Source organism: Peribacillus psychrosaccharolyticus ATCC 23296, from assembly GCF_000305495.1.
Taxonomy (GTDB): Bacteria; Bacillota; Bacilli; order Bacillales; family DSM-1321; genus Peribacillus; species Peribacillus psychrosaccharolyticus.
This window is the reverse complement of sequence record NZ_AJTN02000229.1, coordinates 1-45,206: the sequence shown is the minus strand read 5'-3', so window position 1 is coordinate 45,206 and position 45,206 is coordinate 1. Positions and strand designations below refer to the sequence as shown.

At 38.8% G+C, this 45,206-nt stretch carries 55 protein-coding genes and 8 pseudogenes; 36 read left to right on the top strand and 27 right to left on the bottom strand.

Translation table 11 applies throughout. From position 1 onward, the window contains the following. The 9 genes from WYK_RS17735 to WYK_RS17695 all read left to right on the top strand — a co-directional run. Positions 1-371, top strand: a 371-nt coding sequence (locus WYK_RS17735; protein WP_152526500.1) for a processed acidic surface protein, incomplete at its 5' end; no start/stop codon positions are given. A gap of 1 nt (position 372) precedes the next feature. After that, entirely contained in the window at positions 373-987 is a 615-nt protein-coding gene (locus WYK_RS17730) for a class D sortase (RefSeq protein WP_040375790.1), read from the top strand. A 125-nt stretch (positions 988-1,112) separates the two neighbouring features. Further along, on the top strand, positions 1,113-1,655 hold the full coding sequence (gene sigY, locus WYK_RS17725; protein ID WP_040375789.1) for an RNA polymerase sigma factor SigY: 543 nt from the start codon (positions 1,113-1,115) through the stop codon (positions 1,653-1,655). Continuing rightward, the gene (locus WYK_RS17720) at positions 1,645-1,956 is read left to right on the top strand and encodes a YxlC family protein (protein ID WP_040375788.1); all 312 of its coding nucleotides are present in this window, start codon (positions 1,645-1,647) and stop codon (positions 1,954-1,956) included. The genes sigY and WYK_RS17720 overlap by 11 nt, the downstream gene beginning before the upstream one ends. Further along, positions 1,953-2,186 (top strand): hypothetical protein, encoded by a 234-nt coding sequence (locus WYK_RS17715; protein ID WP_040375787.1) that lies wholly within the window; start codon positions 1,953-1,955, stop codon positions 2,184-2,186. Before WYK_RS17720 ends, WYK_RS17715 begins: the two co-directional genes overlap by 4 nt. Continuing rightward, positions 2,179-2,379, top strand: a complete 201-nt coding sequence (locus WYK_RS17710) for a PLDc N-terminal domain-containing protein (protein WP_040375786.1) — start codon at positions 2,179-2,181, stop codon at positions 2,377-2,379. The genes WYK_RS17715 and WYK_RS17710 overlap by 8 nt, the downstream gene beginning before the upstream one ends. Continuing rightward, entirely contained in the window at positions 2,376-3,245 is an 870-nt protein-coding gene (locus WYK_RS17705; RefSeq protein WP_040375785.1) for an ABC transporter ATP-binding protein, read from the top strand. Before WYK_RS17710 ends, WYK_RS17705 begins: the two co-directional genes overlap by 4 nt. Further along, a complete protein-coding gene (locus WYK_RS17700) occupies positions 3,242-4,012 on the top strand; it encodes an ABC transporter permease (protein ID WP_040375784.1) in 771 nt (256 codons plus the stop codon). The genes WYK_RS17705 and WYK_RS17700 overlap by 4 nt, the downstream gene beginning before the upstream one ends. Positions 4,013-4,066: 54 nt before the next feature. Continuing rightward, positions 4,067-4,549: a GNAT family N-acetyltransferase gene (locus WYK_RS17695; RefSeq protein ID WP_040375783.1), complete on the top strand. Its 483-nt coding sequence runs from the start codon at positions 4,067-4,069 to the stop codon at positions 4,547-4,549. 29 nt (positions 4,550-4,578) lie between these two features. Here the strand turns inward: WYK_RS17695 and WYK_RS25005 are convergent, their stop codons facing one another. Next, entirely contained in the window at positions 4,579-4,800 is a 222-nt protein-coding gene (locus WYK_RS25005) for a hypothetical protein (protein WP_161629154.1), read from the bottom strand. A gap of 311 nt (positions 4,801-5,111) precedes the next feature. On the opposite strand from WYK_RS25005, the gene WYK_RS17690 reads away from it, so the two are divergent. Then, on the top strand, positions 5,112-5,507 hold the full coding sequence (locus tag WYK_RS17690) for a hypothetical protein (RefSeq protein ID WP_040375782.1): 396 nt from the start codon (positions 5,112-5,114) through the stop codon (positions 5,505-5,507). Between the two features lie 3 nt (positions 5,508-5,510). Here WYK_RS17690 and WYK_RS17685 read toward each other — a convergent pair whose 3' ends face one another. Then, complete coding sequence (locus WYK_RS17685; RefSeq protein ID WP_040375781.1) at positions 5,511-5,720, bottom strand: gamma-type small acid-soluble spore protein; 210 nt, start codon at positions 5,718-5,720, stop codon at positions 5,511-5,513. Positions 5,721-5,940: 220 nt separating this feature from the next. On the opposite strand from WYK_RS17685, the gene WYK_RS17680 reads away from it, so the two are divergent. The 11 genes and pseudogenes from WYK_RS17680 to WYK_RS17630 all read left to right on the top strand — a co-directional run bounded on the left by WYK_RS17680 (position 5,941) and on the right by WYK_RS17630 (position 14,803). After that, positions 5,941-7,560, top strand: a complete 1,620-nt coding sequence (locus tag WYK_RS17680) for a glycoside hydrolase family 43 protein (protein WP_040375780.1) — start codon at positions 5,941-5,943, stop codon at positions 7,558-7,560. A 37-nt stretch (positions 7,561-7,597) separates the two neighbouring features. Continuing rightward, a complete protein-coding gene (locus WYK_RS25800; RefSeq protein WP_040375779.1) occupies positions 7,598-7,894 on the top strand; it encodes a hypothetical protein in 297 nt (98 codons plus the stop codon). 30 nt (positions 7,895-7,924) lie between these two features. Further along, a complete protein-coding gene (locus tag WYK_RS17670; RefSeq protein WP_040375778.1) occupies positions 7,925-8,617 on the top strand; it encodes a GntR family transcriptional regulator in 693 nt (230 codons plus the stop codon). A gap of 29 nt (positions 8,618-8,646) precedes the next feature. Further along, a complete protein-coding gene (gene uxuA / locus WYK_RS17665) occupies positions 8,647-9,762 on the top strand; it encodes a mannonate dehydratase (RefSeq protein WP_040375777.1) in 1,116 nt (371 codons plus the stop codon). A gap of 42 nt (positions 9,763-9,804) precedes the next feature. Further along, positions 9,805-10,047: pseudogene (locus WYK_RS17660) on the top strand (SDR family oxidoreductase); the annotation flags it as partial. An 8-nt stretch (positions 10,048-10,055) separates the two neighbouring features. Beyond that, positions 10,056-10,400 carry an alpha-glucuronidase family glycosyl hydrolase gene (locus WYK_RS17655; RefSeq protein ID WP_040375775.1) on the top strand — a complete coding sequence of 115 codons (345 nt, stop codon included), beginning with the start codon at positions 10,056-10,058 and terminating at the stop codon, positions 10,398-10,400. A gap of 1 nt (position 10,401) precedes the next feature. Beyond that, the gene (locus WYK_RS17650; protein WP_051387645.1) at positions 10,402-11,046 is read left to right on the top strand and encodes a DUF3658 domain-containing protein; all 645 of its coding nucleotides are present in this window, start codon (positions 10,402-10,404) and stop codon (positions 11,044-11,046) included. A gap of 89 nt (positions 11,047-11,135) precedes the next feature. Continuing rightward, positions 11,136-11,999 (top strand): AraC family transcriptional regulator, encoded by an 864-nt coding sequence (locus tag WYK_RS17645; protein ID WP_040375774.1) that lies wholly within the window; start codon positions 11,136-11,138, stop codon positions 11,997-11,999. A gap of 56 nt (positions 12,000-12,055) precedes the next feature. Continuing rightward, a complete protein-coding gene (locus tag WYK_RS17640; RefSeq protein WP_051387644.1) occupies positions 12,056-12,925 on the top strand; it encodes a cysteine peptidase family C39 domain-containing protein in 870 nt (289 codons plus the stop codon). A gap of 183 nt (positions 12,926-13,108) precedes the next feature. Further along, the gene (locus WYK_RS17635; RefSeq protein ID WP_040375772.1) at positions 13,109-13,903 is read left to right on the top strand and encodes a GNAT family N-acetyltransferase; all 795 of its coding nucleotides are present in this window, start codon (positions 13,109-13,111) and stop codon (positions 13,901-13,903) included. Between the two features lie 27 nt (positions 13,904-13,930). After that, positions 13,931-14,803 carry an NAD-dependent epimerase/dehydratase family protein gene (locus tag WYK_RS17630; protein WP_040375771.1) on the top strand — a complete coding sequence of 291 codons (873 nt, stop codon included), beginning with the start codon at positions 13,931-13,933 and terminating at the stop codon, positions 14,801-14,803. 333 nt (positions 14,804-15,136) lie between these two features. Here WYK_RS17630 and WYK_RS17625 read toward each other — a convergent pair whose 3' ends face one another. Next, positions 15,137-15,967 (bottom strand): class I SAM-dependent methyltransferase, encoded by an 831-nt coding sequence (locus tag WYK_RS17625; protein ID WP_040375770.1) that lies wholly within the window; start codon positions 15,965-15,967, stop codon positions 15,137-15,139. Between the two features lie 170 nt (positions 15,968-16,137). Between WYK_RS17625 and WYK_RS17620 the strand changes: the two genes are divergently transcribed. Continuing rightward, positions 16,138-16,896, top strand: a complete 759-nt coding sequence (locus WYK_RS17620; RefSeq protein WP_040375798.1) for a GTP pyrophosphokinase — start codon at positions 16,138-16,140, stop codon at positions 16,894-16,896. Between the two features lie 67 nt (positions 16,897-16,963). On the opposite strand, the gene WYK_RS17615 is transcribed toward WYK_RS17620, so the two are convergent. Beyond that, complete coding sequence (locus WYK_RS17615; RefSeq protein WP_051387641.1) at positions 16,964-17,260, bottom strand: hypothetical protein; 297 nt, start codon at positions 17,258-17,260, stop codon at positions 16,964-16,966. Between the two features lie 517 nt (positions 17,261-17,777). Here WYK_RS17615 and WYK_RS17610 point away from each other — a divergent pair. Further along, on the top strand, positions 17,778-18,230 hold the full coding sequence (locus WYK_RS17610; RefSeq protein WP_040375769.1) for a VOC family protein: 453 nt from the start codon (positions 17,778-17,780) through the stop codon (positions 18,228-18,230). 115 nt (positions 18,231-18,345) lie between these two features. Here WYK_RS17610 and WYK_RS24145 read toward each other — a convergent pair. After that, a pseudogene (locus WYK_RS24145) lies at positions 18,346-18,435 on the bottom strand (HU family DNA-binding protein); the annotation flags it as partial. Between WYK_RS24145 and WYK_RS26210 the strand changes: the two are divergent. Further along, complete coding sequence (locus WYK_RS26210; RefSeq protein WP_407951468.1) at positions 18,402-18,521, top strand: IS3 family transposase; 120 nt, start codon at positions 18,402-18,404, stop codon at positions 18,519-18,521. The pseudogene WYK_RS24145 and the gene WYK_RS26210 sit on opposite strands and share 34 nt — an antisense overlap. 57 nt (positions 18,522-18,578) lie before the next feature. On the opposite strand, the gene WYK_RS25795 is transcribed toward WYK_RS26210, so the two are convergent. The 5 genes from WYK_RS25795 to WYK_RS17585 form a co-directional block, all read right to left on the bottom strand. After that, complete coding sequence (locus tag WYK_RS25795) at positions 18,579-18,773, bottom strand: SDR family NAD(P)-dependent oxidoreductase (RefSeq protein WP_040375768.1); 195 nt, start codon at positions 18,771-18,773, stop codon at positions 18,579-18,581. A gap of 186 nt (positions 18,774-18,959) precedes the next feature. Then, positions 18,960-19,985: an LLM class flavin-dependent oxidoreductase gene (locus tag WYK_RS17600; RefSeq protein ID WP_040375767.1), complete on the bottom strand. Its 1,026-nt coding sequence runs from the start codon at positions 19,983-19,985 to the stop codon at positions 18,960-18,962. 156 nt (positions 19,986-20,141) lie between these two features. After that, positions 20,142-21,149, bottom strand: coding sequence for an LLM class flavin-dependent oxidoreductase (locus tag WYK_RS17595; RefSeq protein WP_040375766.1), 1,008 nt, complete (start codon positions 21,147-21,149; stop codon positions 20,142-20,144). A gap of 31 nt (positions 21,150-21,180) precedes the next feature. Continuing rightward, on the bottom strand, positions 21,181-22,146 hold the full coding sequence (locus WYK_RS17590) for a TIGR03571 family LLM class oxidoreductase (protein ID WP_040375765.1): 966 nt from the start codon (positions 22,144-22,146) through the stop codon (positions 21,181-21,183). A gap of 20 nt (positions 22,147-22,166) precedes the next feature. Then, positions 22,167-22,490: an ArsR/SmtB family transcription factor gene (locus WYK_RS17585; protein ID WP_040375796.1), complete on the bottom strand. Its 324-nt coding sequence runs from the start codon at positions 22,488-22,490 to the stop codon at positions 22,167-22,169. Positions 22,491-23,091: 601 nt separating this feature from the next. Between WYK_RS17585 and WYK_RS17580 the strand changes: the two are divergent. Then, positions 23,092-24,428 (top strand): annotated as a pseudogene (locus WYK_RS17580) (transposase); the annotation flags it as partial. Between the two features lie 72 nt (positions 24,429-24,500). Here WYK_RS17580 and WYK_RS17575 read toward each other — a convergent pair. From WYK_RS17575 to WYK_RS17555, 7 genes and pseudogenes are all read right to left on the bottom strand, one after another. Further along, positions 24,501-25,453: pseudogene (locus WYK_RS17575) on the bottom strand (MsnO8 family LLM class oxidoreductase). Between the two features lie 306 nt (positions 25,454-25,759). Then, a complete protein-coding gene (locus tag WYK_RS17570) occupies positions 25,760-26,740 on the bottom strand; it encodes an LLM class flavin-dependent oxidoreductase (RefSeq protein ID WP_040375764.1) in 981 nt (326 codons plus the stop codon). A gap of 22 nt (positions 26,741-26,762) precedes the next feature. Next, on the bottom strand, positions 26,763-27,044 hold the full coding sequence (locus WYK_RS17565; protein ID WP_040375763.1) for a DUF3219 family protein: 282 nt from the start codon (positions 27,042-27,044) through the stop codon (positions 26,763-26,765). Positions 27,045-27,273: 229 nt separating this feature from the next. Next, the gene (locus WYK_RS25790; RefSeq protein ID WP_235782554.1) at positions 27,274-27,462 is read right to left on the bottom strand and encodes a hypothetical protein; all 189 of its coding nucleotides are present in this window, start codon (positions 27,460-27,462) and stop codon (positions 27,274-27,276) included. Positions 27,463-27,477: 15 nt separating this feature from the next. Then, positions 27,478-27,669, bottom strand: a complete 192-nt coding sequence (locus WYK_RS25785) for a hypothetical protein (protein WP_235782553.1) — start codon at positions 27,667-27,669, stop codon at positions 27,478-27,480. Beyond that, positions 27,644-28,258: an oxidoreductase gene (locus WYK_RS25780; RefSeq protein ID WP_235782552.1), complete on the bottom strand. Its 615-nt coding sequence runs from the start codon at positions 28,256-28,258 to the stop codon at positions 27,644-27,646. The genes WYK_RS25785 and WYK_RS25780 overlap by 26 nt, the downstream gene beginning before the upstream one ends. A 543-nt stretch (positions 28,259-28,801) precedes the next feature. Beyond that, a pseudogene (locus WYK_RS17555) lies at positions 28,802-28,990 on the bottom strand (winged helix-turn-helix transcriptional regulator); the annotation flags it as partial. A 1-nt stretch (position 28,991) separates the two neighbouring features. Here WYK_RS17555 and hxlA point away from each other — a divergent pair. Both hxlA and WYK_RS17545 read left to right on the top strand, forming a co-directional pair. Continuing rightward, positions 28,992-29,606: a 3-hexulose-6-phosphate synthase gene (hxlA, locus tag WYK_RS17550; RefSeq protein WP_040375762.1), complete on the top strand. Its 615-nt coding sequence runs from the start codon at positions 28,992-28,994 to the stop codon at positions 29,604-29,606. A gap of 8 nt (positions 29,607-29,614) precedes the next feature. Beyond that, positions 29,615-29,809: pseudogene (locus WYK_RS17545) on the top strand (6-phospho-3-hexuloisomerase); the annotation flags it as partial. 249 nt (positions 29,810-30,058) lie between these two features. On the opposite strand, the gene WYK_RS17540 reads toward WYK_RS17545, so the two are convergent. After that, entirely contained in the window at positions 30,059-30,493 is a 435-nt protein-coding gene (locus WYK_RS17540; protein WP_040375761.1) for an OsmC family protein, read from the bottom strand. A 279-nt stretch (positions 30,494-30,772) separates the two neighbouring features. On the opposite strand from WYK_RS17540, the pseudogene WYK_RS26390 reads away from it, so the two are divergent. After that, positions 30,773-30,876: pseudogene (locus tag WYK_RS26390) on the top strand (DUF4158 domain-containing protein); the annotation flags it as partial. Between the two features lie 121 nt (positions 30,877-30,997). Here WYK_RS26390 and WYK_RS17535 read toward each other — a convergent pair. The 4 genes and pseudogenes from WYK_RS17535 to WYK_RS17520 form a co-directional block, all read right to left on the bottom strand. After that, positions 30,998-31,888: an aldo/keto reductase gene (locus WYK_RS17535; protein WP_040375760.1), complete on the bottom strand. Its 891-nt coding sequence runs from the start codon at positions 31,886-31,888 to the stop codon at positions 30,998-31,000. A 252-nt stretch (positions 31,889-32,140) separates the two neighbouring features. Then, positions 32,141-32,857 carry an SDR family oxidoreductase gene (locus tag WYK_RS17530; protein ID WP_040375759.1) on the bottom strand — a complete coding sequence of 239 codons (717 nt, stop codon included), beginning with the start codon at positions 32,855-32,857 and terminating at the stop codon, positions 32,141-32,143. 99 nt (positions 32,858-32,956) lie between these two features. Beyond that, positions 32,957-33,187 (bottom strand): annotated as a pseudogene (locus WYK_RS17525) (DJ-1/PfpI family protein); the annotation flags it as partial. A gap of 82 nt (positions 33,188-33,269) precedes the next feature. Then, positions 33,270-33,482: a hypothetical protein gene (locus WYK_RS17520; protein WP_051387639.1), complete on the bottom strand. Its 213-nt coding sequence runs from the start codon at positions 33,480-33,482 to the stop codon at positions 33,270-33,272. Here WYK_RS17520 and WYK_RS24140 point away from each other — a divergent pair. After that, positions 33,450-33,779, top strand: a complete 330-nt coding sequence (locus WYK_RS24140; RefSeq protein ID WP_235782555.1) for a four-helix bundle copper-binding protein — start codon at positions 33,450-33,452, stop codon at positions 33,777-33,779. The two genes, WYK_RS17520 and WYK_RS24140, sit on opposite strands and share 33 nt — an antisense overlap. 342 nt (positions 33,780-34,121) lie before the next feature. Here WYK_RS24140 and WYK_RS17515 read toward each other — a convergent pair whose 3' ends face one another. Beyond that, on the bottom strand, positions 34,122-34,301 hold the full coding sequence (locus WYK_RS17515) for a hypothetical protein (protein WP_040375758.1): 180 nt from the start codon (positions 34,299-34,301) through the stop codon (positions 34,122-34,124). Positions 34,302-34,446: 145 nt separating this feature from the next. Here WYK_RS17515 and WYK_RS17510 point away from each other — a divergent pair, with 145 nt between their 5' ends. Next, positions 34,447-35,184: an alpha/beta hydrolase gene (locus tag WYK_RS17510; protein ID WP_040375757.1), complete on the top strand. Its 738-nt coding sequence runs from the start codon at positions 34,447-34,449 to the stop codon at positions 35,182-35,184. 28 nt (positions 35,185-35,212) lie between these two features. Here WYK_RS17510 and WYK_RS17505 read toward each other — a convergent pair whose 3' ends face one another. Both WYK_RS17505 and WYK_RS17500 read right to left on the bottom strand, forming a co-directional pair. Further along, on the bottom strand, positions 35,213-35,860 hold the full coding sequence (locus WYK_RS17505; RefSeq protein ID WP_040375756.1) for an MOSC domain-containing protein: 648 nt from the start codon (positions 35,858-35,860) through the stop codon (positions 35,213-35,215). Between the two features lie 119 nt (positions 35,861-35,979). After that, positions 35,980-36,384 (bottom strand): DUF4279 domain-containing protein, encoded by a 405-nt coding sequence (locus WYK_RS17500; RefSeq protein ID WP_040375793.1) that lies wholly within the window; start codon positions 36,382-36,384, stop codon positions 35,980-35,982. A gap of 579 nt (positions 36,385-36,963) precedes the next feature. Between WYK_RS17500 and WYK_RS17495 the strand changes: the two genes are divergently transcribed. From WYK_RS17495 to WYK_RS17470, 6 genes are all read left to right on the top strand, one after another. Beyond that, the gene (locus WYK_RS17495) at positions 36,964-38,490 is read left to right on the top strand and encodes a spore germination protein (RefSeq protein ID WP_040375755.1); all 1,527 of its coding nucleotides are present in this window, start codon (positions 36,964-36,966) and stop codon (positions 38,488-38,490) included. Further along, the gene (locus WYK_RS17490; protein WP_161629153.1) at positions 38,480-39,574 is read left to right on the top strand and encodes a GerAB/ArcD/ProY family transporter; all 1,095 of its coding nucleotides are present in this window, start codon (positions 38,480-38,482) and stop codon (positions 39,572-39,574) included. Before WYK_RS17495 ends, WYK_RS17490 begins: the two co-directional genes overlap by 11 nt. 7 nt (positions 39,575-39,581) lie before the next feature. Further along, positions 39,582-40,742: a Ger(x)C family spore germination protein gene (locus WYK_RS17485; RefSeq protein ID WP_040375754.1), complete on the top strand. Its 1,161-nt coding sequence runs from the start codon at positions 39,582-39,584 to the stop codon at positions 40,740-40,742. 14 nt (positions 40,743-40,756) lie between these two features. Then, on the top strand, positions 40,757-40,981 hold the full coding sequence (locus tag WYK_RS17480) for a hypothetical protein (RefSeq protein ID WP_040375753.1): 225 nt from the start codon (positions 40,757-40,759) through the stop codon (positions 40,979-40,981). A 64-nt stretch (positions 40,982-41,045) separates the two neighbouring features. After that, positions 41,046-41,591 (top strand): hypothetical protein, encoded by a 546-nt coding sequence (locus WYK_RS17475; protein WP_040375752.1) that lies wholly within the window; start codon positions 41,046-41,048, stop codon positions 41,589-41,591. Positions 41,592-41,861: 270 nt separating this feature from the next. Further along, entirely contained in the window at positions 41,862-42,581 is a 720-nt protein-coding gene (locus WYK_RS17470; RefSeq protein WP_040375751.1) for a MerR family transcriptional regulator, read from the top strand. 97 nt (positions 42,582-42,678) lie between these two features. On the opposite strand, the gene ahpF is transcribed toward WYK_RS17470, so the two are convergent. Then, positions 42,679-44,205 carry an alkyl hydroperoxide reductase subunit F gene (gene ahpF, locus WYK_RS17465; RefSeq protein WP_040375750.1) on the bottom strand — a complete coding sequence of 509 codons (1,527 nt, stop codon included), beginning with the start codon at positions 44,203-44,205 and terminating at the stop codon, positions 42,679-42,681. 10 nt (positions 44,206-44,215) lie between these two features. Beyond that, complete coding sequence (gene ahpC / locus WYK_RS17460) at positions 44,216-44,779, bottom strand: alkyl hydroperoxide reductase subunit C (RefSeq protein ID WP_040375749.1); 564 nt, start codon at positions 44,777-44,779, stop codon at positions 44,216-44,218. Positions 44,780-45,206 lie beyond the last annotated feature (427 nt).

Below are 45,206 nucleotides of genomic sequence, written 5' to 3'. Positions count from 1 at the left end.
ACGGTGAAGAATCACCTATGTCACTTTCAGATTTAATGAAAATGGAAGAATTAACAGATGCTAACCTAAAAATAATGATCTACACGACTGATGGAAAGTTCTTAGCTGATCTTCTGATTACGAGCGATATGGTGGATTCTGAAACCATTACGAATGCAGGGCAACAAATGTATCACTCTGCTAATGAGGTATCTAAAACTATCGAAAAGGCACCAGCTCCAAGTAAAAAGAGAAATAAGAATCAAGAGGTTAAAACGGTAAAAGGAGCTAAACTTCCAAATACCGCTTCGGATTATTTGACTAATAGCCTTATAGGGTTGTTCATGATCTTATTAGGAAGTTTGATGTATCGAAAAGTCAGGAAAGCTTAACATGCAAAACAAAAAGCGAGTACTGCTAATCTCTTGTACATGTGTTTTGATTTTAGTTGGTATTTGGTTTTCTACAACGAATATGTATAAGTTTGCTAAAGGGTATCTTCTGTTCAAATCCCATAGTGCTAGTGGTGAAATGCAAGAACCAACTGAACCACCTGCAGATATCAAATCTACGGAAAAAGAGCTCTATCCGGTCCGGCCCAAAACGGGGGAGGAAATTGGAGAACTGTATATACCTAAACTAAATGCAACCCTTCCTATTTTCCATGGAACGAATGAGGATGAATTGGAGAAAGGTGTAGGGCACTTTGCAGATAGTGTCTTACCAGGTGAAAAGGATAATTCCGTTCTTTCCGGTCATCGAGATACCGTATTCCGTCGTCTTGGGCAAGTAGGGGAAGGAGATCTGTTGATTGTAAGAACATCGGCAGGCGAATTCACTTACAAAATTAACAAAGTTCGGATCGTGGATAAAGATGATCGCACGGTCATCGTTCCAAAACCACGTGCAACCCTGACGGTTAGTACCTGTTATCCCTTTACTTTTATAGGGGCTGCACCAGAACGGTATGTACTTGTCGCCTATTTGTCTTCAAAAAAAACTCAATAGTACATTAGAGAGTATCATTAGGTGAAACTAATGGTACTCTTTTTTAAAAAAAATTTTAAAAAAAGTGAACGTTTATCTAGTGAGGATCGTATTACTAGTAAGTCGGAAAAGTAGGAGGTTTACTTTTGAAGGAGTTTGAAGAACATCAGCTCATCACACTTGCTCAGCAAGGGGATGAAGCAGCATTTACTGCGCTTTTTCAACGGCATTATTCATTTATCTATAACTATTTAATTAAAATGACTTTTAATCCTATGATTGCTGAAGAGCTTCTACAAGAAACTATGCTGAAATGCTATCTTCAAATTACTTCTTTCAATCATCAGAGTAAGTTTTCCAGCTGGTTAATTACGATTGCTACTCGGACGTATATTGATTTATTGCGGAAAAAAAAGCGAGAACGAGGCTTATTCAAAAGAGCAGCGGATGAGCATTCTTCTGCACTAAAGTGGGAATTACAGCTGAACAAAGTCGACTTTAATGAAGTGATGGAGGCGATTTCCACATTAAAGCCATTGTATCGAATTCCTTTGCTGTTAAGGCACTATTATGGATTCACATATGCTGAAATCGGCGAAATCCTAAATTGTCACGAAGGTACCGTAAAATCTAGAGTCAATAAAAGCATAAAACTGGTTAGGAAGGAGATGCATGAAGATGAAGGTTGATGAAGAGAAGCAAATTAAAGAAGCATTTGAAAAAATCACTGAAGGAATAGAACGTTCAGCCCCCAACCTAGCGACATTATCAATGATGTTGAACAAGAAAAAAGCGGAACACAAGAAAAGGCTAAATAGAGAATTGATGTTTTTTATGCTGATCGCTAGCTTCTGCATTATCATTCTAACGTTAGTTTTAGCAAATGCACCTATTCTTTATATCGGCATTCAAGTTTTGGGAATCGTTGCCGTACCTTGTGTCATGATTTGGAAAAATAAAAAATCCAAGCAAGGTGATTCAGTCCTATGAACATAAATATAGAGAATCTTTCAGCAGAAAACCAACTTATCCTGTTTATAGCGATTGGACTATTATTACTTATTCAAAGTACATCTATCTTTATTTCTGCAAGAAGACATAATAAAAATCCCTGGTTTTGGGGGTTTATAGGTTTGTTAAATATTCCTTCAGGTGCTGTTTTCTATTATTTATTTGTCATTTATCCTGAGAAACGAAAGGGGCGTAAGAATAATGGATAATACCTTATTGATTCAGCTTTTAGTGCCTGTTATCATTTTACAATTAATTTTAGTCGTGACCGCGCTTGTAAGTTTGAAAAATACGGCGTATACAAATGGTCCAAAATGGCTTTGGGTTCTAATTATCCTTTTTTTCAATCTCATCGGACCGATAGTCTTCTTTATTTTTGGTAAAAGAGGACGGAGGACATGAGTTTCTATGTGAGGAACTTATCAAAAATATTTAATGATCAAGTGGTTGTAAATGATGTGAGTTTTGAACTGGAACACGGACGTTGTGTGGCCTTGATTGGTCCAAATGGCGCTGGGAAAACGACCTTATTGAAGATGTTAACAGGATTGATTGCATATAAACAGGGAGAAATCTCTTTTCAAAAAGCAAAAGAATGGAAGCAAGATATTGGCTTTTTACCACAGGTCCCCTTTTTTTATGAGTGGATGACCCCAGGTGAGTTTTTAACTTTTGTAGGTCGCTTATCCAAGATGGACGAAGATCTTTTATCTCGGAAAATAGAGGAAGTTCTTACCGCAACAGGCCTTAGTGAGGTAAGAAATAAGAAAATCCAAGGGTTTTCAGGAGGAATGAAGCAGCGACTCGGTTTAGCTCAAGCCATACTGCATGAACCTGCTCTTCTCTTTTTAGATGAACCCGTTTCTGCGCTTGATCCTGTTGGCAGACGTGAGGTTATGACCATTCTGTCTAATCTGAAAACAAAGACGACGATTCTTTATTCGACGCATGTATTGCATGATGCAGAAGAAATCAGTGATGATATTCTTTTGATGAAAAACGGAGAAATTATTTCACAAGGAACGCTGGAACAGTTACTATCACAGGCTTCCGACGTATTTGAAGTCGAAAGTGCATCCTCACTACCAGAAATGAATAATTTTACCATAAATTTGATTAGGCCTAATAAAGCAGAGGTCTCGTTTAAATCTATTGAAGAGAAAAAACAGTTTTTACAATGGTGTGTGGATCAAGATATCAACCTCGTTTCGTTTCAAGAAAGGAAACAAACGCTCGAAACGTTATTTATGGAAGCGGTGAAACCATGAGGGGATTTATTACTCTTGTTAAAAAAGAATATTTAGGTAGTATACGCAGTAAAAAAGTCATCTGGCTGCCCATCGTTTTTATGCTGATGACGCTCACCCAGCCGCTCACTCTTTATTACATGGAAGATATTTTGAAAATGGGCGGAGGGCTTCCAGAAGGATCTGTTTTACAAATGCCTGTACCAAGTGCAGAGGAAGTCATGGCTTCGGTCCTATCACAGTTGAATACATTAGGGGTTCTCGTCATAGTGATAGCGGTAATGTCAACAATCTCAGATGAACGAAAAAATGGATCGTTAACGTTTATCCTCACCCGGCCCGTATCTAGTTTGCAAATTGTTGGCAGTAAAACACTTGCCGAAGGATCGATAGTGGTTATCTCGTTTATCTGCGGTTATCTTTTATCCTATTATTATACGGTTATTTTGTTTTCTACGATTCCCATTCAACAAGTAATGGAAAGCATGCTTATTTATAGCTTATACTGCTTGTTCATTGTGGTCTGTGTCATCTTCAGCAGCGCCATATTAACTAGCAACGGAGCTATTGCAATCGTGAATATTTTGTTTTTCTCCGTCTTGTCAATTGCCGGCAGTTTGTTTTCGGAATTCCTAAAATGGAGCCCAACAGAATTAAGCAACCATGCCATGAATACCTTAATAGACGAATCGACCCACGGCTTAACTGGAAGCATTTTGGTAACAATCATCCTGATGATTTTATTACTTTTTGCAGGTGCACGTGCCGTTGACCAGAAACGAGTATGAGCTTTTTATCTTTCTAATCCAAAAATAATTAGTGTATTGGGAGAAGTGCTGCCGATGATCTACGAAATTAGTAAAGCGAGTATCGATAATAGGGAAACACTTGCGAACTTATTACAATTTTATATCTATGATTTTTCAGAGTTTATTGACGCACACGTTGAAGAAAATGGGAGATTCAGTGAGTATCCTTTAAAAGAATATTGGACAGAAAAAAACCATTTCGCCTATTTGATTAGGATCAATGGAAAGTATGCTGGCTTCGTTTTAGTAAAAAGTCTAGAAGCAGAAACTAGCACTTATTTTTCCATTGCTGAATTCTTTATTATGAAAAAGTATCGAAGAATGGGTGTAGGTAAATCAGTCGCTAAAGATATATTCCATATACATAGTGGGAACTGGCGAATTTTTCAATTGAAAAATAATGAACCAGCACAATTGTTTTGGAGAAACGTTATTAAGGAATACACAGGAGGACAATATACTGAACAAATAGAAGATGGAACAAGAATAATACAAGAGTTTATGAGTCATCAGTAGGCTTGTCCAATTTCATTTAGCGAGAAAGATTAGCTCCATTTTAACCAAAATGGAGTTTTTGTAATTTCAGTTAAGGAGGATGGGACAACGAGATACCCACATAGGTATTTATGATCAGTTGCGAAGCCGCCAGACAGGATTATGCCAGGTCCAGACGGGAATACATGGTACGTAGACGGGATTAAGCACGTACCAGACGGGAATACAGCATCCGCAGACGGGAATATCCGGTGAATCATGCAAAATAGCAAAGGGATACCCCCTAGTATGAGCGGGATCAAAAAAAGCGACTCATTTTTAAAAAAACCAGTTCATTGAGATACCCATTGGGGTATTTTTACCAGTCGCGAAGCAGCCAGACGGGAATACGTGGTTCGTAGACGGGATTAAACTATCACCAGACGGGAATAATGAGTAAATTACATCGATCCGCATGTTCAAGAGAGTGACTAAACAGATGTGGTTAGTTTGTTCATTGCTTTGGTTTCTATAAGTACTTAAAATGGGTGTATACCAATCAACAGTATGTTGATTGTCATTCTAAATGTGAAGGGTGATTGTTTTGAAAAAATCTTATATTATTATGCTTGTGTCGCTCTTTAGTGCTGTTGCAATGATGGCTTCGGCGTTTATATTAAATAAAGATGTGAAAGTGTATTTACCGATTTTCTTTGCTGTTGGTTTGGGATTAGCTCTTTTGCGTGTGTTTGTGAATAGCTCGATTAAGAAAATGAAAGGGAAGAGCTGGCTGACTAAGGTTGTATTCTTTGCCGTACTGCTTGGGTTAGGTTTGCCTTTTCAATCATGGTTTAGAAATAAAGTATTGTTTAGTATGGATTCCGAGTATTTAATGGCTAGCATTATTGTTATGGTTTTAGGTGTTGTGTTTATGACACCCTTCTTTAGTTATATGATGAACAAACTAAGAAGCAAGAGGACTGCTCCCAGCATCTTGTAAATATCAGTCGGTTGATTGTTGGTTCTGTTCTTTTACTTTTTCTATATTGGTGTCACTATAGATTGCCGTTCCACGTCCGCCAGTGGTTCTGGCTAGTAATTCTTGTACTTCTTTGTAGGACATTCCTGATCGTTCGTTTTGTCTTTTTACGGCATCAATATTTGTACCAGCGACTGTGAAGGTGTCTTCCGTTTGTTTGTCGTTTTCTCTCATATTGTCACTCCTTTAGTTTTATTATTTGTTATTTGTGTAAAACTACTTCTAACAATTATTACCTTGCGGGAGCTGATTCAGTCAGCTTCTTTTTTTAATATTCTGAAAAAAAGTGTTGCCAATTGGTAAAATTTTGATTAATATATAGGTAACTACCATACTAGTATGGTAGTTTAACAGGTTTTAAAATTTTTTTATCTTTAATGTAAGCGCTTTATAAATGAAGGAGGAATTAATTTTGATTCAGAATCCGATTCTTAAAGGGTTTAATCCAGATCCAAGTATTTGCCGAGTGGGGGATGATTATTACATAGCTGTTTCAACATTTGAATGGTTTCCGGGGGTACAGATTCATCATTCTAGGGATTTAAAAAATTGGCATTTGGTCAGCAGGCCGCTGAACCGCGTTAGTCAGTTGAATATGCTGGGAAATCCTGATTCGGGTGGTGTGTGGGCGCCTTGTTTAAGTTATTCTGATGGGCAATTTTGGTTGATTTATTCGGATATCAAGGTTGTGGACGGGAACACTTGGAAGGATGGACAGAATTATTTAGTCACATGTGATGAAATAGATGGAGAATGGAGTGAACCGATTTATTTAAACAGCTCTGGTTTTGATCCTTCACTGTTTCATAATGTGGACGGACGAAAGTATTTAGTCAATATGGTTTGGGATCAAAGAGGATATAATCATCGTTTTTATGGAATTGTCCTGCAAGAATATAGTCATGCGGAGAAGAAATTGATTGGCAAGCCGGAGATTATTTTTAAGGGAACAGACTGGGGATTAACGGAAGCGCCGCATCTGTACTTTATGAACGGCTATTATTATTTATTAACGGCTGAAGGCGGAACAAAATATGAGCATGCAGCCACAATCGCACGTTCTAAAAACTTGAATGGTCCCTATGAGGTGCATCCAGAAAATCCACTCATTACAACTTGGACTGATCTTCGAAACCCATTACAAAAAGCTGGACATGCATCGCTGGTGGAAACACAAAACGGCGAGTGGTACTTAGTCCACTTAACTGGACGGCCGATTCGAAAAGAGAAACCTGTGTATGAAAGAGGGTATTGCCCACTGGGACGGGAAACAGCGATTCAAGCACTTGAATGGCGGGATAACTGGCCATATGTAGTTGGTGGAAATACACCTTCATGGGAAGTAGAAAGTCCAGATCTTCTTGAAGAAAAGTGGGAAAAAGACTTTGAGACGAAAGATGACTTCAATTCAACTGTTTTGAATCACCATTTTCAAACACTGCGAATTCCTTTCAATGAAGAAATCGGTTCGCTGACAGAACGACCAGGTTATTTGCGCCTATACGGAAGAGAGTCATTACATTCCTTATTCACACAAGCTCATGTGGCTCGACGTTGGCAAAGCTTTTACTTTGATGCTGAAACGAAGGTAGAATTTAATCCAGAAAGCTTTCAGCAAATGGCAGGCTTAATTTGCTACTACAATACACAAAACTGGGTATACGCTCATGTTACGTGGAATGAAGAAAAAGGTCGAATCCTTGATTTAATGGTGTGTGATCGGTTTGCATCGAGTTTTCCGTTAGCCGAAAAAGAAATTCCTTTACCGGATGATTTGAAAGCGCTTTATTTAAAGGTTGAGGTACGAAAAGAGACCTTCCAGTTTATGTATTCATTTGATGGCACGGAATGGACTAATCTTTCCGAACCATTCGAATCCTATAAGCTCTCCGATGATTATATAAGTCATGGTGGTTTTTTCACAGGAGCCTTTGTCGGTATGCACTGTCAAGATACATCAGGGAGAAGACTTCATGCGGATTTTGATTATTTCAAGTATGAGGAAATTGAATAACAGCTTCAACTAATGAGAAGAGGAGGCAGAGGAGAAAGTGGAGGCGATTAGACAAGAACCTGTAGTTGAGGCCAAGATAAATAGCAAACCGGAAACGGCTAGAAATTTCAAACGAATATTGAAAGATTGGCAGTTGTATTCCCTGTTGATCTTGCCTATTATCTATTTGTTAATCTTTAAATATGGTCCAATGTTAGGATTTAGACGATTTATGCCTGGTGGCAGTATTTCAGAGACAAGGCGTTCATCGTGCTTATCTTATCTGATCAAAGGAATGTTCCCGCTTATTCCGGTTTATTCAATTGCTGAAGACCAGCCCTTTCAAATTATATAAAAGAAATGTGGTACATGAGGAGGGAAGCGAGTGACAGCCCGTCAGAATGTTCGTGGTTCAACAAGAGATTACTCTTATAACATTATTAGAAATAAAATATTAAGGTTAGAACTTGAGCCTGGAACTAAAATCTCTGAAAAGGAAATGGCGGATGAATTGAATGTAAGCAGGACACCAATCCGTGAGGCGTTTATGAAGCTAGCACAAGAAGAGCTGCTAGATATTATCCCGCAAAGCGGGACAGTAGTTTCCAAGATTAATCTGGAGCACGTAGAAGAGGGACGATTTATCCGCGAGAAGATAGAAAAAGAAATTGTTACGCTTGTATGCAGTAATTTTCCAGAAGATAATCGGTTTAAGCTGGAAAGTAATTTAGCGATGCAGAGACTCTGCTCTGATAAAAAGAACCTTCATAATCATCTATTCGATGAAGAGTTTTTCCAACTAGATGAGGAATTTCATCAAATTTTGTTTAGCAGCTGTGGAAAGGCTCGAACATGGGAAATGCTGCAAATGCTTAATAATCATTTTAACCGGCTGCGCTTGCTTAGGTTATCGTCTGACTCGAATTGGGAAATTATTATCTCTCAGCATCATGAAATATATCGATTGATTCTGAACCAGGATGTCGATCGTGCACGAAAGATTATGGAGGAACACTTGAATTTAGTTGTGATTGAACAGAATGAATTACGAAAAACCTATCCACAATATTTTATTTAACCTGGCAGATTAGGAAGGAAGTGTTGATCATGAAAGTTAATTTCAGATGGTTTGGTCATCAAAATGATAGCGTGTCCCTAGAGCATATTAAACAGATTCCAGGTATTAATGGAATCGTTGGTGCGTTATATGACGTACCCGTTGGAGAAGCTTGGCCGCTTGAAAATATTCTTGAGTTGAAGAATGAAATTACAAGCCGAGGGTTGAATTTAGATGTGATTGAAAGTGTGAATATTCATGAAGATATTAAACTCGGTCTGCCAACTCGCGAACTTTATATTCGAAATTATCAAGAAACGATTCGGAATTTGGCTAAAGCTGGCGTAAAGGTTATCTGCTATAACTTTATGCCGGTATTTGATTGGACCCGAACTGATTTGGCAAAGGAACTTCCTGATGGTTCAACGGTTCTCGCCTATTCTAAGGAACAGATTGAGAATAGTCATCCAGACCTAATCGTGGAACAAATGGAAAATGACTCAAATGGATTTTCATTGCCTGGATGGGAGCCAGAACGCTTAAGCCAGTTGAAATCGCTTTTTAATTTGTATAGCCAAGTATCAGAAGAAGATCTATTTGATAACCTCCGCTATTTCTTAGAACAAATTATCCCTGTTGCGGAAGAAGAAAATATTAGAATGGCGTTACATCCGGATGATCCACCGTGGAGTGTCTTTGGATTACCGAGAATTGTTACCAATAAAGAAAATCTAGAGCGAATTGTGAACATGGTAGATAGTCCTGCGAACAGTCTGACCATCTGCTCAGGATCACTTGGTGCAAATCCTAACAACAATATCCCGGAAATTTTACGCTACTTTTTAAAAAGGGATCGGGTTCCGTTTGTTCATATTCGGAATGTGAAAATCTATGAAAATGGAGATTTTGAAGAATCCTCACACCGCAGCAGTGATGGATCAATTAATTTATATGAAATTGTAAAAGCACTGCATGATTATGATTTCAAGGGGTATTTCCGCCCAGATCATGGTCGGATGATTTGGGGAGAAGTCGCACGACCGGGATATGGGTTATATGATCGGGCAATGGGAATCATGTACATTCTCGGCTTATGGGACAGTCTTGAACAAAGGAGTGAGAAGGAGAAGGCAGAAAGGAGCAGTGAAAATGTTACCAATCAATAAGAACCTTCAGGGAAAAAGTGGCTGTCATAACAGGCGGAGGCGAATGCGATAGCTCCTGGTTTCTTTCTAACCAAACAAAATGATGCTCTTTTGAAAAATGAGGACGGAACGAACACAGAACGTACAGACAAAATACTTGCGCAAACACCCATGAGGCGATTAGGCAGTCCAGAGGATTTACTAGGCACATTATTATGGCTGGTTGATGATCAGGCGAGCGGCTTTGTGACAGGGATTAGCGTTCCTGTTGACTGCGGATTTATGGATTATTCTGGTGTTTTATGAGGTAGAATATGGAAATGGATAAATGTTGGATCCGATATACAAGCAAGGCAGGGAGAAAAGCACTAGCTTTTCTTTCAACAATCGTAGTGCAGGAAACATCAGTAAATATAGCATCCGCAGTTGAGGAATTAGTAAATGGATTACGGTCCCTTTATGGTGTGGTTCCAGAAATACTTCCTGAAAAAACAGAAAACCCGCATCTATTCCTAACAACTATACAGAACCCGTCTTTTCCTCATGCCCTGGATAAGGACGCAATCGAACGGGAGTTGAACGAGGAAGGGTACGTGATTCAAACCCAATTGGTCCCATCTATACATTACATGAAGAAAGCGGCTGGAATCATAGGATAGAGTGTTTAAAAGTCGGCAGTTCTCTGTAAATGAACAAGACTTTCTTGATTTCAAGGAGCAAATTAGGCTTCTTCAGCTGGACATGACCATTTATATTTGGGCTGGGGAGAGTGCTCATGAACAAGTCGGATTGAGATATGCCCTTTATTTATTAAAAGAATGTCAGAATATAATCCTCATTCATACAACACAAGACTATACAAAACTATTTTATCGGCCTGATAGCCAAGTTACTTTTCTACATATGGGTGAAATGATTTCAGAAGACTTAGCGTTGATTTACGAGAAAAACAAAGAAAAGCGAGTCCTAACTCAGCAAGAGAGAAATCGATTTACTCAAGAATGGGAACGTCTTGCTGAATCTAATGACACATTGCGTATTAGGAAAGATAGTCACATACATAGTGTTGAAGAAGATTATTATGACTCGTTTATCATTAAAAAGGCGAAACAGCTCCATCGTAACCAACCCGTCAAAGATTTCTTGAAAAGTTCTTTGTTGGTTGGTGCTGTCATCTGTGATCTTGAACAGTATATCGGGGATAGTTTTATCGACTATCGCATAAAACAATTAATTAAGAGCGGAACATTCGAAATAAAGGGTAATCCAAAAGCAATGAGGTTTTACAGTATTAAAGTGCGCTGAAATATAGAGAAAATTCAGACGCAAGAGAGCAGAAACTGACAGGATTTAGACGTTAATGCTTGGTAGGATGTATACAAGGAGTGAGTGATATGGGTTGGCTTGAATCGATTATGAAAGCAATTGACTATATGGAGGAGCATTTACTAGAGGATCTCTCAATTGAAGAAATCGCTCGGCAAGCGAATGCATCTGCTTTTCATTTTCACCGGACATTTTCGATCTTAACAGATACTTCAATTGGGGAATACATTCGACGGCGGCGATTAACATTGGCTGCTCAAGAGCTATCCAAAACCAATTGCAAAATCATCGATTTAGCGTACAAGTATGGCTATGACACTCCCGAGGCTTTTTCAAAGGCTTTTCGACGCCAGCATGGAGTGAATCCCAGCGAAGCGCGAAAGTATATGGGAAGGCTGACATTCTATGAACGCTTGGTCATCCAAGTGAAATTGAAAGGGGCAGAACCAATGAAATACAATGTGTTGGAGAGGGAGTCTTTTACGGTAACAGGAATCAAGCGGGAATATTCGTTGAAAAATGGTGAGAATTTAAAAGGGATTCCGGTTATGTGGGATCAAGTGAATGCTGACGGCACAAGCGGTCGAATTGAAAAACTGATTAATGGTCAAATCAAAGGTCTCCTTGGTGTATGTGTCGATAAGCGGGGAGATGGTCAACAGGACGCAATTGATTACTGGATTGCAGCCGAACATCAAGGGAAACTACCAGATGGCTTTTCCTCTTTAACCATCCCTGCCTCCAAATGGATTGTCTTCGAGGTTCACGGTCCAATGCCTGAGGCAATGCAGAAAACATGGCAGCAAATCTTCACAGAATGGTTCCCGACAAGCGGATACCAACATGCAGGAACACCAGACCTGGAGGTGTACCCTGAGGACAATCCAGCCGCTTCAAACTATTACTCGGAAATTTGGATACCGGTTAAGTAAGCATGAGTTTCTATTATAAGGGGAACGGTGCGTATTGTTATTCAAGTTCGGTCTCAATGTTATTATCTGTAATGGGAGAGGATATATCACCATCATTAGTTGAGGTGACAACAGGATTTTCTTTAGGTGCATCATTAGAAAGAAATAATATGTTGTTTTTTGATAACGGATTAAGTAGTCCAGATAAAGGTGTGAATCTTGCTTTTAGGACACTAGGTTTTAGTGTAGTGGAACAAGCAAGTTCAATGGATGAGGAGATGCCAATTGAACGGTTAAAATGTGACTTGGAGGTGTCACCAGTTATGTTAGGGCCTCTGGATATGGGGCATTTAACCTATTTACCAAATCATCAGTTCTTAGGCGGATGTGACCATTATGTCCTTGTGGTGGAACTGAGAGATAACGAAGTATTAATACATGACCCTGCAGGATATCCGTATGTATGGCTTTCAGTGGAGCAATTAGAGAAGGCGTGGAAAGCAGAAAATATACCTTGGAGTAGTGGTGCGTATAGATATTGGAAAACACCCAAAAGAAGAGGATTTCCTTCCGATGATGAGATCTATGATCAATCAATTCAACTTTACAAAGATGCTTATGAGAAACAGCGCATTCAACCTAAATTTGGCGGTGAAGCAATTCTTCTTAAGGCAAAGCAACTACTAGATTCACAAATCTCCAATGAAGAAAAAGGTCATTTAACTCATTTTGCCTTTCCTTTAGGTTCAAGAAGGGCAATTGATTTTTCCCATTTTTTTAAAGAGCGAAACGGACTTCTATCATCCCTAAAAGAAGAACAAGCAAAATTGTTTGGAAAATGCTATACCTGTGCCGCTTCTCAAAAGTGGATAGATGTGGCTGCATCCTTACATTTACTTGCTGACACTGAATTTAAATTCGAAGAGACTCTGCTTAACGAAATGTAGCGAAAGATCATTCATAACTTATAAACGCCCTCAATCCTGGGGTGCGTTTTTTATATGTCTCTTCGATCTTGAGGAAGGAATGGAAGAACGATTTGGAAAGGTTGATTAAATTATCCTTTCTATTGGTTCTTTTTTACAGTAATATTATAGAATATTCGTATAATTAGATTAGGAGAGAGAATGATGATTAGACGGTTAACTAGTGCAGATCATGAAGTTTGTTTTAACCTTATTAAAAACCAGCGTGCCGAAAACCTTTTTATCATAGGGGATATTGAGGCGTATGGGTACGAGCAGGAGTTTCAGAAGGTCTGGGGAGAGTTTGATGATACGGGGGCGTTAGTCGCTGTCTTATTAAAATACGAAGATAATTATATTCCATATGCGCCTGGTGACTTTGATGTTGAGGGATTTGCGGAGATTTTACGCAAGGATCCGACCCTTAAGATGATGTCAGGTCTTAAACAGGTTACCGAAAAATTCGAACCTTATTTACTAGAAAAAAACCAAAGAAAAAGGCAGACTTACTATGCAAAGTGTACGAAATTGACTACAGATACTAAGACTGTTGATGTGTCAATTGTACAACAAGCAGTTCCTGACGATGCAGAGGATTTGATTGTCTTATTAAATTCTATCCCCGAGTTTAGTAATAATAAGATGACAGTAGAGAGAAAGAAGCGGGGATTCGAAGAAGGCGTTTCACGATCGTTCTTTATTAAAGAAGACGGTATCATGGTATCTACCGCGTCAACCGCTGCAGAAAACTCCTTATCAGCCATGGTTGTAAGTGTAGCTACACATACAAACTATAAGAAAAAGGGTCATGCAACTAAGTGTATGGTGAAACTATGTAGTCAATTACTGAGTGAAGAAAAAGAACTTTGCTTGTTCTATGATAATCCAGCAGCTGGAGCCATCTATAAGCAAATTGGTTTTGAAGATATTGGATTTTGGATGATGTATACATATCAGTAAAGATTGAAAAAGAAGGGGATGTGCGATATGAAGAAAATCTTAGTATTAGGCGGGACACGGTTTTTTGGTAAAAAATTAGTTGAGAGGCTCACTAAAGCTGGCCATGAAGTGACCATTGTTACCCGTGGTAAAAGTGAGGTTCCATTTGATTCACACGTTTCGCATATTAAAGTGGATCGTCTTGATGAAGCGGCATTTCGTGGAGCATTAGAAGGTCAATGGGATCTGGTCTATGATAATATTTGTTATTCACCGAATGAAGCTAAAGTCCTCTGCGAGATATTGGAGGGTAAGACTCAGAAGCTAATCTTCACATCGACACTTTCTACCTATGAAATAGACGGTCGTGTTAAGAAAGAGGAAGACTTTGATCCATTTCATTATGAAATTAAAATGGGAGATCAAACGGAATTTTCTTATGGCGAGGGTAAGAGACAGGCAGAAGCTGTGTTTTTTAAATATGCCTCGTTCCCAGTTGTGGCCGTTCGTTTTCCAATTGTGATGGGGGAAGAGGACTATACACGTCGTTTGCACTTCCATACAGAAAAAGTGAAAAAGGAAGAAGCAATGTCCTTTATCAATATGGATGCTAAAATGAGCTTTATTTTAGCAGCTGAAGCAGCCGAATTCTTAGAGTGGGCAGGGTTTTCTGATATTGAAGGTCCATTTAATGCGACAGCGAAAGGGGCAATCTCTTTGCGTGATTTACTATCATTAGTGGAGAAAGCGACTGGAAAACAAGCAATCATCACACTGGAAGAAGACAATGCAGTAGAGAAGTCTCCTTATGCCATACCAAATGATTGGTATATGACGCCTGAAAAGGCTGAAAAAGCAGGCTTTGAATTCAGTGAGTTGTCCTCGTGGCTCCCAGAATTAGTAGCGAAAATAGCGAAATAGCTTATTATACTCTCACTAAACTTGTGTGACATATAATTTTGTAGACAAAAGAGGTTCGGAATGGTTTCATTCCGAACCTCTTTTTAAATAGGCCTTTTACTTATAAGTTTAGAAAGTCAGTTGATTGAAGTGAAAGGCGTGAAGACTCCTGCGGGAACAGCGGGACAGGGGAGACCCCGCAGGAGCGTAAGCGATGAGGAGGCTCACCGCCCGCCCGCGGAAAGCGAAGCGCCTGGAATGGAAATCAACATCTTGATTTTAAAGATCTCACCCGAGTGTGTCTACAGTCTGAAGAAGTCACTTGTGTGACTTCTTTTTTTCCTCTTAACACGGTTACGTTGCTGTAAACGTATAGGTAGACATAGGGGATAGCTTGATTTTTTCAATGCTTGCTTTTAATAAATGGACTTCTGATTCAATAAGATAACGCAGTTTTTCAGGCATTTCAATCGCTGCTAATTCTTCTTGATAATCAGCTAATGTCATATGTACTTCCCAATCTGCATCTTGTAAATCAGGGGAATGGATCGATTGTTCTTTGATGACTTGCCACCCAGCTATTTTGGCAAGTTTCCGAATATCCTCGGGGGTAAACAGTGTGCGTACATTAGCCATGCTGTTTTTCTTGAAGGCTTCATATTGAGCTTGAATTAAAACAGCTAAAAAATGGGGGTATTGCTCAACGGAATTGATTGAGGTGTCCCATTCTGCAAAACAAAGCTGCTTTCCCCATTTTCTTAACATCTTTAACATCTTCGCTAATTCTTCAAAAGAACTTAAATACCATGAGCTATGTGATAGGACGATATAATCGAAATAATTGTCTGGAAACCTAAGTGGATCTGCTCCTATATCTGTCTCAAAATCAATCTTTATCTGGCTGCCGACTGCTGATTTTTGTAAAAAGGTATGGGACTCACCGATTGTCACTGGAGCTCCATAGTCAGCCGATGCGATATCGATTCCATGTACAAGTCCGTTCTCACCGGTTAGATAGGCAAGTACGGCGGTAGTGTCACCTTGTCCACAGCCTATCTCTAATATTTTACTGCCTTTTTTGATTCCCCATGTTTCAGCTAAGGTTAGCCGATGCTGTGTTTGGACTTTTTGAATTTTATTGGAAGAAGGCATACATGCAAGGATTTTCTCTAAGATTTGCTCCATTATTCCACTCCTTTTCCAAAAATTATACAATATTCTGTAAGTTGGTTAAAGGTATATTAAATTTTAAGTAAGCTAAAAGATATAGTAAAATATATGGGGAATGAAGAAACTAGAAGAAAATGTTCTTCTTTCATTATAAATCATATGCATGTCAGAAAGGCAGCGGTGTAATGAATTTTCCCATTGATATTTCTCAAGAAAGAATAAAAGAATTAAAGGTAGACTTTACTAGATTCAGGATGGCTTATAAGTTCGCCTTAGATGAAATGACAACGAAACTTAATATCTTAAATGAAGAATTTAGCTATATACATGACTATAATCCAATTGAGCATATTAGTACGCGCATGAAATCACCAGATAGTTTAATAAAAAAAGTCCTTAAAAAAAATATCCCATTATCGTTTGATCATATTAAAGATAATATAAGAGATATTGCTGGTATTCGTATTACATGTTCGTTTCGATCAGATATTTATCAAATTAGTGAAATGATCCAGTCACAACGGGATATAGAGGTTATCGATATAAAGGACTATATTACGAATCCCAAACCAAATGGTTATCGAAGTCTCCACTTAATCTTGAAGATTCCCGTTTTCATGTCAGATCGGGAAGAGTCTGTTTTTGTGGAAGTACAAATCAGGACCATTGCCATGGACTTCTGGGCTAGTCTAGAACATAAAATTTATTATAAATACAACCAGGAAGTTCCCGAAGAATTATTAATCGAATTAAAAGAGGCGGCTAAGACGGCATCAGATTTGGATAAAAAAATGGAAGACTTGCATAAAAAGGTCGCTGTCATTAAACAAGAAAAAGATGATTTAATCGGAGATGAAATGGTAAATATGATAAAACAAGTTTCCTTCCCTCAGATGTCAAACATGTTAAATGGGCTATTAACAGAGGATAAAAATAAATTGTGAAGGGATGAGTGGAGCATCCTTAAGCAATAAAGTTGTTCGACAATAAGCATACGCTGCACCCGCTAGTCTAGATATAGACATCTGGTAAGTAACCCGCGACATAAATGTCGCGGGTTTTAAAATCAATAACATGGTTTTCATAATGCACAACTCGTAAAACAGTATGGGCTTCAAATGGCTTCAAATACTGATAGACACCACTAAACCCATCTCTTTTCTTAATTTCATCTTGAACTTCTTTCTCATAACCGATTTCTTCATAGTAAGAAAACCGAACCTCATCTATCGAACATAGTGGAATAGTTAATTTTTCCGATATGATCTCCGCCGCTGATGTTTTTCCAGAACAAGTCGGTCCAATCAAAATAATCAGCTGCCATATTCATCACTCCTACACATGGTTATCTACCATAATTATCCTATCAATTATCTTACTATACAATCAACTCTTCCATCGACAAAATGAATAGTTGGGTAAATAAATAGAGAAGCTAGAATAACATATAGGAGGTTCTAAAAATATGAATACCAATTATGAGGAATGTATGACTGGAAAGCCCTTTGGGTTTAGTTTGTTAGCCTATTCTCTATGCAATAAGTAATTATGTACAACTTTTACATCCAATGACGTTTGCTCACAATGTGCACAACCCTAAGTTAACTGTGATGGTCACAATAAGATAAAATCTCATTTATTAGCGGTGTTAAACTATTTCATGCTTTTTGTACTTATATGTGTAACTTTGCAATCAATGACCTTTGCTCTAACAATGTGAACAACACAGATAGTGTTTTTTGTTTGGAAGGAATTTGTAACTTTTTAATAGAATTATTATGAAGATGTTCAGATAATATATTTTTACATATAAGGAGATAAAACTATGGAAAAAAACAAATTACTAAAAATGGACAATGTCGGCATCGTTGTAGAATCCCTTGATGACGCAATCTCTTTCTTCGAAGAGATTGGCTTGAACCTCGAAGGGCGTTCCACTGTCGAAGGTGAATGGGCTGGTCGTGTAACCGGATTGGGTTCTCAGTGCGTAGAGATTGCTGTGATGGTTACCCCAGATGGCCACAGTCGACTTGAACTTTCTCGATTTCTCACCCCACTTGCTATATCAGATCACCGGACTGCTCCTGTAAATACCCTGGGTTATCTACGCGTCATGTTCACCGTTGAAGACATTGACGAAATGGTATCTAGACTCACTAAGTATGGTGCTCAGCTCGTTGGCGAAGTGGTTCAGTATGAGGACTCATATCGGCTCTGCTACATTCGTGGAACCGAAGGACTTCTAATCGGTTTGGCGGAACAACTCGATAACAAATAAGTAAGTGACCTTATATAAAAAGCCTTTACTGAAAAATACATTGAAACAGAACGCTACCCCTTATACAAAAAAAGAACGTCCAATTAAGTTATTAAAAACTTAATTGGACGTTCCTTTATTTTACAGATTCTTTCAATTCTTTACCTGGCTTAAAGGCTGGTAGTTTAGAAGCTGCTATTTGAATTTCTTCTCCAGTTTGCGGGCTATTACTACAATCATCAACGAATCAAGGTAAAATTAAAAGGCATGAGCCCGGTAGATGACCGGGTTCATGCCCTCAAGGCAGCCTAAGTAAATAAAGTGTCTAACTTTATGGGTTCCACTTCATACATGTAGCTGTTTAAATAATTATTTTCTACAAAAATTAAAACCTATTGCCTCCAGCTTTTCATTTTCCACTGCTGCTTCTTTTAATGCTTCTTTACCACAGCCACAAATTACAACATTGGTGCCTTCCCTGGCAAACGCGACGGCAATTGCTTTTCCAATACCTCTACTGCCGCCTGTCACGAGTGCTGTTTTATCTTTTAATCCCCGGTTCACTTTAGATCCAATCCTTTCTATGGGCGGCACACGCTCATGGATCATAACAACTCGGGATGTCTAATTGTTATCATCACGGATTAATCCGTTCCAAAAGCCGCCGACAGAAATATGGAGACCCAGGTCCTGGTCCGCTAAAATGTCCACTAATTGCAACGTTTGTTCCATGGTGAGGCCAGTTTTGACCTATTTTAGCTGAGTAATTTCTGCCAATATTTCATAGGAATGGAGGCGGGCCTTATGATCGTAAACCTGGGCGATTGCCATAATTTCATCGGCTTGACTTTCATCCAGAACCTTTTCCAGCTTTTCTTTTACGATTTGAGGACTGCCGACAATCGAAGTTCCTAATTGATTCTCAAGGGCAGCTATTTCATAGTCGCTCGCTATATCATTAATATTATCCACTGGCGGCTGCAATGGGACTTCCTTCCCGCGCATCAAATTCAAGAACTGCTGCTGCAATGTTGTAGCGAGCCGCTCAGCTTCTTGATCTGTATCGGCCGCAATGATGTTTAGCCCTACCATTGCATGCGGCTTGTCCAGTACTTTAGAAGGCTTAAACGAACGGCGGTACAGCTGGATAGCCGGCAATGTGTTATGCGGAGAGAAATGGCTCGCAAATGCAAACGGCAGTCCAAGCTCTCCTGCCAGCTGGGCACTGTATCCGCTCGAACCTAACAGCCAAATAGGTATGTTTAATCCCTCACCCGGAATTGCTTTAACATGACTATATCCTTGTGCCAGGGAAGGGTCAAAGTAATTCCGGAGCTCAGCCAGCTGCTCAGGGAAATCTTCTCCTGAACTTCTCAAGTCACGTCTTAATGCACGTGCGGTAAGCTGATCAGTGCCTGGTGCACGGCCCAAGCCAAGATCAATACGTCCTGGATATAATGATTCCAGAGTACCAAATTGCTCAGCAATAACAAGAGGTGCATGATTCGGCAGCATAATACCGCCTGAACCTACCCGGATTTTTGATGTACCTGCTGCAACATGGGAAATGACTACCGATGTTGCAGAGCTGGCGATAAATGGCATATTATGATGCTCAGCGAGCCAATATCGGTTATACCCCAGCTTTTCTGCGAGCCGGGCCAGCTCCAAAGTATTGCGAAAAGAATCAGCCGGCGTCCTTCCATCTGCAATTGGAGAGAGATCCAGGACCGAGAATGGAATATCCGTAATTTGTTTTGTATCATTTTCTGGCATATGCTCATCTTCTTTCTTTAAAAATTTCGTTTCAAACCTATAAAGAATTTACAGGTTATTTTCTTTTGTCTTCTTTTACTGCTTCAATCTAAATCACATTAATTTAACTGATTTAATATCTGCAGAAAATATATCCTTTATTAGATTAGACACTGTTTAATTTACTGCAGCCTGAGCCAAAATTTCATAAGAGCGCAGCCGTGCCTTATGATCAAAAATCTCTGTATGAACCATAATTTCATCAGCGTCAGTCTTTTCTATTAACTCATGTAGCTGCTGCTTCACACCTGCAGGGTCCCCGATGATGGAAGTGAAAAGCTGTTCTTCAACTGCCCTGCGTTCATTATTGTTCCAAAGCTTGTCCATATTATCAACAGGTGGCAAAATGGGCGAAGGCTGTCCGCGGGTTAACAAAAGAAATTTTTGATACATCGAAGTGGCAAGCCTTTGTGCCTCCTGTTTCTCATCAGCAGCCACCACTTGAACGGCTAACATTACATAAGGCTCCTCCAAAAATTGAGACGGACGAAAATAATCCCGGTACAGTTTTATGGCCTCCATCATGTTACCTGGAGCAAAATGTCCCGCGAAAGAGAATGGTAACCCAAGTAGTCCAGACAATTGTGCACTATAAAACCCTGAACCTAACAGCCAAATTGGCACATTTGTTTTTTCGCCGGGAATGGCGTGAATGCTAAATGAACCATTCTTAGTGGCTGTTCCTGTACCATAAAGATAAGCGATAAGCTCCTCAAGCCGGGCATCAAATTCAGGTTCACCAGCAACCCGCTGCCGCAATACATTTGCTGTATATTGGTCCGTGCCAGGTGCCCGCCCCAATCCAAGGTCGATTCGGCCAGGGAAGAAGGTTTCTAATGTTCCAAATTGCTCAGCCACGGAAAGAGGAGAATAATGGGAAAGCAGCATTGCGCCTGATCCAATACGCATTTTTTCCGTGACAGAGGCTACTCGTCCAATTACGACCGGGGATGCTGAACTCGCCATTCCTGCCCAATTATGATGTTCAGCAAGCCAAAACCGTTTATATCCCCACTGCTCTGTTTTCTTTGCTAGATCAAGCGTGTTTTGAAGGGAAAGTTCGGCTGATCCTCCCTCGACAATTGGGGAGGGATCTAGTACTGAAAGTTCTATTTTCTTTGTCATACTTCTTCCTCCTTTTATACAATTAAATTTTTTAAAGCTGGCCTGTGCCTTTATGGGTTGAAAAGTAGGGTAAAACAAATTCTCCAAGTTCCTGGATTACTTCCTCTGGAGGGCGCTTGGAAAAATACAGAACAAACGCCAAATGGTTGACACCAATCTCTTGAAATTGATGAAGTAGATCAACTAAACGGTTTCTTCCCACGGAATATCCTAAGGGTATTGGGACAGGCATTTCATCGGGATTTTCCAATAAATTGATGAACAAGCTTTGAGAAAAGGGTTTAAAATCTCCTGGAGCATGAACTTCAGTTAAAGCACGATAATCCTGGATAAGCTGCGCCTGTTGAATAATGCTTCTTGGGTATTGAAGCCACCCATCCCCATTCCTGGCTATCCAATTGATAGACTGATTGCTAAATCCAGTCACCATGGTCGGAATCGAAGATACAGGCTTTGGGATTAACCTCATATCTGTACCATCGATCAGCCCGGCGTGGCTGTGGATTGTCGGCTGATTCTCTTTTAACAGACGGTCGAGAATTTCAAAATTTTCTTTAAATATCGGACCGCTTTCTTGCTTAGATATCCCTAAAGCTGTAAAGTCTTTTTCCCTGTCCCCTGATGCCACTCCCATAATCAATCGACCTGGAAACAATTGATCGATTGATGCAGCTTCCTTGGCTACCCTGACGGGGTGGCGCAAAGGGAGAACTACACTTCCTGTCACTAACGCAATGTGCTTCGTATAGGCAGCAAGATACGTCAAATAAATCCATAAATCGTACTTTTGGCCGTTATCATCAATATTCAAATTCTGCATCGTAATATCACGGAGCCATAATGAAGCAAAGCCATATTCCTCAATTTTACGGGCAAGCTCCAGCTGATTCTCCATAATCGGATTTTTAGACATCCTGGCAGTTGGGAGGATAAATCCGAGTGTCATTTTGTCTTTCTGGTACATGCTGTTATAGGCACGATGATTTTGAAAACTCACTCTTGGTCCTCCTTAAAAGGTTATATTTTTAAGCCTATATACTTTTCAAACTGTTTAACGGTTTCCTCATTGCGTCGATAATAAGTCCATTGTCCGATTCGTTTCATTTCCACCAGACCGCTTTGCAATAGGATAGATAAATACTGGGAGGTAGTGGACTGTGATAGCCCTACTTTGCTGCGAATATCACTAACACAAACCCCGCCATCAAAGCCTTTTTCTTTGATGACATGGGCCTGCGGGGAAAAGTTATTATCAGGTTCTTTCAACATTTGCAGAATATTTACTCTTATTTGATTTGACAAAGCCTTGAAAATTTCAACTGCCTGTTCGTCATTTATCATATTTGATTCCCGATTCAACGGTGCCCGCCCCTTCCTAGTCTTATTAAAATCTATTTTGCTTGGAATGCGTATAAACTAATCGAACAAAAGGATATTGATAATTTGCGATATCTCTATATTATTCTCCTTTATACCCATAATCAAATTTTATGCTTTAGACAGGGCTAGGAAACGGCTTTAAAGGAACTACGCAAATAAGCTTAGATAACAGGTGGCAAAGAGATGAGGATTATTTTGCCCATCATTTAAATGGTTTGAATTGGTATATAGCTTTGAAAATCAAGACTTTAAAAGGATAGTTGAAGAAACTTCTGATGAAGATGATGTTATAGATGACGATATAATTGTTGCTTCGTTTGGGATCCTTGTAAACAACGTTTTGAAGCAGTCTTTATTGAGTCAAAGAGTAAACCCTCTCAGGATGATATTGTAAAATGGATTAACAAGTGTAGAAGTGCACAGGAATTTATAGAGGAAAGTGATGAGATTCCACATAAATTATGTGCTGGAACAGGGCAGGAAGACATGCAATGTTCAAAAAGTATTGACTTTCTGTACAAAATTATTAGCAGTAAGTATAAATGTGGAAGAATAATTTGAGGAGAGAATTACATCCCTAATACATCGATTACGTTAGATCAGTAAAAACATCGATGAACTTGAAGGTGTTAACTTTGAAAAAGGCAAATTACATGTCCATCGACTTGAAAAAGACGTTCCGGAAGATACAAAACAATATAGTGCCACCCTCTATAGCATGCTGCCACGAATAAAGCCTTTTAGAGGTAGCAAGTTGGACAGGGTTTGATGAACAATTTGTCCACGCATCCACCAATCGTCCACCAAAAGGGGAAAAAACAATTGCACTAGCAGCTCTTATGGCAATGGGTACCAACATCGGGTTAACCAAATTGGCTGATGCAACACCTGGTATCTCTTATCACCAAATGGCCAATGCATCTCAGTAGCGAATGCATGAGGATGCAATGAATAGAGCACAAGCTATTCTTGTAAACTTTCATCATCGTCGTTCATTAGTCTCATATTGGGGAAATGGAAGCACATCCTCCTCTGATGGTATGCGCGTGCAAGTAGAGGTTTCTTCCCTTAGTGCTGATCCTAATCCACATTATGGATCTGGCAAAGAAGCCACTATTTATCGATTCGTTAGCGATCAATATTCATCTTTCTATTCAAAAGTAATTAATACGAACGCTCGCGATGCAGTTCATGTTATCGATGGCCTTTTGCATCATGAGTCAAATTTATCAATTGAGGAGCATTCTACAGATACGGCTGGCTATAAAAATCAAATTATTGGATTGACCCATCTATTAGGATTTATTTTGCTCCAAGTCTATGGGATTTATCAGACTCAAAGCTGTATGTAATTGGAAAACCTAGCGATTTTCCAAAATCCGAAAATTTTCTACGCGGTCAAATAGATAGGAAGGTCATACGTGAAAATTACGATGATGTTCTACGTTTAGCGCATTCTATTCAAGAAGGGAAAGTGTCAGGTGCACTTATTATGGGTAAGCTAGGCTCTTATGCTCGACAGAACAAGGTTGCTAAAGCACTTAGGGAGATGGGAAGAATCGAAAAGACGATCTTTATCTTAGATTACATCTCAAGTGAATCGATCCGTCGGCGAATTCAACGGAGTTTAAATAAAGGAGATGCAATGAATGCTTTGGCAAGGGCCATTTTCTTCGGGGAAAATGGAGAATTGAGATAACGTGCTTTGCAGGATCAGTTGCAGCGTGCAAGCGCTTTAAATATCCTGATATATGCCATTATCGTTTTGGAATACGGTTTATCTAGGCAAGGCTACAGAACTACTCCGGAATAAAGGGGTGTTACGAGAAGATTTATTAAAAACATATTTCTCCATTAGGATGGGAGCATATCAACTTACTAGGTGAGTATCGCTCTAATCAAATGGGGGCTACGGTTACAACTTACCGTGTGAAAACCGGTTATTTTTTAAAAATTCTCCTTAACGTAATATCAGCGTTTTGTCGGTACTCCATTACGAAAATAATTCATAATTCGCCGATACGACTGTTGTTTTTCTTGGAAATCATAAATATTGTAAGATTGAGCCAATCGTTACATTGATAACGTTCGGACAGGTGAAGCAGTTCACTTTTTACTTTTTTCGGCCCACCGATGATCATCCGCTTCCGGTTTTCCAGCATCTGTTCTTTCTCCTTATCATTCCAGCTTTTCGCTTTTGCCTCTTCGATACTTGGCACCCGAATATCAAGACTTTTTTCCACATGCAGCAGCCAAACATCCTGGCTAATGGCAAGCTCTTCCACCTGTTCATCCGTTTCTCCACAGATAACGAAAATGGCAGAATGACTCAAATATCCTTGTCTAAATTTCGCTCGATATGTCTGATGAGCCTCTTTTCCACTGTTCGGGTTAATGAAATGACCGTATACATAGCCAATCCCCAGTTTCGCTGCAAGTTTAGCACTGTTTTCCCCAAAACCTAATGAGTATAAGTTCGGGGCGTCTTTTGTCCGTGGTACGGCACTAACATTTCCATCATTACTTAGGAATGTTATGAGGTCTGTCAATTTATCGGGATAGTCTGCTAGTTGATTCGGCTTGCCTTCGGCCAACAACGATCGAAACGTTTCATTTCCTCCAGGTGAACGTCCGACACCTGCCTCTATTCTTCCGGGAAAAAGTGATGTAATTGAAATAACTTGGTAGCCACCTTATATTCACTATACTGTGGAAGCAGGATTCCACCACTGCCAACCTTCAATTTGGCAGTCTTAGCTGCGACTGCAGCCATCATAATTTCAGGGGAACTTGATTCTAGTCCCCTCGTTGCATGATGTTCAGCAAACCAATAGCGTTCATACCCTAATTCTTCTACATATTGAGCCATTTCAATCGTGCGAGCAGTTGTCTATTCTGCAGTCACACCCCTTTGGTTGCGCTATCTGATCTAAACACCTAACATATTACCTACCTCTGCTTGCGCCTTTTCCACGAGCTGATCAACGTCTTTTTTAACTGACATATCCGCTTGGACAGCAATTACTTACACCTTGCCATTTTAACTCTGTAATTCACTTATTACTTCGTTTAATTTTTCCAGTCAACGTTCAGCCAAGACAACATTTGTTCCCTCCACGGCTAATTCCTTAGCAATAGTAGCCCCTATTCCAGTGCTGGGCACCAGTGATGATCGCTGTTTTTCCTTGTAGTCTGTTCATGACAATTTCCTCCTTTTAATCTTAACTTTTTCATTTAATAAATTGTTCTGCGATTAATCGATATGATTGATGCTTATCCTTTGATGAATAAGTGATAGTTACAATCATGATTTCATCTGCTAATACATGAGATTGAATTTCTAATATTTTACTTTTCACCTCATTAGGAGTACCTATAATCATTTTCTTTTTTATTCTTTCAATAGACTTTTGATTACGTTGATTTAATAGAATTTTTTTTGCCTCATCAACAGAAGGAACTCCTTTGTTTCCTTCCATACTCTCATTTTGTAGTTCCCAAACAATTGAACTTAAAGCAATTTCTTCTGCTTTTTGAGTAGTTTCTGCACATATTACTGATAAAGCCATAATGACGTATGGTTTTTGGCCTTTTTTTCTTGGTTGAAATGACTGACGATATTGTTGGACGATTTCTGCTCCGTTTTCATCACTCATAAATTGTCCAAAACTATAGGCTAAACCGTTTTCCGCCGCAAAATTTCCACTTTTTCTACTTGTACCTAACATCCATAGATCAGGACTAATTTGCGGTAACGGAGAAGCCTCTAATACGGTCCCTTCATTATCTATGTATTTAATTAATTCATTTACTAAATCAGGCATTTTATAGACATGTTGCAAATAGTTATCCGATAATGCATTTGATGCTTCAGCAGGACCACCCGGTGCCCTTCCAATCCCTACATCAATTCGATTAGGAAATAGAGTGGATAACATGTGATAGGTTTCTGCTACTTTATACGGCTTATAGTATGGCAATAAAACTGCTCCAGAGCCAATTCGTATATTTTTTGTATTTGCCCCAATATATCCTAACATTACCTCGGGAGCGGTGCATGCAAGCCCTGGCATTGCATGATGTTCAGCAATCCAATAACGTGAATATCCTAATGTCTCCCCTATGCGTGCGAGATTCATTGATTCCTGTAATGCTTCATTTGCCGTTTGATAAGTTGAAATGGGAGACTGGTCTAAAATGCTTAATTTCATAAGATGAAAATCCCCTTTTATATTATTCCGCTTCTTTCAAAGTCAGTTTATATTCACCAATTTGCCCTTTTTCGTATAGATTCGTAATTGATGTTGAATATTCTTGAATCGTTCCGCGGAACTCAAGATGTCTCTCGAGTACGATTACATCAAATGTTCCTTTGTATAATAACGTTGCTATGTCATGGTAGTCGTCACTTGTAACATAAAAAGTTAACGATATCTGAGTTTTACCTTCTATCTTTTTTTCATCATATTGTGTGATTTTAATTTTAGTATCATTTAGTTGGATTTCTGTAACCATTTCATCATCGTCCCTTTCTAAAAGATAACACATCCCTTATACATTTAACGTACTCTAACTTAGAAATGACGCCGTATGATATGATCTTTCTAGAATATCGTGACGAACGTAAACTTTCTACGTTCGTCACAACCATGTAAAAAGTTAATCAACCGTTAATACTCCCGTTAGCTGTAGTTTCAAGAATGTAACCAACTTACTTGTGATCCGCGCTTTTATTGAATTTGGTTTAGCGTAATCGATCAGGCATCATAATACTCAGGAAATCTACAACCCCATTCCCTATCATGAGTTCTTCTCTATCTTGATCAACTAGTACTCTTCTGATCGTATCTTCTTTTCCCTCCAGCACTTTACTTATCCAGCGAGGATCAATGATGAGAGAGCGCCCTACTGCTACTATTTCAGCGTTTGTCAATGTCTCCTCTGCATCCTATTTAGTACGAATATCACCAACACCAATTAAAGATACACGTCCATTTATTTTCTCATAAACATATTGCATAATAGATTTTTCTTTATAATCTTCAGATACAGATACTCGCTTAAAGTCACCCAATGATATATGCAAATAGTCTAACCTTTTATCAGCTAATTTATCAACAAGATAAAGGGTATCTGACATTTTTATTCCCAGGTTCTTCATATTCTTCTGGAGAAAAACGATATCCCACGATAAAATCTTGAACATTTGAATTATCCACGACCTCAGTAACAGAATCAACTAATTGGTTAATGAAATTAAATCGTTTCTCTATACTTCCTCCCCATTGGTCTTCACGACAGTTTGAGTGTGGAGAGAAAAATTGTTGGATTATATAGGTGTTTGCTCCATGAATTTCTACCCTATCAAATCCAGCTTTAATTGCACGTTCAGTCGCTTTTTTAAAGTCTTCGATTAAGTCGAATATTTCATCTTCAGTTAACGCTCTTAGAATTTCTGCATTCGGACGTTCGGCAGCGATGGCACTGGCAGAAACCGGTTGTACACCACGTAATACTCCTGAATCTGTCATTCTTCCTGCATGGAAAAGTTGTAAAATAGCTTTTGTTCCATTTCGTTTGATAGTTGATGATAATCGACTAAGGCTAGGAATAAATTGATCTGATGCAACGCTCAATTCACCTTCCCATCCTTTTCCGTTATCTTGAACATTTGCTGCCGCAGTGATGATTGCCCCCACTTCGCCCGTTCTTAACGAATAGTATTCCATTCATCTTGTGTTACTACCCCGTCATAAAAACTCATTTTCGTTGTCATTGGAGCAATCACTACTCGATTTTTCAACGTCAATCCTCTGCGAAAAGTTAAAAAACGCCATCCTTTCTGTATATTTTTACAAAAAGAATAGCGTTTTTTGGGTTATAGGGATAGATATTCATCTTAGCTTGATGGCGATGTAGTGGTACCCCTGTAAGTACGCACTTTATAATTAAATAGTATCAATTAAATTACATAGTGTAAGTATACTAACTACTGGGTCTTTGTATAATATTCCTAGAAACAAAAAATTTTCCCCCTCTGAGTTGACTCTCCTTCATTAAGCTAACCGTACACCACCATGGCTAGAGAATTGCACCAATGCCGGGTGCATGTGAAAAAGCCAAGGTCAGCGACTATACAAAAATCGCTAACCTTGGTTTTTAATAACTGATTATTAAATGTTGTGCTTTTCTCTACCTTAATTTGATACGTGACCATATCAAGGTAAAAAAAAGAGAAAACATCTTTGAATAAGAAAGAAGGGATAGTTTTTCTACTTGATATCCTCTTTTCTTTTTACTTGGCCCCCAACAATATTCTCCATATAATTTTTACCCCAATTATACATCGAATCAAGAATCGGCATCAGGCTTTCTCCTTGTTCTGTCAGAGAGTATTCCACTTTGGGAGGTACAATTGGATAAACTTCGCGATGAACAATAAGATCTTCTTCCAGCTCTTGGCTGGATTTAGTAAACATTCAAGAAGGTATTGAATTGGTTAAACAAGTGGAGGAATATGTTGATATCGTAGAAATCGGTACACCAGTGGTTATTAATGAAGGGCTTAGGGCTGTTAAAGAAATGAAAGAAGCTTTCCCTTCTTTGAAAGTATTAGCCGACCTAAAAATTATGGACGCAGCCGGTTTTGAAGTGATGAAAGCATCTGAAGCCGGCGCTGATATCATCACGATTCTTGGTGCAGCTGAAGATATGTCCATCAAAGGGGCTGTTGAAGAAGCTAGAAATCAAGGCAAAAAAATCCTTGTTGATATGATCGCTGTGAAAGATCTTGAAACTCGTGCTAAAGAAGTGGATGCATTTGGCGTCGACTACATCTGTGTGCACACTGGCTACGATCTTCAAGCTGTTGGAAAAAATTCTTTTGAGGACCTTCAAACCATTAAACGTGTTGTAAAAAATGCAAAAACTGCTGTAGCAGGCGGCATAAAATTAGATACACTTCCGGAAGTCATTAAAGCACAACCTGACCTTGTCATTGTTGGTGGAGGTATCACTGGACAAGCTGATATTAAAGGGACAGCTGCCCAAATACAAAAATTAGTAAAACAAGGCTAATATCCATCATGCAGACTTCTCAATATTTAGCTGAAATCATAAAAGAGCTAAATCGTTCAGTAGACTTAATAACTAACGAAGAAGCTGAAAAACTGGTTAATGGGATTCTTGAATCAAAGAAAGTTTTTGTAGCGGGTGCAGGAAGATCCGTGCTTATGGGTAAATCCTTTGCCATGCGAATGATGCACATGGAGATAGTAGCTATGCCTAAAAAATTTTAAAAGTCATCAGGTAACTGCATAACACTAGCTCCTTTTTATTTTTATAAAGGGGACCACCAGCAAAACGCAAATTTACAACGTTAAGGAAATACTAATATTAAAATGCCCAATTTCTCAGCATTAAATTGAGAAATTGGGCTTTTTTCCATACTGTAGATAATGCCTCGTTTGTGGAAGATCGATAAATTTGAACAAAAAAGTGATTATTTTTACATCTTTGGGTGAATCATATCATTTCACAGAAACTTTACCTTGAACTTCAATTTTAACATCAGCTTTTTTCAATATATTTCCAACATCGCACCCTTTATCTGCTGCTTCTGTCGCTCTTTGTGCAGATTGAATTTGTTCTTCAGTCGCGCCAGCAGATAAAACGATGTGAGGATAATGGATAATTTTAAACTCATTATCAGTTATACTTGCCTCAGAGTTCACTGTAAGTTCCGCCACAGGAAGTTTTCTGCTTTCAAGCACAAATGTTAGTGTTGCTGCATAACAAGTTGTTACAGAAGCAACGAGAACCTCTTTTGGATTTGCTCCGTTACCACTACCTCCTAATGATGTTGGAATAGCGATTTTTGTATCAAGATACTCCGCTTTAAGGGTTCCATTCCCTGTTACCCCACCATCCCAAATTGCATTCACATTTATTTTCATATCAGCCATAATTAACACTCCTTCAATATATTAATTGCATATATATCTTGCCTATTCACGTATGTTTTTACTCGATGGGTATCGCAAACACTTCGTTAAAAGACAAGAAGAACATTTTTTACGTTTTAATTTGTACCTACCAATCGGTACAAAAAATAGTTATTTACAAATCACATCGTCGATATTGACCAAAATTTAAATATTATTTTTAATCCTAAATTTCAACTCATGATCATTTTTTCTATGTTGTTAATGATTTTTTCACAAAAAGAACTTGCTACTTACTAAACCTTCTCGCAACATGAATTGGAAATCAGTCATTGTCATCGCGGGACTACAACCGATTAGGCTTTGCCGTCCAATTAGCAGTACTCCGTTATGCGGGAATAACTCGAAAAGGATATTAAATTTCCCCGATAAAAAAACTGTATGGAATAAATTCTACACAGTTTTTTTGAAATTCCTATTAGATTGTCAGCAACACCAACAATATTCCTTCATTAAAGTGAATTTTCAAATAATATCCAATGGCATTTTCCTAGTAGGTTTAGGAAATACTTGATCAATTCTACTGAGATCTTCTTCAGTAATCTCAATTGTTGCTGCTTCAGCATTTGCTAAAACATGTTCATATTGAACCGCTTTTGGAATAGAGATAACGTTATTCGAACGGATGGTCCAAGCAAGAGCGATTTGTAATGGTTGGACATTGTATTTGTCAGCAATATCATGAATAGCTGGATCGTTTAATAGCTGTCTTCTTAAAGAGCCTCCTTGAGCAAGGGGACTGTAGGCCATGATTGGCATGTTATGTTCACACTGCCATGGTAAGAGATCGAAGTCGATTCCTCTTGAACCTAAATGGTATAGCACTTGGTTTGCCACACAATTTTTTCCATTCGTAGTGTTCCATAGCTCTTCCATATCGACCGTGTCAAAATTAGAGACACCCCATCTTATAATTTTCCCTTCTTCACGTAGTTTTTCCATTCCTTCAATTGTATCCTCTAAAGGAACACGTCCTCTCCAGTGGAGAAGATATAAGTCCAAGTGGTCTGTTCCTAGTCGTTTTAAGCTGTTTTCACATGCTTTTGAAATCTTATCTAAACCTGCATGATGGGGATACACTTTTGAGACTAAAAAGACTTCATTTCTGCGTCCTTTAATGGCTTCGCCAACTAAGCGTTCAGAATCGCCATTTCCGTACATTTCAGCAGTGTCAATAAGTGTCATGCCCAATTCTACGCCGAGCTGCAAGGCTTTTATTTCTTTGTCTCTCACTTGGGGATTTTCCCCCATGTACCATGTTCCTTGTCCTAAACTAGGTAAAGAAGTGCCGTCAGGTAGGGTTACCACGTGTTTGGCTAATGCATTTTTAATTTCCGCTCTTTTCTTTTCATCCATTAGGCTCGACCCTTTCTTTTATGTATTTGGGTATCATAGAAGTAGAATGTTAACGTCTCTTAAACTACGCATATATTTAGAATTTCCGTAACCAACAAAGCCATTCTTTATTGCATGTTATGGACATTTCTGCTTCCGTCTGTGCAAAAAAACAAAAGAAAGTGAGGATGGTCTGTAAGTGTCTGACACTTTGAGTCAACCTCACCACTTCTATTCTAAATCAATTTATCAATCGACTTTGATATCAATGGATTAGATCAAATGAGCTCCTCCATCGATAAGAACCGATGTGCCAGTTGTAAACCCATTTTCCGCTAGGTAAACATAGGTTTCAGCTATATCTTTAGGTTTAGCAACACGTCCAACAGGTAATTTCTTAGCAATCCCATGGTACATAATTTGTCTTTCATCTTCTGGCATTCCGCCGTAAAGAGGAGTGTCAACGATACCAGGTGATACCGTGTTTACTCTGATAGGTGCCAGGTCTACTGAAAGTCCTCGTACTAATCCATCGATTGCTGAATTAATGGAAGCTAGAGTCGTTGCACCTTGAGGAGGACGCACACCATATACACCAGAAGTTAATGTAATAGAACTTTCATTATTCAAGTATGGAAGAGCAGCAAGAACCGAAATATACTGCCCCCAGAACTTACTATCAAAAGCCTCTCTTACTGTTGCAACAGGCAGTTCGCTAAAGTGACCCATTGCCCCTTCACCTGCAGTAACCACTAGGTGATCAAATTTTCCAACCTTCTTGAAAAAGCCAGCAACCTTTTCCTCGCTGCGAAAGTCGATTTCATAGCCCTCTGCGTTACCACCAAGCTTCACTTTTGCGTCAGATAATTTTGAAGCAGAACGGCTAGCAATAATGACTTGAGCGGATTCATCGATAAACGCCTTAGCAGCGGCTAAACCAATACCAGATGTACCTCCTAAAACAACCACTCTTTTTCCTTTTAATGACAACGCAATTCCTCCTTTATTCATACGTTTGTTTAACCAACTTACGGATTCTGATTAAAGAATCCGCAAGTTAAATATATTTATGTTTTTACATCACCATTGTTATTTAGCTAAAAGTTTTAGTGATTCACGATTGAATGCTGGAATATCTTTTGGTTCTCGACTTGTTACAATATTTTTGCTGATGACAACTTCTTCGTCTTTAAAATTTGCACCAGCATTTTTCAAATCGTTGCGAATGGATTTATAGCCAGTGATGTCAACACCTTTTAAAAGGTCTGTATCGATTAACACTTGTGGTCCATGACAAATGGCAAAAACAGGTTTTTCATCCCATTTTCTCGTTCAGCTATCACCCACTTTATCATCAGTGTGTCCTTTTTCAGTTCTTTTATAAGTTAAATCACGAGCTAATTTAGCCATTGTATTGCTCCTCCTGAAAAATTTTCAGTAGCCAATTTTTTCCCGCTTTTTCTAGAAAAACTATTATTTGAGCTCCATCAAAAAGTGTTTCTCCTGCAATTCTCTTATAAAAAGGAATGGTCTCAGATTTAGAAATTAGATTCACATGTCCATCACAATCATTTTCTAAACTATACTGACATGCGAAAGCCACAAGGTTATCCAAGCTTGTTTAGACTGCATAAAGGCATGTAATACCTGCTATGACGCCTGTTTAAACGAAGAAGATGTTAAAATGATGGTCCCATGTATTCGAATGGACCGAGAATGTGCTGATATTTGTGCATTTGCCGTAAAATCAATGGAAACCAATAGCCCATTTATACAACAAATCTGCCAAGTCTGTGCCGAAATTTGTGAAGCTTGTGGAAACGAATGCAAACAACATAACCATGAACACTGCCAAAAATGTGCAGAAGCATGCTTTACCTGTGCAGAAGCATGCCGCAAAATGATTACCTAATAATATTAAAGCCGACTATTTCTATTTAGAAGAAAATAGTCGGCTTTTTAATTCAGCTTATTCACATCTAGGTTTTTAGAAGCCTTCTTAATACCCCCACCGGTATCCTGTTTAGCTGTTTATTTTAAAATGACTCGCTTTCTTTGATCGCTGCCTAATTTAGGTGGGGAACTCACTATGTTTTTCCTGGTAAACTCATTATTCCCATCTGAGATCCGTATTCCCGACCGTACCTATCATATTCCCGTCTGGACATCTAGAAGCCTTCTTAAATACCCCCATTGGTATCTCGTTTAGCTTTTTTTTATGCTCACATCCCGTGAAGAATTACTACTTTTTCTTTTATTTTTCAGGATGTTTCACTTTTATTGAAACGACTTCTCCGCAGTCTAAACAAACGGTAAAGATTCTCTCAGAACCAATGGACAGTTTCTTATCCATAGGGCGAAGATTTACGAAATCCATTGCTTGTACAAATGAATTCCCTCCACAACTTTTACATTCCATTTCTAAATCAGTCATTTTTTATTCCTCCTTTTATCTCTCTTTTTACGTTTATTAGTGTAATAGGTTTCATGTCCTACTTACGTTTTCTAACATATTGACAGTTCCCGTTTGAAGTACTTTCATATAAACTTAAAGAATATGGATAATGGGAGGAAATTGCATGAGAAAATTTCTAAAGATTTGTGGCTTACTTGTAGTCATTCTTCTCGCTGGCGGTTTTGCGGGGTTTTATATCTGGTCGCAATTTACGTACGATGGTACGGATCAGTTAGAAGCACTTGTCCCAATTGATGAGATCGACGTGGTCGATAATTGGCTGGTACTCACCCCGAAGGAGAAAGCAAAAGGCGGGATTGTATTATATCCAGGTGCTAAAGTAGAACCTGCTGCCTATCGGTATTATGCACAAGGATTGGCTGATGCCGGCTATCTGGTTGTTATTCCACAAATGACATTTAATTTCGCTATCTTTAATCAAAATATTGCGGAGGATGTAATGGAGCAATACCCTGAGATAGATAATTGGTATGTAGAGGGTCATTCTCTTGGGGGTGTGGCTGCATCAGATTTTGCCTATACACATCAAGAAGAGATTAGAGGTGTTATTTTGCTCGGTTCCTATCCGGCTGATTCAACTGACTTCTCTGATACTGACATACCGATGCTTTCATTATTCGCCGAACATGATGGATTATCCACCCCAGAAAAAATTGAAGAAACGAAATCTTTATTATCTACCGATGTATTATTACATCAAATTGAAGGCGGTAATCATGCTGGTTTCGGGATGTATGGATCACAAAAAGGAGATAATGATGCTACAATCTCTGTAAAAGAACAACAGGATGAAATGATTAAAACGACTACGGATTGGCTCAATAAATATGATGAAGAATAACCCTTCCACTCCTGCAGAAGGGTTATTTTCACTTGGAGTATTGCTTTAACAGGCTGCTCCGTAAACTAGAAGATAAGGCATCCACTGCTAAAACTTTTTCAAGCTTTTCTTTATTCATTTTATCAAAGAACTTCACGTCATTTACCAACGAAACAGGTACTTGCTCTGCATGTGGTTCCAAAAGCACTAGGTTATCTTGTTGACATACGTTTCCTTCTTCTAAAACTCTAAATAGAAATCCAGTATAGCCAGTGTCTCTCATTCGTACAACCAAATCTGGGACCTCATATTTGGCTGCTAATTTATAGCAAGGATTCCTTGGTTCAGATACTTGGATAACTGCCCCTCCGAATGAAAAAATATCCCCAATGTGTGCACGTTCCTCAGTCAGCCCCACAACCGTTATATTTTCACCAAACAAGGCCGTTTCTTCCATTTTAGCTAAAATGCCATCCCAATACTCATAGTAATCATACGGATACAAACATAGTGCTTTATCTTCGCCTCCATGATCTTTAAAGGCCTGCTCATCACCTTTTAAGCCCATTTTCCCTAAAAAGACAGGCTCATTAATCGATTGTTTTCGAATAGCAGATTCAAAACTACGCTCCCCATAAGTATGTTTTTCAATCTTCCCTATGTTAAGTGACTTTACCTGGTAACTTAATTTCTCCATAAAATCCCCCTTCTCGTTTTATCTCCATTTTATCCTAAATAAACCAGATTTTCTATGGTCACAAATAAAACCTCTATACTATCAATTTAAATCAGCTAAATAGTTTTAAGGTGATTTCTTTAACTAAATACATATAAATCAAATTGGATCTCTGCTTGTACTGCACTTGAAAAATCTATAATGTTTTTCTTTAAATACATGGCTGGTTTTTCATCATTTTCTATTTGAATGACAATCATAAAAAGAAACTCTAAACGATATTTCTTTTTAAGTTGTTTTAATTCTTTTGTTTTTTCTTCAAGAGATTTTAGAATCTGACTCAACTGATCGTTAATATCGTAAGACTCTTGGTATCCAGTGCTTACAGTCCAATCCGTCTCTCTTCTCCGTCTAATGTAAGTCGATACAAGGTTAGGGGTAACGATAATATCCCCCTTGTTGTAAGTTTTTGTGGGTTCAATACCGAGAACATCTGTTACATTCTCCACAGGAAATTCATCCCCAAACGCACTAAAATTAGCCATTACTTTTGTTTTCGCCAAATTATTTCATCCCCTATTTATTTTCGATTTCATACTAATACTTCATTTCCTCTCTTTCTCCCTCTAACCTAAGTCTTTTCCGTACAAACAACCTTTATAAATATACCACTGGGTTTATGTACAACATCCTCGTTATAGATTTTATACCTCAATGACCATATAACTTTATATTTTCAGGGATAGTCAAGAATTGTAGTCACTTCTGATTTTATTCCGAAATTTTTTAGAGACCTAACTAGTTCTTTAGCTATACCAAGACCCTGTTTTTCTGGAATAACTGATAGTCTAATGAATAAGTATCATCCCGATTGGCTGATTACCGACATTTCTACAGTTTCTCCAAAGCACTTCTAGGTGGTACTGCATCCTTAAATGTTCCATAAAATTCGTGTACGATTGATCCCTCTCTCCTCAGCTTATTAGATCTCTACCTTATCCCCTCCTCATAGTAAATCATTCAGGTGTCAGAATATTCTATCTTCCACCTTTTTTACATAATCAGTCGGACTATGGAAAAAATGAACAGTATACATATATCGTATTTTTGAAAGTGGGTTTGTTATGCCTTTCCGCCGTTCCAATCAAAAAAATAGTCTTCATTCTAATCAACTTTCTTCTGATTTAAGCAAGAATATACATACATTCAAAAATGCTTTCGAGGATTGCTCAGATATCGTATATCGTCCGTTTTTGATTAATGGTGAACGAAAAGCTATGATGATTTATTTTGTAGGGATGGTTGACTTTGCAGAACTAGATACAAATGTTCTGTCACGATTAATGGAAAAGAATGAGTCAAAGGAAAGAAATGTGACGCAGTGGATACAAGAAAAATTATCTGTTGCCAAGGTAACGGAAGTGACACTCATTGACGAGTGCATCCAGGAGATTTCAACGGGAAGTACACTATTACTTGTCGATCAAGAACAAATTGGTGCGGCTATTCAACTTGTTGGATATGAGAAACGTTCGATAGAAGAGCCTTCTTCTGAGCAGGTGGTGAAAGGTCCGCGTGATGGCTTTACTGAAACCATCAGCGTAAATGTTGCTTTAATTAGACGAAGAATCAAAGATCCTAACTTAAAGATGAAAACGTTGAAAATCGGACGGAGCAGTCAAACAGATGTCTCCATGATGTATATAAAAGATCTTGCTAATGAAACATTAGTTGAAGAAGTCTATAACCGATTGAAACGCATTGATATCGATGGAGTCATAGAAACACAATATATAGAGGAGTTAATTGAAGATCACCCTACCTCTCCCTTTCCGCAGATTCTTAGCACAGAACGTCCTGATACGTGTGCTGCAAGTCTATTGGAAGGAAGAGTGATTATGCTTGTAGATGGAAGTCCCTTTGTGATGATTGCTCCAACTACGCTTTTATCACTACTTCAATCAAGCGAAGATTATTATCAGAGATATGTATTAGGTTCAGCGATTCGACTATTGCGTTTTTTATACGTTGGGATTTCTTTACTGCTCCCGTCGCTATATGTGGCTGTTTTAAGCTATCATCAAGAAATGCTGCCAACTAAATTGATTATAAGTATTTCGACATCTCGGGAAATCGTTCCATTCCCTGCCATTGTTGAAGCATTAATTATGGAAGTTACCTTTGAAGCTCTCCGTGAAGCTGGGGTTAGGCTGCCAAAACAGATTGGCTCAGCCGTCAGTATTGCCGGTGCATTGGTTATTGGTCAAGCAGCCATTCAGGCTGGGATCGTTTCACCCCCAATGGTGATGGTTGTAGCATTAACTGGAATCGCCTCCTTTACGATTCCTAGATATAACCTAGGAGCAACATTTAGACTATTACGTTTCCCGATGATTGTTCTCGCGGGTACTCTAGGAATTCTTGGAATCATGCTTGGGCTGCTCCTCATTCTTACTCATCTATGCACCTTAAGATCATTCGGGGTGCCGTATCTATCAGGCATGGCCCCTATGCAAAAAACAAGTATGAAGGATTTCCTCATTCGCGCACCATGGTGGATGCAGTCAACACGTCCCCATTTCACTGGGAAGTACAACAAATTCAGACAAGGACCTAATCAAAAACCAGGTCCCCAACAAGGTGGAGATTAACCTGAACAGATCGGAAAAAATATCGTCCTTTCAATTAGGGATATTAATTTACGCAGCTATAGCCGTTACGGCCATTCTATATTTACCCGCATCGAGCTATAGTTCTGCCGAACGAGATTTTTGGTTTTCTCCGATTATTTCTTCTCTATTTGGTATTCTTACCATCTTTTCCGTCACCAAATTAGGAAGCTATTATCCACATGATACCTTAATCCAATACAGTGGAAAGATCATCGGGAAAATAGCGGGGAAAATTTGGGGAGCCCTTTTCCTCATTTACACATTAAGTATAGCTATTCAAGTAACCTGGCAGTATGGTGAGTTTGTCAATGCATACTTTCTTCCTCGTACTCCTCGCGTTGTTGTACTTGGAAGTATGGCTTTCATTTGTGCCTATGCTATTCGTCAAGGTGTCGAGGTAATTGCAAGGCTTGCTCAGATTCTTACTCCAATTATTATTCTTGCATTCATTTTCGTATTTATCCTTCTTCTCCCAGACGTGGATTTAAATCATATTCAGCCCATCTTTGGTAACGGGCTGCTGCCGGCTATTAAAGGCTCATTTTTCTCCAATCTTTGGTTTGGTGAATTCATTGTCCTTGCTTTTTTTCTGCCTTCTCTAAAAGATCAGAAAAACATAAAAAAATGGTCATTTATTTCCTTACTGTTAGTCACAATGACCATGGTCTTGATGAATATTATTGCACTCCTTGCCTTAGGAAATTCAACGGGCGAGTTAAATGCCCCACTCATTAATGCCGTTCAGTATATCGATATCGGCAATTTCTTGTCCCATATCGAAGCGGTGGTTATGGCCTTTTGGATTGCCGGTGCGTTTATTAAAATAAATGTCTTCTATTATGTTCTTACAGTAGGCACTTCTCAATGGCTAAATCTTACTGACTATCGACCGATCGTGATTCCTATTTTATTTTTAAATGTATTGCTGGCCATTTGGTTCGTGCCAAATGTTTCTGCCTATCAGGTATTCATGCATACGATTGATGGAATAGTAGGTCCAATCATCTATACGTTTCTCCCCTTATTTCTCCTTTTTATCGCTTTTATAAGGAAAGGATGGTAAGACAGTCATGACAACCATACGGATTGTATTTATTTTAATGAGCTGTTTGCTGCTTACTGGATGCTGGGACCGAAATGAGCTAAATGAAATTGCTTTAGTAAGAGGAATCGGTATTGATATCTTGAATAATGGGCAAATAGAAGTAAGTGTTGAAATATCGGTTCCGAAAGCTCCAAGTGGAAGTGGAGGTGGAGGTGAAAGCGATGGAATGGCTCAAGGCAGTGGGGGTATTACACTACCCACCGTTCGAACAGGACGCGGTGTGACCATTCCAGATGCTTTAGAGAAACTTCAAGAAGTCATTCCTCGGAAAATTTTCTGGGGACACACAGAGGTTATTATTATCAATGAAAACCTTGCAAAGACTGGTCTGCGGGACAAAATGGATTATTTTATGAGGAATCCGCGCTTCCGTCTTCACGCATTTGTATTTGTTACAAAAGGTAAGGCCAAGGATATGTTAGGATTAGAGACTTCTCTTTACAGTCCTTCAGAAGTACTTACAGATTTTTCCGAAGAAAAAGTCATGTTACATGTTACATTAATAAATTTACTAGACATGCTTAATTCAGGAGATGCTGCTATTCCTATGATAAAAAAGGTTCCACCACAAAAGAAATCCAAACCTACCCAAACCATTCCGTTTATCAAAAGTTCAGCCGTTTTCAAAAATGATAAGATGGTAGGTACCATTAGTGACAAATTAACTAGGGGCGTGAAATGGATCCAAAATGATATAGAGGAAACCCAAGTGACTGTAAATTCCAAAAAAGGGGAAGGATATATTTCCATGACTCTTCTGCGGGCCGAGACGAAGCTTGAACCAGTCATTAAGAAGGATGGGAAATGGAAAATGATCATCAAGGCTCGTACAGATGACGATATTATCTTGAACGAAAGTCATTTAAACTTAAAGGACCCCCAAAATATCAAGATTGTTAAAAAAGCACTAGAAAAGAAGCTAACAGCACGTTTGCAACATGCCTTAGACAAAGTACAAAAGGATTATAAAGCAGACGTATTTGGATTTGGTGAAGCTTTTCACCGAAAATATCCAAAGCAATGGAAAGAATCAAAGGATCATTGGGATGAAATATACCCTAACCTAGAAGTGGAACTTGACATCCATGCTAACGTACTTAGAACCGGAGCGGGTTCAGCACATTAATGAGGTGAACGGATATGAAATGGGTATTTAGTATAGCAATCACATTCATGGTTGCTCTCATTGCCTTGTTTGAATGGCCCCAATTGAGAAAGAATAAAAAGAAGGAAAAGAAATTATTTTTTATTATCCTGGCAATCGATTGGCTTTTTGCAACTATTCTTCTTTTTTATCCAGACCTGCCCAGTCCCTATCTTAAGCTGATACCTTTAGCAGATTACATGGAAAATATACTGAAATGAAAAGGAATCTAACTACCCTCGTCGAATACTACTGAAGAATGTGTTATTTGAGGAGGATCCTTTTATGAAGAGACAGGCATGTACAGTAATGATTTTTACCATTGCCCTTTTAGCAGGCTGCAGAGAAGAGACAGATCACATTCCAGAAGTAGCAGGGACCACTACTTCACAAACAGACATAACGAAACGACTAGAACAACAAGTAGAGAGCCTGATTGAACAAAGAGATCAATCCATCCTCGTACAAGAAGCATTTGCTGAGACGAGTTCGCTTTCCTTTGATTTTATGACAGCTTTGAAAACTGCTGATGTTTCCCTGCTAAAATCCGTCATTTCTTCTGAATTTGAATATAAAATTACGGATGATCAGTGGTTATATAAATTAAGTGAAGAAATTGACGGCAAGTCTCACATTACGATTTATGATAAAAAGAAAGAAATTGATAGTTGGCATATAACGTACTACGGAGCACAGGATGACATAATAGGCAATAGCATTCGTGTATTCATCCAAGGAAATGACGAGTCAGGACCCCCTGCGATGATTAATTTAAACTTTAAACAGTTTGATGGTCAGTGGAAAATCATTGGGTTAAACACGGATGTTTAACTTCGAAAGAATCAGCTCAGATGTTATAGCTGTTCTTACAGATTTATAATTACATTTTCAACTGCTCATTTCTTAGAATACTCTCCCCTAACATCCCACATAAAGTCTCTCGACGAACTGTACCCCAATGATTAGACACTTAATCGAACAATTGGAGGTGCAGTTTTCTATGCCTAGATTTACATCATAAGGCGAACAATAGATAAATTTCATGTTGACTCTAACGTTACGTCATGTTTTATAGTTAGTAAGTGAAGGGAGTCGCGAGCAATGAAAGTAAAAAAAGTATCACAGTTAACTGGTATCAGTGTACGTACACTTCATTATTATGACGACATTGGCTTGCTTACACCGGATAATACGACCGAGGCTGGATACCGGCTTTATTCGGAAGATAATTTGGCAACGTTGCAGCAAATATTGTTCTTTCGTGAACTCGACTTTCCTTTAAAACAGATAAAGGAGCTGCTGACAAGTCCTACGTTTGACAGGCAGAAAGCCTTTGAATTACAGCGTAAAATGCTCATCAGAAAACGTATACATCTTGATGGGATGATCCAAACCATTGAGAAGACAATCCAAAATGGAAAGGGTGAATTAGTAATGACAAACGAAGAGAAGTTTGAAGGCTTTGATTTTAGCAAAAACCCCTACGAACAAGAAGCCAGGGAGCGTTGGGGTGACAAAGCAGTAGATGAAGCGAATAAAAAAGGACCGGAACTAAGAGAAAAAATGAACGAAATTTACATTAAACTAGCAGGTCTTCGCCATTTACCCCCAGAATCACCTCAAGCACAAGCGGGAATTGAACAATGGTTCACTTATTTGAATCAAATGGGCACATACTCATTAGCGGCCTTCGCAAGTTTAGGACAAATGTACGTAGATGACGAACGATTTAAGAAGAATATCGATCAGTTCGGCGAGGGGCTGGCGGAGTTTATGCGTGATGCTATGAAGATGTATGCTAAATTAAATAATGGTAAGTAGAACTTTGGAAGACTCCCTATCCATTGAGCTCACACGAAATTAAACTAACTAAAAAACCCAATTTCTCAATTTGAAGACTGAGAAATTGGGTATATCTTTAATTTCGGATTAGATAATCGAATGCACCTAAGGCAGCAGTCGCACCGGATCCCATGGAAATAATAATCTGTTTATATGCACTGTTCGTACAGTCGCCTGCAGCAAACACTCCAGGTAAGTTTGTAGCTCCACGTTTGTCTACAACGATTTCACCACGTTCACGTTCAATCGTTTCACCTAACCAATCGGTATTTGGTACAAGACCGATTTGAACAAACACACCCTGCAACTCAATATGACTGGCTTCTCCTGTATCGCGGTCAACGTACGTAATCCCATTAACTTTGTCAGTACCAGTAATTTCTTTGGTTTGAGCATTCTTTATGACAGTTACATTAGGCAGACTGTAAAGCCGATCCTGCAGGACAGAGTCTGCTTTCAGCTCTGACGAATATTCAAGAACTGTTACATGTTTCACAATGCCTGCTAGATCAATCGCTGCCTCAATACCAGAATTACCGCCGCCAATAACGGCGACGTGTTTTCCTGCGAACAATGGACCGTCACAATGAGGACAGTAGGCTACCCCTTTGTTCTTGAATTCTGCTTCGCCAGGTACACCAACATTGCGCCAGCGGGCACCTGTTGAAAGGATGACTGCTTTACTCTTTAAAACAGCCCCGTTTTCAAGTTCAATTTCAATCAATTCTTTCTTTTCTAATCTTTTAGCACGCTGTAAATTCATGATATCAATGTCATACTCTTTCACATGTTCCTCAAGAGTTGCTGCGAGCTTAGGACCTTCAGTATAATTCATACTGATAAAGTTCTCAATACCCATGGTGTCCATGATTTGACCGCCAAAGCGTTCAGCCACAATACCTGTACGAATACCTTTACGTGCTGCATAGATTGCTGCACTCGCACCGGCTGGACCTCCCCCAACGACAAGCATATCGAATGGTTCTTTATTCGCCAGCTCTGAGGCATCAGGAGTACTACCTATTTTGGCAAGCATTTCTTCAAGTGTCATGCGTCCACTTCCAAAAGATTCCCCATTTAGGAAAACCGTAGGTACTGCCATTATATTTTTGCTTTCCACTTCTTCTTTGAAAGCTGCACCGTCAATCATGGTATGTGTTATGCCAGGATTCAGTATGCTCATCAAGTTCAGTGCCTGTACAACATCAGGACAATTGTGGCAAGTCAGACTAATATACGATTCAAAGTGATAGTCGCCTTTAATACTTTTCACTTGATCTATTACTTTTTGGTCAACCTTTGGAGCTCTTCCGCTAACCTGCAGCAGAGATAATACTAATGAAGTAAATTCATGTCCCAAAGGGATACCAGCAAACGTTACCCCGGTGTCTTCGCCGATACGATTCACACTAAAACTTGGTGTTCTTTGTAATTCTGTTTTCTCTATCTTGATTTTGGATGACATAGATGCTAATTCGCCTACTAGTTCTAGCATTTCAGAAGATACATTATCTGAGCCTGCACTAACTTTTAGGAGCACTTCGCCTTCCAAAAGTTCAAGATATTGAGCTAATTGCCCTTTTATATCTGTATCTAACATTATATCGCGCTCCTTAAATCTTTCCTACAAGATCGAGGCTCGGCTTAAGTGTACCAGAACCTTCTTTCCATTTTGCTGGGCAAACTTCACCCGGATTATTACGAACATATTGAGCTGCTTTAATTTTATCAACAAGCGTACTTGCATCACGGCCAATGCCATCTGCATTAATTTCAACTGTTTGGATGATACCATCTGGATCGATGATAAACGTACCACGATCAGCAAGACCTTCCTCTTCAATTAAAACATCAAAGTTACGACAAAGTGTATGTGATGGATCCCCGATCATCGTATACGTAACTTTACCAATTGCATCTGAAGTATCGTGCCATGCTTTATGTGTAAAATGAGTATCAGCTGAAACAGAATATACTTCCGCTCCAAGTGATTTCAATGTTTCGTAATTATCTTGTAAATCTTCAAGCTCTGTTGGGCAGACGTATGTAAAGTCTGCTGGATAAAAACAAACTACACTCCATTGACCTTTAAAGTTGGCTTCTGTAACTTCAACAAATTCACCATTTTTGAAAGCTTGTGATTTAAACGGTAGTATTTCTTTTCCTATTAATGACATAAGTAAGTTCCTCCTAGATGTTTGTGATGGATAATTAAAACAATAATTAATTATAATAATTATAATTATGTTCTTATTATTATATAAAAAATTGTTATTTGTCAATAATATTAAACTACACCATTCATTTTTAAATATTCATTCCAGATCAATCGAAATAATGAATGATTTTAAGGTAGTACCTTTGAACCAAGTAAAAGATTACAGTTATATTGGCGCAACGCCCTTGCCTTGTCCCCCGATAAACACACTAAACTCTTCTTAAAAACACTATGCACTTATAACATTATTGGCAGATACCGTCTGTCTTTAATTATCCGTTTTTCGAATCCTAATCCGCTTCGAAATGGTTCTTCGTATCGTCAACTTCTCAAATTATCGACACAACTGATAATCACATAAGATGGAAAAAGCTGAACATCAAAAG

Bases quoted from the DNA above. Each gene is read 5' to 3' on its own strand.
- WYK_RS17730 (WP_040375790.1), top strand. From the start codon at position 373: ATGCAAAACAAAAAGCGAGTACTGCTAATCTCTTGTACATGTGTTTTG.
- WYK_RS17720 (WP_040375788.1), top strand. From the start codon at position 1,645: ATGAAGGTTGATGAAGAGAAGCAAATTAAAGAAGCATTTGAAAAAATC.
- WYK_RS17715 (WP_040375787.1), top strand. From the start codon at position 1,953: ATGAACATAAATATAGAGAATCTTTCAGCAGAAAACCAACTTATCCTG.
- WYK_RS17710 (WP_040375786.1), top strand. From the start codon at position 2,179: ATGGATAATACCTTATTGATTCAGCTTTTAGTGCCTGTTATCATTTTA.
- WYK_RS17705 (WP_040375785.1), top strand. From the start codon at position 2,376: ATGAGTTTCTATGTGAGGAACTTATCAAAAATATTTAATGATCAAGTG.
- WYK_RS17700 (WP_040375784.1), top strand. From the start codon at position 3,242: ATGAGGGGATTTATTACTCTTGTTAAAAAAGAATATTTAGGTAGTATA.
- WYK_RS17695 (WP_040375783.1), top strand. From the start codon at position 4,067: ATGATCTACGAAATTAGTAAAGCGAGTATCGATAATAGGGAAACACTT.
- WYK_RS17685 (WP_040375781.1), bottom strand. From the start codon at position 5,720: ATGAGAGAAAACGACAAACAAACGGAAGACACCTTCACAGTCGCTGGT.
- WYK_RS17680 (WP_040375780.1), top strand. From the start codon at position 5,941: ATGAAGGAGGAATTAATTTTGATTCAGAATCCGATTCTTAAAGGGTTT.
- uxuA (WP_040375777.1), top strand. From the start codon at position 8,647: ATGAAAGTTAATTTCAGATGGTTTGGTCATCAAAATGATAGCGTGTCC.
- WYK_RS17655 (WP_040375775.1), top strand. From the start codon at position 10,056: ATGGAAATGGATAAATGTTGGATCCGATATACAAGCAAGGCAGGGAGA.
- WYK_RS17645 (WP_040375774.1), top strand. From the start codon at position 11,136: ATGGGTTGGCTTGAATCGATTATGAAAGCAATTGACTATATGGAGGAG.
- WYK_RS17640 (WP_051387644.1), top strand. From the start codon at position 12,056: ATGTTATTATCTGTAATGGGAGAGGATATATCACCATCATTAGTTGAG.
- WYK_RS17635 (WP_040375772.1), top strand. From the start codon at position 13,109: ATGATTAGACGGTTAACTAGTGCAGATCATGAAGTTTGTTTTAACCTT.
- WYK_RS17630 (WP_040375771.1), top strand. From the start codon at position 13,931: ATGAAGAAAATCTTAGTATTAGGCGGGACACGGTTTTTTGGTAAAAAA.
- WYK_RS17625 (WP_040375770.1), bottom strand. From the start codon at position 15,967: ATGGAGCAAATCTTAGAGAAAATCCTTGCATGTATGCCTTCTTCCAAT.
- WYK_RS17620 (WP_040375798.1), top strand. From the start codon at position 16,138: ATGAATTTTCCCATTGATATTTCTCAAGAAAGAATAAAAGAATTAAAG.
- WYK_RS17610 (WP_040375769.1), top strand. From the start codon at position 17,778: ATGGAAAAAAACAAATTACTAAAAATGGACAATGTCGGCATCGTTGTA.
- WYK_RS17600 (WP_040375767.1), bottom strand. From the start codon at position 19,985: ATGCCAGAAAATGATACAAAACAAATTACGGATATTCCATTCTCGGTC.
- WYK_RS17595 (WP_040375766.1), bottom strand. From the start codon at position 21,149: ATGACAAAGAAAATAGAACTTTCAGTACTAGATCCCTCCCCAATTGTC.
- WYK_RS17585 (WP_040375796.1), bottom strand. From the start codon at position 22,490: ATGATAAATGACGAACAGGCAGTTGAAATTTTCAAGGCTTTGTCAAAT.
- WYK_RS17570 (WP_040375764.1), bottom strand. From the start codon at position 26,740: ATGAAATTAAGCATTTTAGACCAGTCTCCCATTTCAACTTATCAAACG.
- WYK_RS17565 (WP_040375763.1), bottom strand. From the start codon at position 27,044: ATGGTTACAGAAATCCAACTAAATGATACTAAAATTAAAATCACACAA.
- WYK_RS25785 (WP_235782553.1), bottom strand. From the start codon at position 27,669: ATGTCAGATACCCTTTATCTTGTTGATAAATTAGCTGATAAAAGGTTA.
- WYK_RS25780 (WP_235782552.1), bottom strand. From the start codon at position 28,258: ATGGAATACTATTCGTTAAGAACGGGCGAAGTGGGGGCAATCATCACT.
- WYK_RS17540 (WP_040375761.1), bottom strand. From the start codon at position 30,493: ATGGCTGATATGAAAATAAATGTGAATGCAATTTGGGATGGTGGGGTA.
- WYK_RS17535 (WP_040375760.1), bottom strand. From the start codon at position 31,888: ATGGATGAAAAGAAAAGAGCGGAAATTAAAAATGCATTAGCCAAACAC.
- WYK_RS17515 (WP_040375758.1), bottom strand. From the start codon at position 34,301: ATGACTGATTTAGAAATGGAATGTAAAAGTTGTGGAGGGAATTCATTT.
- WYK_RS17510 (WP_040375757.1), top strand. From the start codon at position 34,447: ATGAGAAAATTTCTAAAGATTTGTGGCTTACTTGTAGTCATTCTTCTC.
- WYK_RS17505 (WP_040375756.1), bottom strand. From the start codon at position 35,860: ATGGAGAAATTAAGTTACCAGGTAAAGTCACTTAACATAGGGAAGATT.
- WYK_RS17500 (WP_040375793.1), bottom strand. From the start codon at position 36,384: ATGGCTAATTTTAGTGCGTTTGGGGATGAATTTCCTGTGGAGAATGTA.
- WYK_RS17495 (WP_040375755.1), top strand. From the start codon at position 36,964: ATGCCTTTCCGCCGTTCCAATCAAAAAAATAGTCTTCATTCTAATCAA.
- WYK_RS17485 (WP_040375754.1), top strand. From the start codon at position 39,582: ATGACAACCATACGGATTGTATTTATTTTAATGAGCTGTTTGCTGCTT.
- WYK_RS17480 (WP_040375753.1), top strand. From the start codon at position 40,757: ATGAAATGGGTATTTAGTATAGCAATCACATTCATGGTTGCTCTCATT.
- WYK_RS17475 (WP_040375752.1), top strand. From the start codon at position 41,046: ATGAAGAGACAGGCATGTACAGTAATGATTTTTACCATTGCCCTTTTA.
- WYK_RS17470 (WP_040375751.1), top strand. From the start codon at position 41,862: ATGAAAGTAAAAAAAGTATCACAGTTAACTGGTATCAGTGTACGTACA.
- ahpC (WP_040375749.1), bottom strand. From the start codon at position 44,779: ATGTCATTAATAGGAAAAGAAATACTACCGTTTAAATCACAAGCTTTC.